This window comes from Vibrio sp. A37, assembly GCF_059777565.1.
On record NZ_JBLNLI010000016.1, the window covers coordinates 1 to 57,671 of the forward strand.

A 57,671-nucleotide genomic window follows, 5' to 3' on the forward strand; every position below is an offset into this window, starting at 1 on the left:
CGTGATTGGCATGACCACTTTCGGTGAATCTGCACCAGCAGGTGAGCTATTCAAGTTGTTTGGCTTTACCGTTGAAAATGTTGTGAGCACGGCGAACGAGCTACTCGACTAATTCTGTTCGAATTATTTTGCCATTAGTTTAAACACCGAGCTTTTACGCTCGGTGTTTTTTTATCTAACAGCCTCCCTTATAACCCTCAAAGTAGTAATAATTATCGTCATAGAATGTGCGGCTACTCTTTTCAAGTTTTATTTTGAAAAGTTGATGTCAATATTTTTACATAATATCAACAGTATAGATTTATAATATTGAAATTAAAATTAGATTTTTTATTCCATTCATATGTTTACTGTATTCTATTTAAATTACATAAACTGTTTTAATATCAACAAAACAGAATTAAATCCACTTTATAAATCCACACATAACTTCTAATTAACAAACACTTACATCAAAAACAAACTATCAAAACAAACAAGTCACACTCTTACTTTTAGAAATACTATAAGAATTTTTTTAATCCTATTTTCTTGACCCTCATTCCAATAAAAGCACATGTAATATTTTATTTAAAAATTGACAGTGCGTAATTAAATAATTGCGCTTAATTATTATCAGGGCCCTAATAATATTTTTATCTATAACAAAATAAGGAATATCACTATGCTCAACAGGAAGTATAAAGAAGCGATCTTTAAAACTGGGCTAATGACTCTATTGATATCTTTTTCCTTGAGTAACGCTTGGGCTAAAGAATCACACGATAGAGAAGAAGGCAGTCGAGGGCCAATAACTATCGAAAAACTCGGTGAGAAGATCTTTTTCGACAAAACTCTATCCAGTGATGGCAATCAATCTTGTGGCTCTTGCCATAAGGAGAAAGCAGGATGGGCTGATCCTGATAGAGAGTTCGCAACATCAGAAGGCTCTGTACGTGGCATCTTTGGTAGTCGGAATGCTCCAACTACCGCGTACGCTGCATTCGTTCCCGAAATGGGCATCAATGCAAGGGGTCAACGTTTTGGAGGACTTTTCTTAGACGGACGTGTTAATACTTTGGAAGAACAAGCTGGGTTGCCTTTTCTAAATCCTTTAGAAATGAATAATGCCGACAAGCAAGAAGTCGTAATGAAGTTGATGCAAGCTCGTTATGCTAATGATTTCGAGGCTCTATTTGGCGAAGGTATATTCAATGATACGGAGGTCGCATACGAGAAAATGACTGAAGCGATAGCCGCGTTTGAGCGAGCTGATAAGCTCACCGCATTTTCATCAAAGTTTGATGCTGTTCAACGCGGTGAAGTTGAATTTACTCCAGAAGAACAAAATGGTATGGAAGTATTCCTAGGTAAAGGGTTATGCGTTAACTGTCACGCTATCGCAGAGCCAAATGTATTCTCCAGCTTCGCTTATTTTAATCTTGGCGTACCTGTCAACCCGGATAATCCGTTCAATACGCAAGATTCAACCGTAAACCCAGATGGAGCAAACTTCATTGACCTCGGACTAGGTGCATTTTTAAATGACCCAGAGCAAAACGGAAAATTCCGAACCCCTTCATTGAGAAACATCGCTAAAACAGAACCTTATATGCACAACGGAGTGTTTAGAAACCTCGACGAAGTAGTAGATTTCTACAACAATCGTGATATTGACGGTGTCGTACCAGAAGTAGCTGAAAACGTGGCGGATTTTGCCACCATTGGAGAGCTGGGTTTAACCAAAGAAGAATCCCATAACCTTGTTGCGTTTATGCGTACGTTAACAGATGGGTTCAAATTAAGAAGTGACGAAGATAAACCAAGAAAATAGGTAATTGGAGGCAATCATGAATTTACGTTCTACATTAAGATTATTTCGTTTTACTGTCTTCAAAGGTTTGTCGGCATTGGTAACCTTCATGGCATTTAGCACGACTACTGTCCAAGCTCATGGCTGGACAGAATACCCTATCGCAAGACAGACACTCTGCTTTGATCAAGGTGGACTTTGGAATGGTGTTCCTTCCGATCCGGCTTGTGCTCAAGCGCTGGATGAGTCAGGTACTTACCCTTTTGTGCAAAAAAATGAATTTGCTCATCTTATCACTGATTATCGCAATCGTTTCGCGGTTACTCTGTCAGTACCAGATGGCACACTCTGCTACGCAAACGACCCACAGAAAAGTGGCATGGCATCAACCAATATCCCTTGGCAAAGAACCCAAATGTCCTCAGGCCAATTTCAACTGATATTCAACGCTACTGCCCCTCACAACCCTTCTTTTTGGGAGATTTATCTAACGAAACCTGACGCTGATTTATCACAGCCACTTAAATGGGGAGATTTAGAGCTCATTCAGTCTTATGGCAATATCCCAGTTACAGAGAACGGTAAATACCTAATGAATGTCACTCTTCCTGACGGTCGGCCGGGAGACGCAGTATTATTTGTTCGCTGGCAACGCGACGACCCAGCGGGAGAAGGTTTCTATAACTGCAGTGACATAACAATTGCAGAAAGTAACTCATCGCCTGAGGATCCTACTCCGGGTGAACCTTCGCCTACAGAGCCTTACCTAACTCAAGGGGAGCTATTTATTCCACAAAACATGAACCTTGACTCCGTAAGCGTTGGCCAGACGGTAGAGTACACCGTTTTTAATAGTGCCGGAGAAGATCATAGTCACTTCGCACTGGTTATTACGGACGCCAATATTAATGATTGGGACCGCTTGTTGGCAGCGGATATTACTGGCTACTACGAAGTTCATCACAATGGCGACATTGCTATTGGCCGTTGGCACGACGAAATGGACCACTATATGTATTTCCAAGATGAGTTACACGGTAACTATTTTCAATCGCGTGATCCTGACGAATATGGCGTACTTACTGTAATAGACACACCAGTGCCAGATGATCCAGTAGCAGAATTTGACGTCGTCATTACCCCTAAAGTGCCAGTTTTAATAGAAAGTACAGAAGTCGTGCATGGAGAGTCGCTCTATCTATTTACCAATGATAGTGACGTTAATCCTGACTCTGTTAATTGGAGGCAAACTTCTGGGCCAAGCGTATCAACTTCACTAGGCACTGATAACCTATTAGTCATTAACACTAGTTCGATTACAGAGCCCCTACCTGTAGAGTTAAGTTTCCGGCTAAGTATGACGGTATCCAGTGTAACTAAAGAAGCGGTATACAGCTTTACTGTTGTTGATAATCAGGCTACGTCACCGAATACCCCATTAAGTTGGAGCGCTGACCATACTTATTTGGGAGGTGAAGTAGTAGAGCATGATGGGCAAACATGGACAGCACAATGGTGGACTCAAGGCGATGAACCTGGCACAACTGGTCAATGGGGGGTATGGCGTTAAATAGAGCGCATTGATATACCCATTAGATATAGTCGTACATGGGTATATCAAGCAAATCTAAATTAACTAGGGCGTGTTGATCTTTTGCGATGATTTTTACAGCAGTTTGTCGCTTATTTCTACAAGAAAGTGATAGTGCTGTATAATCACCTACACAAACCAGCACTGGCGTCGTAGAAGTGAGCGACAAACGCTGCCCGAAGGGTTCTATTCCAAGGTTTATCTCTCTACACCATGATTGATTAAAATTGCCTTAAATTGCCCACTACTTTTTAAAATTTCTAGTTGCCTATTAAATTTTTTAATAAACTGCTCACCATCGGGGTGAGAGCGAGAAATGATTAAATGTTCTTTTACAACAGCAAGTGGCTCAGACACTACACGAAAGTCCTGAATATCAAGGTTATTATTAGAGCTTAAGTAATGCAATCCTCCCCATTTACTGAACGGCATAAAATCTACCCTCTTTTTTTTAAGCATTAAAAAGCAATTTTCGGTTTGTTTCGATCGAATGAGGGTAATGTCTCCATTTTCAATCATCTTAGTTATAGAATCAGCCGTTGCATAACCTAAAGGTAAGCATGCCGTTGTCCCTTTTAGCTGATCTGGTGTGAGTGTAGAGTTTTTCCGAGTAAACATCACAATCTCCAAAGGATAAATCGGATCACTATAGAAAAAGTTATTTTCTCTTTCAGGTAACTTGATATATGGAAATGTAGCCAAATAGTTACCATTTTTTGTGTTTTCATAGCCTCGCTTCCATGGTTCGTATCTAATATTAACTTCATTAACATTGTCCATATTTGCAAAAGCCGTTCTTACAATATCAGTTACGATACCGCCATTTAGCAAGTCTTTTCCAGCTATTGGTGGGTACTGATTCCCAGTAACAAGAATCACATCTCTCGCATACGTACCAAAACTAATTAGGATAGGAATAATAAGGAGCAGGAAAAAGCGCATATACGCTCCAATTGTTCAAATATATTTATTGTAGTAAACAAGTGCCTATTGCACGATATCATCGCGGTATTAAGAAGACTGCAAGTGATACTCGCCTGCCTTGCTAATAGGTTTGTTCTGAAAAAGTGTAAGAGCTAAGCTGCTCACATTAGCCCTTACTTTATGAATTAGAATCAGTTACTCACATGTCGCTAGACCAACATTAACCCAAACTTGATCCACGCCCGGCTCTAGGTTTTGATTCCACCATTTGGCTCTCCAACGATTGCCATTGTGATTCACTTCATCACCACCAACAAACGCCAGTTCAGCACTCCAACCCACTTCAACGCTGCTCATCAATTGCCATTCTTGTGCAGTTAAACTTGGCTCATTGCCTTTATTCCACCATTTGGCTTGCCACACTAGCTGGTTATGGCTCACCGTATCGCCGCCAGTGTATGTCGCCGAGCTGTCCCAAGCAGAGTGGCTACCCGCAGATGGGTCAGTAAGATTACACTCTGCAATTTCAGGTGTGGGTTCGACAATGACTAACATTTGAGCGCTGCTATCAAGCGAGCCATCAGAAACTAAAACCGATATTTCATACTGCGCTTGATCTTCTACCATAGGGGCTTGTAAGCGAAGTGTCGCACTACCCTGACCAGACACTATCTGGAAGTTAGAACCGACATTCCAACTATACACCAGCGGGTCTCCATCAATATCTGACGCCTGAGCGTTCACAACAAACTCTGTCTCACTATCGACGACAGTGCTCGTTGGCAAACTCACTGAAGGTGGCTGATTCTCCTGTTCAACTTGATTTGTTATGGTGATTGCATCCGAGCTGGATAATCCTTCCTCGTCAGTGACAGTAAGTGTAAACGTATAACTCTCTTCAACATCTACCTTCGGCACTGAAACCGTTGATATTGAAAAGTTTTCTTCGGTAATTAACAGCTCTTGACCTGCAGTTTGATTCCATACATAGCTCATCACATCTTGGTCTGGATCATAAGATCGCGATCCATCCAATACTACATCAACTGGGCCAACTACATTTTGGTCATTACCTGCATTTGCAACTGGAGGTCGATTTGCTGGTGGAGATGTGCCGTCCTCTCCATGGCCTAACCCCTCATGCATCGCGTTGAGAATGTCCCCATTATCAGCATCAATTTCCCAAGAAAATACCCCAGCTAAGCCATGAGCTTGCACGTATTGACCTTTCGCCTTCACTGCCCTTTCGTCATCAAATGAAATCAACTCACGCGTAGTCGGATTCCATCGATAGGAAGCTTGTGCTTGCTCGTCATATCCCGTTGTCCACCCTTGGCCAGAGTGATTATCGATAATGTCTCTGTAATCCAAAATCCCAGCTTCCCATGTACCATTTATCGCCCCAGTCGCCGTTCCTGTCATCGGGTTGTCACCAATAACCCCACTGACTCCTTGCCAACCACGCCCATACATGGGCACACCTACAACAATTTTGTTTGGAGTAACCTGCTGTTCAAGAAGAGCTTTAACACCTCTATCCGTTGTAAACGTGATCGCTGGGTTATGACTCGCGTCGTACAAACCTGATTGGTGACCTAACACATTCAAATTCCACGCGCCAAACATGTCATAGCTCATGAGAAATATGTAATCCATATATTCTTGAGCTTGCGTGTAACTGATTCGATCAATTTTTTGTACATCTACTCCAATCGCTGAAGTGAGTTGATATTCACGCCCAGTTTCGGCACTAAGTTCGTCTAGCATCTCACGCAATTCTCGCATCAAGGTGACGTATAATTCCCCATCATTCGCTGCTCCTAGGGCTCCATTTGCACCTCCGCCACCGGGGTATTCCCAGTCAATATCGACACCACCAAAAAACTTCCAAGTTTTTAAGAAATCTTTTACTGAATGAATAAACGTTGCGCGATTTTGAGCGTTGTGCATTAAATGGAACGGATCAGATAAAGTCCACCCACCAATTGAAGGTAATATTGTAAGATCTGGATAGGCTTGCTTCAAAGCCATTAGCTGGCCAAAATTGCCACGATAGGGTTGAGAGTCAGCCATAACGCCCGCTTGAGGCTTTTGTATCGCAGCCCAAGGGTCGTGGATAGCCAGTTCAAAATTTTCACTCCCTGCACATGATCTTTGTAGCGCTTCAAAGGAGCCACTAATTGATTTCAAACTATCATTTATGCCTTCGCCCCCACATATAGGAACAAACCCATACAGCAAATGTGTCAAGTTTTGCGCAGGGATTTTATCTACCGAGAAATTACGACCATAGACGCCCCACTCGACAAAATAGCTCCCCACTACTTTGCCTGTCGTATTCACGTAAGGACGGTTTCTCTCGACCAACTCAGGTGCCAGACCGGCTAAGTGGCTTCCATCAGTGTCAGTAATGGTCAAATCTACTTCCCCACTTAGGGAGCATCCATCCAAATTACATAACTCGACAGCCATCTTGTAGAGCCCGCCTTGAGAAACGCTGAATGTAGCACTGCTTTCAGTTCCAGCACCGGCCCAAACTCGTTCTCCATCTAAAATCACATAGCTATTTTCCGCTTGATCTCCCGTCCAAACTTCCCATGAAATAGACACATCCACACTGTCGTGCAATGCTACAACAATTTCGTTGTAAGACGGTTTATCTCGATCTACCTCGACAAGTTGGTAAGTATGCTCTCCCCAAGGAATAGTAGGGACTCCAGGAGGGGCTGCAAACAGAGAAGAACTCAACATTAAACTTGAGCAAAGCGTTACAGACTTAATAAATTTCATACTATTGCTCCCTTGCTAGTTACAAGAGAACAACGAATCGATGTCAAAAACTGACAGGTCAATTCATTCACAAAATTTATACATTGGATAAAAAAAAGAAAAACGATACCAGACAAGAAGCGACTAAGTGCGCAAATTTTTATTATAACTTCCATGAGTTGACTCCATTTATAAGACTCAACTCAAACATAGAGCTAATACTTTAGTCGAATATTCACAAAATGAATACGTGAGCAGAAGATCACCAGAACAACAAAAATGTCTGGAAAACAGATCACTGCCTAACGACGAATCACGAAAAAGTAACAATAAATTTGATTAATTATACTAGAGCATATTGACCGAAAAAACTCATCACAGAAGTCATAGCCTGGTGCTTTGAAAAATTAAATAATGCGGCTTAACCGATAGTTAACACCGCATTATAAAAAGACTGGAACGTAAATTTTTATTCACTTAGTTATTCGAAACAATAAACATCACTTCGACTCGACGATTACACGCTTTTCCCGTGCGAGTTGCATTGGTGCAAGCTGGAACATATTCACCATAGCCTCTTGTGTATATCGCTTCTTGTGAGACACGGTGGTTTATTAACTGCTGTTTGACGGCCTTCGCTCTTCTTAAAGATAAGCCGTCATTGAATGACACAGGACCAGTGCTGTCTGCATGACCAGATATCACGACATCGATACCGGGCTCAGTAGACAAATAGTTCCCCATTTTATCTAACCACATCGAGGATTGTCGGGAGACCACTGACGAGCCCGTATTAAACTTAATGGTGTCTTTGAGTTTCACCATGATGTAGTTACCGGGTAACACCTCATAGTCAATACCGTTTTTAAGCAAGAAGTGTTCAAGTGAATCATAACTATCGCTTCGAGTCTGCCCAAATGGCCCTTTTACCTCAGCAGCGATCGCTTGTGGCGCATTACCCCAACTTGGGTATTTAACATCAGTAGCCCCTCGCGGAGCAACATCCAGCAAGTTACGCTCCCCATAAATATCAAATGGGGGTTTCATGCTGCATCCAGTTACCAATATTGTAAATAATGCTAGGGTTATGAACTTCATTGCGCCACCGATCAAATAAATGCCTTACAAAGTATTTATCGGCTATTTTGTCGATACTTTAATTATATCAGCTAGAAAATGAGTCGTAGATCTAACTCGCGCACATTGAGCCTGTTCAGGTATAATCTCGCCATTGTGACGATTATAGAGGCATAAAAATGAACGATTTGAATATGGTGCTCACAGTTATCCTTGTTCTTATTCTTCTCTACTTGATTTACAAAAAGTGGAGTAATAGGAAAGACGCGAGTGTAAATCTAGAAAAAGGGAAAGCTTTTCTCGAAGAGAATGCCAATAAGCCTGGTATCATCGTCAGCAAAAGCGGTTTGCAATACGAGGTTCTGAAAGAAGGTGTTGGCCAAGTTAACCCGAACTCAAAAAGTAATGTAAAAGTTCATTATCACGGAACACTTATCGATGGAACTGTTTTTGATAGCTCTGTAGAGCGTGGTCAACCTATCTCATTTAGACTCAACCAAGTCATTAAAGGTTGGAGAGAAGGGCTACAATACATGGTCGAGGGAGAAAAAATTAGAATGTATATTCCTCCTAACCTCGCATATGGCCACCGCAGGGCAAGTACCATACCGGCGGCATCAACACTGATTTTTGAAGTGGAACTTATTGAAATTAAATGATTTAAACTACAAAATGCCGCTTTTAACAGCGGCATTTTGCTATTTCTTTAGCATCCCTGATGTAATGGATAAAACTCAAACCCGTTACTTGTTACCATAATACAATCCATTCCGGCTGCATGGGCAGCTTGCTTCCCAAGATCAGTATCTTCAAAAACAACACAATCCCTAGGTTCTAAGCCTAATTTATCTGCGGCTACTAGAAATGTTTCTGGCTCAGGTTTATGTTTCTCAACATCCGTAGCAGTTACCACTGCATCTAATTTCGACAGAATATTACTTTTCTCAAGCAATGGTATTGCACTTACACGTTGGCTACCTGTCCCCACGGCCATTTTTTTCTTGCCATGATTATCTTGTAAAACCGCAACTGTACTAGCAATTAAATCGCCATGGTCTTCCAGGTTGTGGAAGGTATCCATTTTAAAGCCCGATACTTCACTAGGATCTAAATCTAAATTGTGCTTTTTGTTCACTTCCCGCGCGATCTTAAAACTAGGCATCCCACCTAAGCTGTAAAACCAATCATAATTAAAGGGGAAATCAAATTTTTTCGCGGTCGCTTCCCAAGCCCCTATATGAGCAGGCATTGTATCGATAAGCGTGCCATCCATGTCAAAAATTATTCCTTGGTATTTCTCTAAATCAATAGTCATCCGCGCATTCCCAATATCAACAATCCAATACTCTTTAATCAGGCATTATTGTCCGATAGAGTACCCTACCAAGCTTACTATGCAAAAGTGTAAGGAGTTTGTCATCGACTATCTTTGGTTCCTTATGATTCTCATTTATGAGGCATCTTAAATAAGCCTACAGCCCACTAATTGATATACCTATTAATAGGTACTATCGTTCTAAATGAAGGACTAAAGACATGGAATTGCGTTAAAAATGAATATCCGAGAAAAATTGTACCTGTTAGGTGCGGTAGCAGTAGTGGGGGTCGCGTCAGTAGTCATGCTCACTACTTATTTTACACGTACAACCGACGACTTACACAAAGCCACTAACCTCGTCGCCCACTTAGAAATAAGACTATTGAATTTACGGCGCAACGAAAAAGATTTTTTGCTTAGAAAAGATACAAAGTATCTCACCAAGTTTAACGACAATATGGCTTTATTTCTCGATAAAGAGAAACAATTATCCGATATTCTGACCAAGCATTCACTACCCTCTGCCATACAATTAAAAACCGATATTTTAAACTATCAAAAGTCTTTTCAATCTCTCGTTGCTGGTTATCAAACTCTGGGATTAAATAATAAAGATAAGCTTCTTGGTAGCTATTACTCTGAGCTAGCAAAACTTGAAAACCAGCTTGCAGAGCGTGATTTAATCAGGATGTATAGTTTTGACAAACAGCTTGAACAAGGCCAATTTGAAGAGTCCCTTCTCGATTTCGCCAATGCCAATGAGCTAATCAGCACAGCACGTAAAATTGCGGCCCAGAAAAAAGCAATTGGCCTCAAATACAACGAAGGACTTTTGGGAGAAACCCGCGCTCGTTCTCATACTGTTGAAAAACAATTCTCTGAGTTTTCAAAGCAACTGATCGGCACTGCCAACTCGATGGAAGCTCGTTTATCCCTATTTAAACAAGCGCTAACCGCTGCAGTGATACTGATTATTGTATTGATTGTTTATCAGATATCACGTTCAATTAACGTACAGGTAAGCTCTTTGCTCAAAGTCATAGAAAATATTGCACACACTAACAATGTAGGGCAGCGATCAAGTTTAACTGGTAATAATGAGCTTACCTCTATTAGTAAATACTTTGATCGCCTTATGGATAAGTTAGAAAACTTGATTTCAGGTACGCAAGACAAATCAGCCAAACTAACTCAAAGCACAACCAACATGAATTCGGCTTTGCAAGATGTAATGGACCAATTCCATACTCAGGCTGACTACACGAATACTATGACAACTTCGATTCAAGAGATGGTCACCACTATCAATGAAATCGCCGAAAGCACCAATGTCGCAGCAGACAATGTTCAGAAGGCATCAGAGAATGCACAAAATGGACGTAGCGTAGTTGAGCAAACAGTCGGCAATATCAATGAGCTGTCCGAAACACTCAATGCTAGTCAAGACTCAATTTCTTCATTAAACAACCATGTTGAAGAAATCGGTAGCGCCGTCTCAATAATTCAAGGAATTGCAGAGCAAACAAACCTACTTGCTCTCAACGCGGCAATTGAAGCAGCTCGCGCTGGCGAGCAAGGGCGTGGTTTTGCCGTCGTTGCTGATGAAGTTAGAGCACTTGCTAGTCGAACGCATCAATCCACCGAAGATATCACCAATGTCGTCTCTTCAATCCAAAATCAAATGTCTAAAGTTATGACCAATATGGAGCAATGTAACAAACAGGGCAAAAACACCTTAGAGGCTTCGTCGACTTTAGATTCTAGCCTCAGCCATATCATTTCAGATATGGACTCTATACAATCAAACTCGCATCGAATAGCTGCGGCCATTGAAGAGCAAGGTGTCGTCGTCAATCAAGTCGCGGACTCCATAACTGAACTCAACGCAATTTCAGAGAACAATATGGAATCGGCCAAAGCATGTTTGGTCGAAGTCGAATCTGTCTCCTCCCAATCAAAAGATATGGATATGGCCGTAGCGGAGTTCCAAACTAGCAGCGGCTAATCGCTGATTGGGCATAAAGGCATTTCGGAGTATTTTTGCTTTTGGTTATGCACTTTGTTTAATATATACTATCCTTGCTGATAAATAACACAGCAATGTCAGCTAGGATAGAATAATGAAAGTCACATTTAATGACCTAGATTTGCAAAATCTATATTCATTTATTGGTTGGTGCAAACAACAACAAGAAGTGGAAGCGGTATTTTTTGAGCTTAAAGGTTGGTACCTCGTTGCCCGCACGCTACCAGATCATCGCTTAATTCAAAGCGAAAATGAGAAACCTAGAAAAACCTTCTTCCAAACACTCAAGCCCCAGCTTTCAAGCCCACAGGTTGCGATGTCACAATGCGTGTCAGTCAAAGACAAACAAGTTGAAGACATCGTTATATTGCTACTCAAGAGCCTTAACGAAGAACTGCAATACAACTGCCTGACCGTTAGCTAACCAAAGAAATAGGCTAACGCCAACACGACGGCTGCAGTAATCACAAGTGTTTTGACAAAGATTCCCATATTTAACGTGCCACCTCTCGGCGGCTTGTTGCAGCAACTCATATTTTGACCCTTTTGTTAGTTCAATATCTACAACTTTAAACATTCCCCTTAGGGAAGGGTCAACCGATAATTAGCGCTTTAACCACATAACTTCGGGTTAGGTGATCTGTCATGTGGCTAAACCATAAATAAGCCAATAGACGACTATTACGTAAGTTTTTGAAATCATAAGCACATATAAAGAATTATCTTAAGTGGCGTATCTTATATCGACCTTACAGCATTTATTTAAAGTACTGGCACTTTTCAGCCAGTACTTTATCTATTGAGCCTTAAGATTTAATTTCGGATAAACAAAAGCCCAGAAACATAAGACCTAGGACCGCCATTGCACTTTCTAATAACTGCTCTGAGTCAGCGGATGATACCAAGCCTAAGAGAGTCAGTAGTGTTGGCTTTAGCTTGAAAATAATGGTGGCTATTCCTGAAGTAATTTCTTCAGTTGTAAGCGTTTCAAGTTGACCTAACGATATGGCTTCATTGTCTTTAGCTAGCGCTGCTGCGACTTCACCTACACCAATGAGCCCCATGAGCAAGTGAGCATACCCATAATATTTAGTTGACTGGTTGTTGAAAGCTAGAAGAAAGATATTGCCTGTAATTGCGACATCAAGAAAGTTAACTGCGTCAAGGCCGCTGGATAATGATCCAGACTCGATTTTATACGCTACTGTGGGCCACGATGATAAACTAACACGTGTAAATAAAAAGTATGAACCTAATGTATTTAGCATTGAAACCACAGGATTGGTTTGTGTAGCGGACATTTCATCTATTGATGATGGGTCTTTCAAAACATTTGCTCCAAACCAACAAGTCACTTCGATACTTCTGGATACTAAATCCCAAACCTTAGTTACTGAGATGTAGACTGGATTTTGACTAACATTGCCTCCAAAGCTCTCTTGAGTGTTCGATGTCGCAATGGAATTCGCTAACTCAGAAAAGTAACTTTCACCTAAAGCGTTATTGGTGTTAAAGCCACCGATAAAATATGAAGTTAGCCAAAGAAATGGAATATAGATGTAAGTTTGAAAGTCACCATAATCCAATGTAAGGCTAGATGAGCTGGTCAAATATTCCCCTTGTTCGACCAACTCTTCACTATCCGAAACCCCCATTGCCGTTTTAATGAATTTAATAAACCAAGTGATAGCACCACAGTTGTTTATTTGAATTTTTACAAGACCCTCATTGGTAAACGCCCCTATGTCTGACATGCTATTTTTTATCAAAGTAAAAGAATCGCTCAGATTGGCATTTAAACTACTCGCATTGGAAAGGAAGGGGGAGGTCCCACTCAACCCAATCACTGATTGAAGTATGTCTGTTGGACTGGACGCCGTGGGAATGGCGATTGAACTTGTTTTACTCATGACAGAGGGCAAATCTCCAAGCTCGTTGCTAAACGTAGAAGTAAAAGTATTAATAAAACTTCCCGATCCGCTGAGTGGACTCGAACTCGGAATAGATATATCTATCACTGGCACAAAATCTAACACGCCTTGCGAGCCGTTGTTCGCTGCCTGTTGCTGTGCAATCTGAGAGTGAATATGTCGATGGAGCAAATCTGTCGTATGGCTTGCTGAACTGCTAGTGTGGGGTTGCCCATAAACCTCTGAATAATTACCTTTATTATTTATTTTGTTATAGGTATTTGAATTATTATTGTATACATTCTCAACTGTTTGGCTGTTCCCTGTGGTATTTGTTACAACATGACTAACAGGGTGGGTAAAACAATTCGGAGCTGTTGATGACAGCAGCTGATTGCCTAAGTTGTTCCAATTGTCTCCAGGTTTCATGGCCCCTTGAAAGTTAGTTGCGACCGAATGTATACGCTCCCAATATATGATTGCGTCAATAACAGCATCCAACAACAAGCCAACAACCAAACCAGCGGGTCCCAAGATCGCAACACACGCTCCAACAATTAATATATCCAATATTTCTAGCCAGTGAGTTTTGAAATAGTGGACAACTTTTTCAGCTTCATGTACCAGCCAACCTACCACTGCCGAAAAAGCGTCAGTCAACCAATTTCCATACTCGGAGGCCGAGCTACTATCGGGCGGACCATATTTCAATAGAACGGTTTTATCAACCACACCAGCAATGCTTGTATAATTACCCTTGGAGTCTAATCGATATATGGTGGAGACATGCTGAGCGCTATGTAGAATAGTTCCCATATAAAGGCTGAAGCCACCCCAAGAATCTACAGTATCTTCCCCACTCGTTGAGACTTGCCCATTAGTAGATTGCAAAGGACTCTCCCCACTTGCAGACTTATTGGTAAAACTTATACTACTATTAATCTGTTCATTACTATCATTACTCTGTTGTTGCGTTGTCGCTAGTTTTAAAATGCAATCATTAAACGGGTTTACACTCTGGGTAGAAGATGGAGCCGTAGGAGTCGGGTCAGTTATTCCTCCACTTTTCGCATTGCTTCCATAGGTATTCATTGCACCTGAAAGTTGGCCTTTTGTAATACTCCCTGTACCGTTAGGGTAAGTATTGCTGGGCGCAACTTTATTTTGCAGCGTAGTTAAATCGTCTGAGCTGGTGTTCTGATAGCGACTCGCTGCGCCGATTAAGGGTTGAAAAGATTGCCAACTTGTTGCCTCACTCGAACCAGCGGTCGCATTATCATTATTCAAGACAGAGTCAATCGTTACCACTCTAGCAAAAAAATAGCTGTTTGGAGTACAACCGAGTAGCGCTAATTTGATTTTTTGTAGATTATTCCCAGGTGCTTGGAATAAAACGCTTTGGAAACGGCTAACAGAATGTAAAGTCCCTTCATAAGGGTCAAGCAACTTCATGCTTTTATGAGTGTTAATTTGAAAGTATTGTTTGCCACCCATTTTAGCTGGCAAATGGTATTGGTTTACTGGTTCGAGTGTAAAATGCCCTGCGGACTTGGTATCTTGTCCTAAAGTAATGTTGGTGGTAATTGGCCTCTCCGAAGTGATTTTATATTTGTGCCAAGATTTTGTCGTAAAATCCATATAGTTGACATCCACTTCCATCGTTCTACCGTCACTGGATGGGTTTCTAATCCCAAAGAATGCCATCTGTTCATTACCACGAATAGGTGTCGTCACGGTATTGAATTGACCCATAAAGTAACCTGTCATGAGAGTAGTAGCCACACGTTGTAATTGAGTACTAGGTTCCCACTGTTGCCAATGACTTTGTTGCCCATTGCCTGTATATAATGGAAAGTAATAAACGAAGCCATTAGTATCGGTGCCCACAAAGCCTCGATCGCTAAATTTATTGATATATAGATGAATGGAAGTAAACGTAGGTTTGTACTCAAGACTACTTTGAGTACTTGCGTTGAGTGTCCCTATGAATTTACTATCAATTCTACTTTGACTATATCCAGCATTAAAAAATGCTCCCTGCCAATTGACCGTGTTACTTTTGCCATCTTTATTTGTATAATCAAAAATATTTATACCACATACATTACCCTCGTTTATAAACAATAACTGGTGAATACGATTGGTCGAATTACTACCTCCTGGGCCATTTTTTGCTTGATCATCCGTTAGTAGTAGAGTGCGAGCGTGGAGAATGTCCATTACTGCCATAGAGCTGAGTAGATCAAGTGCGCTATATGAAAATCTAGTGCCATGCACATAGCCATCTCCATTCACGCTATTAAACCCTTGCCACACGATTGTTGAGCCATTCACTGTGGTGCTAGACGTTGTTGGAATTTGTGTTCCATTTGAGGCACTGGTGGGTACCGTGTATAAATGATAAATTTGGGTAGTATCGTCATAATCAGAAGGCGCAGCGATAAAATAATAGATGGGATCGGTCACTCCATGACTGACATCAACATAAACTAGAGCTGGCCACTGTGGAAAAGCAATATCACTATAGATTGCTTCAAATATACGACAATCCAGACTGCCATCCTGATTTATTTGGATGACAATAGATACAGCAACATTCTTTTTTTCCCAATAAGCTATTGCATTAAGGCGAGCGTAGGTCTGCCCTAATTCAGAAGTAAAATACGACATACTCATACCGTATGACACGGTGTTGAAGAAACTGCTTTTTGCAGGCCACTGATTCATTATAAGATCATAGACATCGACCACAAACCAACCATTTGTGCCATTTTTGGTTTCCTGCGTGCTGATAGCGCTGAGCTGTTCTTGGCTGAGATGAGCACCGTAGTCATAATTTCCTATTGAATAAACTAAATAGTATTTTTCATTCTTATTCGCGTCTAGACAAGTTACAATAAAACCCAACCGTTTAGCTTTGGTATTAGATTGGACTTGATTGTGGTACGCACACGATAAATAGCGGATAGAGCTAAATTTAACTGGAGAAGAATAATCATCTCCCTTAAAACTGCTGATATCGAACGTGGTGGTTCGATAGCCATTATGTGCGATAGCGCCACTCGTGCTAGTAAAATCCCGCTCATAAATTTCTAAAGTATCAAATACGTTGCTGCCTGGACTACTCACAAAGTGAGCAAATCCTGGCTCACCATAGCTAAAGTTTTGATCAGAAAATACTGCATCACTATCAGACACCATTTCGGTTTTAATAAAGGGTGTAAAAGACTCAAAACCCGCATGCATACCTTCTTCTACCGATTGGGGCGCAACTTCTTTAAATACATTAGGCACAGGGAAAGATTCAGTCGTGGCTTTAAGGTAGGCCACGCTGCTTTCATTCGCTTGCTCTTCGGGTGTAATACCGTTATCTTCTGCAGAGCCCACATCATAGCTATCGTCACCGGTAAAGTTGGCCCAAGCAGTTGGTACAACACCACTACTAATCAATCCGACCACAGCCGAGAATCGACTAGAGTTGGAGAGAAACTCTCTACGTGACATCATCTTTTCAAATGCTTTAACTTCCTTATTAATAACAGTTGGTTGATTTAAAATTAACTTCAATTTTTGACGAAGCTTTTCTGATAGCGACGTTGTATTTTCTGAAGCTTTATTAGAGTAAACAGCCATAATAATCACCTACTTCATTTGCTATTAATACTGCATGGTTATAGAGCCCTAAATTTGACAAGGTCATGTAACCGCTAATTTTCTACTTACTGCTTTACAAGGCTCCTCGAGCCTAAGACTAAAATTATTCTGAGACGTTACCTATAACGCGTAACTAGCGAAGCCATTCTCGTTGAACTTAAATCATCGAAAACGTTTTGAGATCTTTTATTCACCAATTACCTCTTCCGATTAAAAACAACTTCATCGAACACCATGAAATAAATAACCATCATTTTTTAATGAATGACATCCGAAATAAATTTAGTGAAATAAATTAATTTCCACCTATGGTTATAGATATAAAGTCGGTTTAACTTTGGAAAACCACACTAATTTAACTGACCACAAATATAAGGCATAGTTCTCTATTTCTTTAATTTAATTTAGTTAAACAAAATGTATTACAACAGTTAACAACTTGTGAGCATTTCATTTCACGCAGAAATACTCACAGTAATAAAACCAAACGCACTACAAAGTTATGTTTTTTATAATCAATAACTTAAATTCATTTTCACACTTAAAAACCATTTGTAAGTTATCCAGCTAGTTTTTACCAGAACCCATTTGGTATTAAAAACGTATAATATAGAAAACTATTCATTCCCATAGTCAATAAACCACAACAAATTATTTCCACTTTCATATTTTAAAAATATAAATTCGTAATCAAATAAAGAACATTTAATTCTTATAGTTTGAACAATACCTTCTAATTTAAAATCAACATCACAAAGCAAAAATAATATTTAAGATTAAATGTTATAAAATAAAAATCAGATAAAGCTAACCTTTTGCTATATCTAGAGTTGGGTGAAAAGTGTTGCTTGTATTGAGAGCGGATAAGCTGTTGCGTAATAACCATTTTCTATTATGTTTTTAGCCAGCTACTGGTTCAATTCAACAATTGCACTAAGCTCCCCTGTAAGTGATGACCTAAATTCTGCGTAATTCCAGCCTTAAACATTCGATGGTATAATCAGCTCATAGACTGCTAGTGTGTAAGTTAGGTCGACGGCGAGTTCGAAAGGTATACTCTAAGATTCATATAAATCACTTTGGTATCCTGCCCGATACCCAACAACACAACCATTAAACAAAAAGAGAATAATTTTCACATGGTTAATAACACTATCCAATGGTTTCCGGGCCATATGCACAAGGCTCGTAAAGAGATAGAAGAAGTCATTCCTCAAGTAGACGTCATTATTGAAGTGCTTGATGCACGCATTCCTTTTAGTAGCGAAAACCCGCTTATATCCAGTCTACGTAATGATAAGCCTTGCGTAAAAGTATTAAACAAGCGAGATTTGGCTGATCCGGAAGTAACTCAACTTTGGATCGAGCATTTAGAAAAAGAAAAAGGCGTCAAAGCCATCGCGATTACCACCAATAATCCCAGTGAAGTCCAACAAATCACTGAGTTGTGCCGCAAACTGGCTCCGCATCGTGAAGAGATCGGTAAAAATATTCGCACCATGATAATGGGCATACCCAACGTTGGGAAATCAACCATTATCAATGTGTTAGCTGGCCGAACAATTGCTGTAACGGGCAACCAACCAGCGGTGACTCGTCGACAACAGCGCATCAATCTGCAAAACGGTATTGTACTTTCAGACACGCCGGGAATCCTCTGGCCAAAAGTAGAAAATCCTCATAGTGGGTTTCGTCTTGCTGCGACTGGCGCAGTCAAAGATACCGCTATGGAATACGATGAAGTCGCTTTTTACACCGTAGAATATTTAGCAAAACAATATCCTGACAAATTAATAGAGCGTTACCAACTTGATGAACTTCCAGACAACGATGTCGAGCTAATGGAAGCTATCGGTGCGAAACGTGGAGCACTTCGCGCTGGTGGGCGAGTCGATCTACATAAAGCATCAGAAATACTGCTTCATGAGCTGCGTTCTGGGACACTTGGCCAATTGACGTTAGAGCTACCGGAAATGATTACACAGGAGCTCATTGAAGTAGAACTAGAAACCGCGAGAAAAGCAGAAGAAAAAGCAAAGAAAAAAGAAGAACGTAGAAAAAGATACCTCAAAAACAAACGCTAGCTTGTTCGAATGTCACAGATAAATATCAAGAATTCGATATTCATCTGTGACAACAATTGATGAACTTAGTACACTTTCAGATAACTAAGGGATTCTGTTAAACGCTGGTGATAGCTTGCAGCATATGAAAATGCACAATCATAGACTTATCGTAGCGCTGTTCGCTATGATATTGCTGCTTGCTGTAAATTTGAGTGCCAATGCTATTGTTCCGTCACAACAAAATGACAGTGGTCATCACTCGGCTCAATATCATTCGGATTTCAACCAAAATACTCACACAGAAGATTGCTGCCAATACTCGACTGAGGAAATAGAATTACCCTGCTGCTCTTTCACAAGTCCAGCGGCCCCCTATCTATCGAGTAACTCAATTAACTTTTATAACCAATTGAGCCGTTTAGTGCTCATTAGACAAGAATCCAGTATCAAGCCCTACCCTCCTACATTTAGGCCCTATCGTCCTCCCATTGTTTGAGCTTTTTCATCGATTTAATCTACGTCACTAAAATATACATAGGTATTTGCAGCGCGTTGTCTTTGCTTGATTGCGATAAACGTTTGAATACTGTGAATACTGTTTAAACAGGAAACTCATGATGAAATGGACAACTAAAATTTTTGCTACATTATCTCTAATAACGAGCTCTACAGCTTATGCTGGTTCGACAATGGAACTTTATAAATCTCCCAGCTGTGGATGTTGCACCGAATGGGCTGAAATCATGCAGCAAAAGGGCTATACCGTGAATGTCCAAGCCACCCAAGGTTGGCAACAAGTTAAACAACAATTCGGTATGCCTACTAAATTGATGTCTTGCCACACGGCAGTCATCGAAGGTTATATGATTGAAGGTCATGTACCAGAGAAAGACATTGCTCGTTTACTAGCGGAAAAGCCAACAAACATAGCAGGATTAGCCGCTCCAGGTATGCCACAGCATTCACCTGGCATGGCCGCACCTGGCGAGGTATATAAAGACTTCACTGTCATCGCTTTCGATAAAGATGGGAACACGCATATCTACAGCCAATACTAGAACTTATATATGGTCTAGAGCCCTTTACTTTGCTAAAGGGCTCACTGTTTATCAAGTTAACGATAAACGCCGCACAACTTAAGTAGAACACTTTCTAATTCGTCCCACGGCATTAATTGGGAATCGATGACTTCAATACGCGATTCAAAGTTGTCTAAACTAAGCTCGTTGACAGACAATACGCCATTAACCAAATTAAAGGCGTAGCAACCTTGATCTGTGTTTAGTACAGCCTTAACCCGCTCTGCGCTAATCGCGTTTAACATAGACATCAGCTGATCAAAATCGAATTTGTATTCCGCACCGATTAGCCAACCACAACTAAAATAGTTTTGGCCCTTATTCTCTTTTCTTACATATTTCTGGTTTGGAGAAAGTTCAAATTGGGGTTCCAAGTCTGCATGGTCGGCAAAATGTGTATCATTGCTGCTCGGTACATCTGCGCGTAACCGTTCAATATCGAGTATTTCTAGTGGAATATTTCCATACTTGACCAACTTATGAAAAGTTTTCGCTGGTTGTTGGTTAGTCACCCAGTCATTAAACGCATCGATATCTTGGCTACTACATTGGTCGACTTTATTACCAATTATCACCTCACTCACTTCAAGTTGATCATTAAAGTTTTGGTTTGAGGTATATTTTTCATTTGAAAAGTTTCTTGGGTCCACCAACGCAACGGTTGCTTTCAGATCAACATAATTCAGGTACTGTTCCGAAGTGAGCACCGCCATCACCTGTTTTGGGTGACCTAAACCAGTCGGCTCTATAAGTAAACGATCAGGCTTGGTCCTTAATAAGGCATTAATACCCACCGACATAGGAACACCTGCTGTACAGCACATACACCCACCTGGCACTTCTTTAATTAACGCTCCTTGCTCGGACATTAAAGCACCGTCGATACCTATTTCACCAAATTCATTCACCAGCACCGCCCAGTGTTCACTTTCTGGCTTCTGCTTTAACATATTTAATATCGCAGTTGTCTTACCTGAACCTAAAAAGCCAGTAATAATATTTGTTGGAACCCTATTTGACATTGTTAAGCCTTTAAAATTTACCCAGCATTACCTTACAACACTAACAAGATACTGGGTTAGCTAGCTTAGCTCAACACTGCGGCGCTAAGAAAACAGTAAAAAACAAAAGACGCGCCATCATGGCGCGCCTTCCACCTCGTTACTCAATCGTGAGTTTGCGAATCAACTTCAATGAGTTGAACAGAAAACGAGGATATAACTATTTTTTCAAAATCATCCTAATTGTAAGTAGGGAGACATTATTTCCTCCGTTCAAGTCGGCTCGATAATCCCTACTATTTAAATATGGACTAAACATGGTAAAACTCAAGTTATTCACTAAAGATATACATGTTAACTCGCTTTTTAACAATCAGATAAAAACCCACACAAATAGTATGCTGTTTAAAGCCTGTATTCACCTTACTTTTACCAATAACGAAATGATTTAATGTCAAATTTGAAAATCAAATTTTCAACTTTATCTCTGTGCGTCAAGTGTTTCGCGAGTATAATTGTCGCCAGTTAAGTTCAATATTCAGCATAAGGCCCATATCCCAATGACCAGAAGAGAGAAAATCATGCAATCGTTACTCGCACGCGTGCCCAAAGATGCGGTTAACCAGTTTCTCTCTTCAAAGGAAAAAACACCAATATCAGTGATGATTATGTCGCTTATCGTTGGTGTACTCACAGGTCTTATCGGTACACTCTTCCAACTTGGCGTCGACTTTATTTCCGACACTCGTACATCTTGGCTGAGAGATAAAATCGGCCACGATGTGCCTTTGTGGTTAGCAGCATTCACTATTAGTGCTGTACTTGCTGTAATCGGCTATTACTTAGTTCACCGTTTCGCTCCAGAAGCTTCTGGCTCTGGGATCCAAGAAATTGAAGGAGCAATGGATGGCATACGCCCAATGCGCTGGTGGCGAGTTATTCCAGTTAAGTTTCTCGGTGGCTTAGGTACTTTAGGTGCGGGTATGGTGCTCGGTCGTGAAGGCCCAACTGTTCAAATGGGTGGTGCGATCGGGCGTATGATTACTGATATCTTTAAAATCAAAGATGACGACACCAAACACTCTCTCCTAGCCGCAGGTGCAGCAGGAGGCCTTGCTGCAGCGTTTAATGCACCGTTAGCAGGTATCATGTTTGTGATTGAAGAGATGCGCCCACAGTTTCGCTATTCGCTCATTTCAATAAGAACCGTGATTATCTCTTCTGTCATGGCGACCATTGTTTTCCGTACAATAATGGGCCAAGGTGCTGTTATTACTGTTCCTCAATATCACGCACCAGAGTTAAGCTCATTGTTTCTTTTCCTATTACTAGGTGCACTTTTCGGTATTTTTGGAGTGATCTTCAACCGCTTAGTGACGCTTTTCCAAGACATGTTCGCTCGCATTCATAAAAATAGTCGTAAGCGTTTTATGTTTGTAGGAGCCATGTTAGGTGGCTGCTTTGGTATCACACTATTATATATTCCTCAGCTTGCTGGTGATGGTACAGAGCTAATACGCACGATCACTGATGGTGGATTTGCGGCATCAATTTTACTCTTGATTTTCTTGGGACGAATTCTGACCACTATGCTTTGTTTCGGCTCTGGCGCACCAGGTGGTATCTTCGCTCCTATGCTGGCTCTAGGAACATTGTTTGGCTATGCGTTTGGGTTAATCGCACAAAAAATGTTGCCAGGTTTAGATATTGCCCCGGGTATGTTTGCAATAGCTGGAATGGGCGCTTTATTTGCTGCAACGGTTAGAGCACCGATTACCGGCATCCTACTGGTGATTGAAATGACAAGTAACTACCACTTGATTTTGCCACTTGTTACAACCTGTTTAGGTGCCGTGGTGTTTGCACAGTGGTTAGGCGGTGAGCCAATTTACAGCCAACTATTACACCGTACCCTTAAAGCAGAGAAGTTAAGACAAGAGGAATACCCTTAACTTTGTGCCTCAAGACAAAGATACTAGCCAAACATTCACGTATGTTTGGCTAGTCTAATACGTAATAGTTAATATTGTCAGATCAAAATTATGGGTGAAGATACCTCTGGGACTTGGTCTGAATATAATCAGTGATTAATGGAGTAAAGCACTTGAACTGGAGACGGATTACCAGATATACAAACGTTCCCCCTTCCCAAGCCTCGCTAGCACTTGGAATTATTGGATTAGGCCACGCGTGGCATCTCTATTTCCCATCGGTAGGATCCATAATACGTCCATATATGGTCGCTTTTGGTGCTCTCATCTTACTTCCTGTTTTACTAAAATATTTAACCAGCGCTAAAACATTTATTACTGAAATACGCCATCCATTAAATGGCAGCTTGCTCGCGCCAATGAGTATGTCTCTACTCATACTATGTGACTACCTAGCCGTCATCGCGCCAAAAATTGCTTACCCTATCTGGTTTATCGCTATCTTGCTGCACTTTACTATGATGGTGCTGTTTTTTACCTTCCAGTTGAGCGATTTCAAATTTTCCAATATCGCGCCTAGTTGGTTTTTATATCCTGTTGGATTAATCAGCAGCTCTTTGGCGGGAACAACATTTGGTCATACTGTATTTTCTTCTTCATTGGTTAATACTTGTATTACTATTTATTTTTTCATGTTGCCTGTAGTTTTATACCGCCTTGTATTTGAAGGAAGTTTACCTAAAAATGCTAGACCGACAATCGCAATAATGGCTGCACCAATAAATTTAACTCTTGCGAGTTATTTAGTTAACTTTCCTGACCCAGATCCTATACTAACAGGCGCTCTGGCAGGAATTGCAATTACGATGACCTTGTTAATATATTTGTGCTATTTCCGATTGTTAAAGCTAGATTTTCAACCATCGATTGCTTCGATAACTTTTCCATCTGTTATCAGTGCGATTGCAATGTATCGCCTAACAGCGTTTTTTAAGGTGTACTACCCACAATGGCATTGGTTACACAAATTTGGTTATTTTGAGCTCACCGTCGCTACAGTACTCGTCATTTGGGTATCTTTTAAGTATCTGCGGATGTACTGGCCTGAACTAGGCAAAAATTAACGCCATCATAAGTGAAAGAAGCAGCAAGAACTCAGTGCATTTTGTTGCTTTTTTCTGACATAAGATCACCAAACTCTAACCTTCTTTGAATCATAGCAACAACAGACAACCCTTAAATACTCTATATATTTCATATAGTTAAAATTAAACTTCCAGGCCCCTTTCAGCTTAATTAATAAAAATATTATTAATAGTAAATGTATTTATCTTTGCCAAAGAATGCAAAAAAATAATATTTGCCCCTCGATCAATTATCCATTTTATTTCATATATTCCATGTCAGCTGGCTTTGTATATAAAAATCAAAAAGGATAGTATTTATGAATACCTTAAACCACTACCCACGTTTACCTATTTTCATTGAAAATAAGCTCAATTTTTATATTGAAGACCTGATTCAATCAAACCAGAACGGTAAACACCTAGTGTTAGGAAAAAGGCCAGGACCCGAAGATATAGTGTTGCAAAGTAATGATTATTTGGACTTATCTAATCATGAAGATATCGTAGAAGCTCATGTAGAAGCGATAAAACGTAAGCAAGACTCTCCGTTCATGTCGGGTATATTTTTGCAAGATGAGCAATCCAAGCCGGATATTGAAACCAATCTTGCAAACTACGCCGGATTTTCCTCTTGTTTGCTTTCCCAGTCAGGATGGAGCGCTAATACTGCCCTACTCCAGACAATTTGCGACGAGGACACAAATGTATATATCGACTTTTTTGCGCACATGTCGATGTGGGAAGGCGCTAGAATTGCTGGCGCCAACCTTCATCCATTTATGCACAACAACGTACGTCACCTAACCAAACTCTTGAAAAGAAATGGACCAGGAATTGTTGTCGTTGACTCCATCTATAGCACTATTGGTACTCTTGCACCACTTGAAGAGCTGATATGTATTGCCAAAGAATTTGGCTGTGCTGTGCTGGTCGATGAGTCCCATTCTTTAGGTACTCACGGCTATCGAGGTGCAGGTCTACTTAACGAGCTAGGATTAACCAAGCAAGTTGATTTTATGACTGCCAGTTTAGCCAAAACCTTTGCTTATAGAGCTGGTGCAATTTGGTGTAATAATCAAGCGAATGAGTGTATACCATTCGTGGCTTATCCCGCTATTTTTAGCTCTGCCATGCTCCCTTATGAGCTTGCGAGGTTGTCGAAAACACTATCAGTAATCGAAGAAAGTGATGATCGTCGAGAGCGATTAGTACAAAAAGCAAACTACTTTAAAAATTCTCTGCGCGAAATTGGTTTTACTATTCGCAGTGAATCACAAATTGTTGCTCTTGAAACAGGTGAGGAAAATAACACGGAGAAAGTACGCGATTTCTTTGAAAATCATGGGATTTTTGGCGCTGTATTCTGTCGCCCTGCGACAACACCTAACAAAAACATCCTTCGCTTTTCATTACATAGTTCCCTTACAGACAAGCAAATTGACTCAATGTTGGAGGTGAGTGAGAAAGCTTATCACCACCCTGATTTGAACTTTATTTAACTTTATTCATACGCCTAAGGACCATATTTGTAGACACCTTCCCCCAATCACCTCGTTGTAGTAGTGGTTGGGGGCTTCTCGTATCAGTTAATGAGAACGGTCACTACTCTACTTTTTTTGAGTCTATTTCAAATGAATGTAACACTTTAGATTGTCCATATAACTGAGCAAATTCTTGTAAATTTAGTCCGGCTTTGTTGCGAGCCTCTGGTGAACAGTCCGCACTATACAAACGTTTGGCAATAAAGATTTCTCCTTTTATTAAGGCCCCCATTAGCGCTGTATTCCCTCGTTTATCTCGTACACACGCGTTCGCACCGTAGTCCAGTAAAAGTTTTACCGCAGCTCCCTGTCCTTGATAAGCAGCAACCATAAGGGGTGTATAGCTTTTTGAGTTTATCTGATTCACAGGAAAGCCAGCTTGCAAAAAAGTCGTCATGACTTCCATGTTGCCCGTTCTCACAGCATCAAAAAATAAAGACACAAGAGATTGATATTCCTTTTGATTTCTTTGTTCAATAGCTGATACGGAAGAAGTAAATACAAATGCAACGGTTAAAACAACAAAAGCTAAGATTCTCATGTCCACTCCTTTTGTCTTGGAACGATGGCCTCCGTTCTAGGTAGACCATCGATACCCAAGCCCACATATTTGAATTACATTGTTGTTTTGGCTTTGACTTTTGATAAATCGACCTGAGTTGCCTTGGCCAATCGGGTTCCATAGTCAGTGTCAGCACGATAGAAGTAGCTCACCATAATAACCTTCACCTCTTGGTTTGAGACTTTATTCAGATCACCAGCCAGATTGCTAATTAGGTCCTGTTTGTCTTGCTCATTTAGGCTTCGGTAAAGTACTCCCGCTTGGAAGAAGTTTCTTGGATTCTTTATCGCTTTTTGTTGCACTGTCCCACTTAACGCAGTGTTAACCGCTCTAGATTTCGGGTCTTCTGTCACTTCAACTTTGCGGCTTGGCTCGTAATTAACATCTAAATTTTTGCCTTCAACTTTTGCATTGTTACTCAAACCATTTTGGTTGTAGTTATTAACTGCAGAAACAGGGCGGTTGACCGGTAGCTGAAACAAGTTAGCACCTAAACGATATAACTGAGTATCCGCGTAAGCAAACAATCGACCTTGTAGCAATCTGTCTTCAGAGGGTTCTATACCCGGGATTAAATTTGAAGGTGCAAAAGCGGATTGCTCACTTTCTAAGAAAAAGTTGTCTGGGACACGATTAAGAGTCATCGTTCCAACTTTTGTTTCTGGTACGTCTAGCCACATTTTTGTAGCGTCGAGCCCATTGTAATCTAGTTCACTAAGAGCTTTAGGAGAAAGCACTTTCACGTATAGATCCCATTTAGGGTGGTTGCCTTTCTCCAGTTGCGAATACAAGTCGTTTGTTAAATGATTAAAGTCCTGACTCTGGACCTGTGCTACTTCGCTTGGACGAAGACTCTTGATACCTTGTCGGCTTTTCCATTGAAACTTAACGTAGTTCACCTTGCCTTCTTCGTTAATCCACTTATAGGCATGAACTCCAAACCCATCCATGGTCCGATAGCTCGCTGGTGTGCCTAGATTCGTATACACCCACGTGAGCATATGGGTTGCGCCCGGCTCATGACTAAAAAAATCAAAGAAGCGGTTGGGATCTTGCTGGTTTGTTACTGGAGATGGTTTTAACGAATGAACCATATCTGGAAATTTAATTGAGTCCCGAATGAAAAATACCGGAAGGTTGTTTCCAACCAAATCCCAATTGCCTTGTTCAGTGTAAAACTTTGTCGCAAAACCACGGGGATCACGAAGCGTTTCAGGTGAGCCCTTAGAATGGACAACCGTAGAAAAACGCACAAATACAGGTGTCACTTTCCCCTTTTCAGCGAAAGGCGATGCGATAGTTAAGTTGCTGTAATCTCCCGATGAAACAAATTCACCGTATGCGCCAGTACCTCGTGCATGAACGACACGTTCAGGTATACGTTCTCTCGCAAACCGTTGCAGTTTCTGTATAAGATGCACATCTTGAAGCAGAACACTGCCATTTTCGCCAGCAGTAATGGAATTTTGATTGTCTCCGACAGGTGCCCCGTTGTCACGTGTTAGGACTTCTGCGTGTAAAGACGAGCTAGCCACCCCAATTGACAAGACGAATAGACTTTTAGCCAGTTTCATATTTTATCTCCCTATGCGTGCCTTACTTGCTCTTTAGCAAATAAAGCCATCAATGTTTCCCTTAAGTTGATAAAACTATATCGATTTCAGTGAAACTTGTTTAATGGGAGTTACCTATAGATTCGATAGGTATAGACTATATCGTTCTGTAAACAATCAGTTGTTAAACAATAAGATTGAATGGTTATTCGTGAAGGTGGCAGCGCTTCGTTGGCTAAGGTGAAAGTCTGTTCAAGGAAAGGGTAAATAAAAAGAGCCCTTACAGCTCACGCCGTAAGGGCATTTTCTTCTTTGCAGCAATCCAGCTACTTAGGTGCTCCCTGCATCTATTCCTTGATATGTTCGCTTATCCTTCAGCGCTTTCCTTATCATCGCCTTCCTAGCGGTGTCCTTAGCATCCCATGCCCGTCGGTCATCCTGACTAACGCTCCACCCTTCCCTTAGTGGTATCCAAGCATTGTCTTCCTGACAATATTCTTCCATGAGTTGTTTCAACTTTATTTGCAACACCATCCTAGTGAATACTGGTTGAAACTGCTATCCGTGCGATTATTCATCCCCTTTGAATAATCTACCTTCATCCTAAAGGTTGTCCTTAATGCCGACTCCCTGTCGACATCTATAATTTAGCGAAACAAGCGCACCAAATCAGCATAAATACCTACATAATATAAATAAATCTACATCACATTTTTATATTTCTTTTTTTATTCATGAACTTAAAATCCTTCTTAGATAAAACCTATACAATTCTCACTTTAAATTCTTACGAACTTGTAAGAGATTTCTCACAAAGAAGATCTAAGAATGGAAAGTTTGGCGCTTAACCCTATGAAGAGTTGAGACAAAGTTTAGCAATGTATTCATTTGTTCGAATTCTAGTGAGGCTAGTATTGTCCCATGAGTGTGGAACTTCTCAATGGGGTTGCGATATACATTCTAAGTTAAAACAGTTACTAGATAAATTTCCTGATAGTGCTGCTATTAAGTTGTCGATGGCGCAACTTACCATACGAGATCGAGTCTCATGAGTAGCAGAACCTATATGAGGTAATACGACGACATTGGGCAACGCACACAATGGCGATGTATTTGGCAGTGGCTCGGTTTCAAATACATCCAGCCCTGCTGCTTGTATCTGATTATTTTGCAATGCATCGATTAGAGCGTTTTCATCTATGATTTTTCCTCTCGAGCCATTAATGAAAATTGCGCTTGATTTCATCAGTTTGAATTCTTGCCTTCCAATCATTTTTTCTGTGGTTTTATTCAATGGCATTGTGACGACAATGAAGTCAGATTGAGAAAGCAACGTAGTAAAATTCATTCTCGTCGCACTAAGCACTTGCTCTGCCGTTATATTTTGTCGCGAACTGAAATAGTTCACCTTCATATCAAAGCCAAGGTGAGCTCGTTTAGCGACGGCATATCCGATGCGTCCCATTCCTAAAATGCCAACGCTTTTCCCATGGATATCAGTTCCATAAAGCTCAGGACCAATACTTTTCTGCCAATTTCCCTCTCTCACTAGATTGGAAAGCTCAACTATTCTTCGCGCGGTACACAGCATGAGCGCAAAAATCGTATCTGCCGTGGCATCAGTTAATACTGAGGGCGTATGCATGAGCGCTATTGAACGATGATTTAAGTAGTCAACGTCGAACTGATCAACCCCAACTGATATCGTCGAGCACACTTTCAAGTTAGGTGCATATTTCAACGTATTTTTCTGAATCGGGTAGCTTGAACCAATCAACCCTTCGGCCTGTGCGAGACTACGTTTAAAAACATCACTATTATTCGCAGTAATGCCATTAAAATACGTCACATCAAAATGCTGTTTAAGACGCTCTAATGCGTCCTGTGGGATAGACTTATACAAGACAACTTTTTTCACTTTACACTTCCTACGCCCGAGACAAAAATACAGCATATATGCGATGCATAACAATCTAGTAGATATTACTAACAGAATGAAATAGCGAAAATACTTTACAACAAGATTCAGGTTCAATTGGTGATAGATTTTGTACGAGATACACCTACACCAGCCAAAATCTATTGATTAAGGCTAGTGTAGATTTTTTGAGCAACTAAAACACAATATGCAGTAGATCTGGGCTACAGGTTTATGTATAAGCATCCAATGAAACTATAGATAACATACTGATTCAACGACTTTAAATTTCTCTAGTTTATTGAATAACAGCATTTAGCCTTTCAATAAAAGCCACTGTATCGGGTGTTTTCTTACATATTACACTGTCATCATGTATTTCTACTGGGTTGGCTTTATCATATGATAAAGGCTCGATATTCATATCTTCAAACGCAGTAATCATGTCAGGCGTGTAGTCGATAATCGCATCTAGGCGTCCACTTTGTAACTTCTTAATATTTTGCTCCAGTGATTTTGCTAAGATAAGTTTGACTCCCGAATCATCAACCTTCTTTCCATATGGAAAACCCGCCCTAGCTCCAACTTTTTTTCCAACTAAAAGACTTAAATCATTAATAGTTGCACTATCATGAGGCGTAAATATGTATATTTTAGCTACACTCATTGGCTTGCTTACAATAATGTTGTCTACATCCCATGTAGGATAAAAGTTAACGTTTTTGTTAGCTGGAGAGAGGCAAGCTGTAGAGCTTTTATCAAACGTATTTTCTGCCCGTATCGCTGGTAACTCCTTTATCTCAACACCGTCTACTTTTTTTATAATGACATCGTATTCCCCTGTCATCTCTTTATTATGTAATCCAGGTATTCCTATAGTGAAAACTTCCACGGCAAATGCCGGGGAAGCAAGCAAAAAAAATACTGTAGTTACAACCGACTTAACCATATGTACTCCTTACACGAAAATTTAAGTTTCGAAACCGTTCCTTGATTTCCTTGGAACATATAGAAATTGTAGTACAGGTATCTCAGCTATATTGAAGAGGTTTAAAGGCAGCGAATAGGTGTATCGAAGTTTAGTAACTGAGAACACATCCTAAAATTTACAATGAGCAAGCATAGTCTAGTAAGGGCGTGAATTGGTATTCGCCATGATGATTTAGTAGAAATCAGAAAAAAAAGAGCCCTTACAGCTTACGCCGTAAGGGCATTTTCTTCTTTGCAGCAATCCAGCTACTTAGGTGCTCCCTGCATCTATTCCTTGATATGTTCGCTTATCCTTCAGCGCTTTCCTTATCATCGCCTTCCTAGCGGTGTCCTTAGCATCCCATGCCCGTCGGTCGTCCTGACTAACGCTCCACCCTTCCCTTAGTGGTATCCAAGCATTGTCTTCCTGACAATGTTCTTCCATGAGTTGTTTCAACTTTATCTGCAACACCATCCTAGTGAATACTGGTTGAAACTGCTATCCGTGCGATTATTCATCCCCTTTGAATAATCTACCTTCATCCTAAAGGTTGTCCTTAATGCCAACTCCCTGTCGACACCTTTAACGTACCTTAACTCATAGAATTAAACTGAGAAATTTCTGAAGAAGAGTAAATAAATTCATATCACACTTTTAATTAAATGCTTAAATTCAACAGCTTAAAAAAGAACAAAGACAAGTCCCATATGTTTTTCACAACAAATTCCTACGGCATTGTAAGAGATATCGCACAAGATGAATGGTAAAAAGGATATGTTGCTGAAAGATTGAGAAAAAGGATTGTGGATCAGTCATCACTTTCGAGACGACGATTTTTCTATAACACGCCGTAATTACATGGTAAATCAACAACTACCGCTAAAATCATCGTAGAAGGACCACATGCTAAAACTTGTTTACAACCAATCAGAAATCTTATCCATTAATACACTGGCTTCCGCTGGTTTGATGATATAGTCGTTCATACCCGCACCTTGAATTTTATCGATGGAAATCTTAGAACTATCACCTGTATGAGCAAGAATTGGAATATCCGAATACGCGTGCTGGGAGTGTCTAATTGCATTCGTTGCTTCAATACCATCGAGTGTCGGCATTTCAATATCCATTAGCACCAGATCGATAGGGTGCTCTTCGAGCTGCTGGATAGCCTGAGCACCATCTTGAGCCTGTATAACTTGATATCCCTGCTTCTCAAGAAAAATCGCCGTGTACGTTCTAAGGGAATGGTTGTCGTCAGCGATCATAATTGTTTTGCCGTAAGCGACCTTTTTCTTAGGTAAAAGATTTCTATCTGACACTGGGGATTCGAACATCAACGCATTAAACACTTCTTGGCTATTATTGAGGAAATGAGATTTCTCGACCGGGAAGATGGTCAGGTGCCTATCGAAGTCGTTGTGGTAAGTATTATCTTCATCATACAGATATACGATTCGTCCCTCTGTAAATGTGAGGCGAGATTCAAGCGATTTGAATTTATCTCGCTGTCCGGACAAGCTATCTAAGTCTATCAAGACAATATCAAACTCGAACTCGTATTCCTGTTTGTCGAGCGCCGCTGACACCTCGATACTATTTAATCGATAACCTTTGTAGAAAGATTGCTCTAGCAGGTGTCGCTCCAGTATTGACGTATTACCAATATACAGTATGGATTTATTACGCATTAATTCCATTTTTAGCTTTCCTACCACCGGAGAGTTGTATCGAGGAAACGACAAAACAAACTCAGTCCATTTTCCCAATTCAGATCGGCAGGTTATATTTCCACCGACAGCAGCCATTACCTTGCTACAAAAAGGTAGCCCCAATCCATAGCTATTACTTTTTCCTACGGTATAGAAGTCTTTGAAGACATGCTCCATAACTTCAGGCTCTATACCAGCTCCACTATCGCGAAATACTAATTGATTCCACTCCCCTGTACTTCTTAACATAATTGTAATGTGAAAGTCTGAAGCCGCTTGATAGTAAAATGCATTTTTCAACAAGTTATATAATGAATATCGAAGTAATGTCTCACTACCTAAAAACTCAAAGTCTTTAATTGCTATGACTTTTACCACCTGCTCATCTGCGGCTTTCTTATATGGGAAAGATTTTATCGCTCCATTTACCACTTCACTAATCGAGTGCTTTCTGAATGTAGAAGTCGATACACGTGTTTCATCAATCGAGGTTAATAGCAGGTCAATGGTTTGGTTGGCATTTTGAATCGTATCCTCCGCATCGTGCACGATTTCTTCAATTAAATCTAGCTCCTGATTAGACAAATGGTAGTAAGCCCCCTTTGCCATAGTTTTACTGGGTACAATTGAATTTAGCACCTCAAATGAAGCCTTTAAGGCACTTAGCGGATTCCGCATTTCATGCGCAATTCCCGCACCAAAGGATTTTGCGATGGACACTTTTGTTTCATGCTCAACCTGATTCCGAAAATAAAACAGAGTGCCAAATACATAGGTAAATGAAAATATCGGTATATATTGCCAATTCACGTAGACATTGGGGGGCTGGGTGTTAAAGACATAGGCAAGTATATACGCTGAGAAAATACACAGTAACGCTTGTATAGCCATGACCTTGGTATCATGAACGAGTAAAATGTGGAGAAAAATAGACGCCATAAACGACATAGCCCATATCGTCGACCAGTCGTTCATAAACATCATGTACGAGAAGAAAAATGGCAAACACAGACCAACTGTGACCAAATAATAGGCGGGAATAAATTTCTGGAAGCGTTTAGGAAAGTACTTTCTAAATGCTATACCGGAAAAAAGTATCGCCCCAGCAACCCTAAGAAACAAGCTCTCATAGGTTTGGGGGAAAACGTAACACCACACGTAGTAATACATCGGGAAGCCAATAAACCCCATCCACCCAACTAGTGTTAAGTTAGGTTCGGAGTACTTATATATTTTTTTTATGACTTCCATAAGTGATCAAACCACACAGGGAACTTTTACCAACCAACCAAAAAACACTTTCTGTAGACTCTACTTCAAACACCATGCTGAATACTTAAACATATACTAATATTTAGCATAATTTCGTATATGCACCTTGTTTATTGATAAAATACTAGAAATAGAGCCATAATATTCCTCAAAGTACACTCTAATCAACTCGTCACTTTAATATGGCTACCGGAGCGGCTTGGTGTTACATCAACTCGCAGAGCAATTTGCTCCTTCAGTTCACTCACATGTGAAATAATTCCTATCGTCCGCCCACCTTGTTGAAGATCAACCAAGGCTTGAATCGCTAGATCTAAAGACTCTTGATCCAAACTGCCAAAACCTTCGTCAATGAACAGCGTATCCAACCGTATTCCGCCACTATATGATTGCACTACGTCAGACAAGCCAAGTGCCAAAGACAGAGCCGCCATAAATGACTCTCCTCCCGAAAGGGTAGCAACATCACGCCTTTTTCCTGTGTAGCCATCTTCAACTTCCAGCTCAAGGCCTGAACCAGCATTGCCTTTTGAGCGCTCTCGCTTTCTATGTAATTCGTACCTGCCATGAGTCATTTTGTTTAAGCGCTTGGACGCCAATGACAATACGTCATCTAGTAATACTCCCAGTACAAATCGGTGCAAACTGACTTTCGCGCCAGTTTTACCATTTGCAACATCACTCAACGTACCAACGACTTGATAAGCTTTCTCTAGCTGACTGTTTTGTTTTTGCAGAACTTTAAGGCTTTGATCCGCTTTTTGTAGTCTATCCAATGAAGAAGAAGCTGTCGTGACAGCCAACATGCTTTCTTCTTCCTGTTTCGCCCGTCGGATTGTATGTTCCTCTAACTCATCTAGGCGAGGTAAATCTCTGCCCACTAGCTCCTGCTCCAATTTATTAAGTAACGCTGTCAGAGAAGCAGATTTTTGTTGATATTCATTTATATGATATTCAAGTTCAGCGACCTCTTTCTCGGAAAGGCGACACTGTAAATAGTGCTCTAAATTATCAAAAGGACTGTCTTCTAATCTGGCTAGCAAAATTGACTCCTGTTTGGCTAGATCAGACTTTTCTTGAGCCGCTAAGACTGCTAACTGCTTTTCCTCTGCTTGCAATTTAGTTGAGAAAGCTAGCCCTTGCTGTACATTCTGCTGCGCAGATTTAAAACGCTTTTGAATGTGCGAAATATTACTTTCAACCACAGAGATTTGTTTGTTGACACTACTGGTTGACTGCCACTCTTCTGGAATATCTCTTTTTATCTCTGCTAACTTGGCATCTATTGCGGCCAGATGTTGTTCTTTTACTTGAATGCCTTCTAATTGGGTACTTTCTTTTTGGCATTCATTGTCCATCTCTTTTTTAAGCTGATCGAGATGCTGTTCTAACACTGAAGAAGACACTGACTGAATGGCATTAATTTCTTGTGCTAAATTAGCCAGTTCTTGTGAGACTTCTTCTGAACTGTACGAACAACCAATTAACTGCTCTTCAACTGAAGCGATTTTCTGCTTAAGGGTAGCAATAATAAGTTGTTGCTGATTCGATTTGTCTTTATTTTTATCGACCCTTTTTTGTATGTCTTGATACAGATTTTTCGCGTGCTCTACCATTTGCAATGTGACTTCAGAGCCTGAAAATGTGGCCGTCTTCGGATGCTCTACGCTTCCGCATACTGGACATGCCTGACCTGCATTCAATGTTTGAGCTAACACCGCTGCTTGAGATGAATGCCACTGGTATTCAAGTTCGTTGGTATTGAGCAATGCTTTTTCTAATTGTTTAAGAAGTTCAGTGTGTTCGCCTGCGAATTGACGCTCGATTGTTTCAGCAGAACTCAATTGATCTTGAAGTGTGTTTCTTTCACTTAACCTCGCAAGAATTGAGTTTAACTGCTCAACTGCTTGACGTTTTATAGGGAGCTGAGTTTCAGCCAGCTTGGCGGATTCCCATTCGAGCTGCTTTGACGAGATTTGTTTATTTAATTCATCGATGCTTTTCTTTAGTGATTCTAATCCGTTCTTCTCTAGGTGAATAGTCTGCTGAGCTGCGGATCGCTGTCTCAAGCTATCGTCAACTCGATTCAACTTTTCTCCGATTGCCTTTAGCTGGAACAACTGCTGCTCATATTCACCGAGTTTTGACTGTTCTTGCTGAGCCGATTTCAACTCTGATTCGTCATGAGATAGAGACTCACGCGCTTTTGTTACTTGTCCCGCTAATTGTGTTTGATCATTTTCATAACGTGCGATTAACTGTTTGGTATTTTCAACTTTTTCATAGTGTTCATTCAAGTAAGTTGCGCTAACAGCGTTATGTCGTTGCTTCTCTTTCTGCTGGAATTGCTCTGCTAAGGCTTGGTGTGCCTGAAGTTTAGTTTTAATGTTATCGAGTTCAGTAAACTTCGCCGCTGTTTCTAACCCCTTTTTTTGGTTGAGCTTTGCTTGTTCATGAGCTTGCTTTGCTTTGTTGTAGTTTAACTGTGTAAGGCCAAGTAACTCAGCTGCTGCTACTTTTTGTTTCTGCAGGTCCTCTTCACCAGTTACATTTGCACTATCCAACACACCTTTGATCTGATTGTCATAACCCTCTTTCTGCTTTCGAATATCTGCAGACTGCTCAAACAACGCACGCTCGATAGAGTTGTATATTCGAGTTTGAAAAAGCTGACCAAATATAATCTCGCGTTCTTTGGAATTCGCCGTTAACAATTCCCGAAATCGCCCTTGTGGCAACACCATGACTTGACGAAATTGCTTCGCATCTAAACCAATCAAGCCAAGAATATTTTTGGTCACTTCCGTAGGCTTGCTCGCAATCAGTTGCGAATCACTTCCTTCAAGCTCCACTAGCTCTGCTTTGTGAGTGCGCTTAGTAAACCCTTCACCTCGCTTCTTAGGTAAGTACTGATCTGGCGAACGCGTAACCTGATAGGTCTTTTTCCCCAAAGAAAATTGAAAACAAATCTCTGTCGTGAGATTCGGATCCGCATAGTCGCAACGCATTTGATCGCCAGTGCGCTCATTACCTGTCGTTTCACCATATAAGGCATAACAAATTGCGTCCAGTATTGAGCTTTTACCAGCACCAGTAGAACCATTAATCAAAAAAAGTGGCGCGGCTCCCAACAAGCTAAAGTCGATAATTTGGTTATTAGAAAAGGGGCCAAAGGCCTGAATAGATAAAAATATTGGCTTCATTTTAGCTCTCTGAATTAGACGTTAGCTGCTGGATCACTTGCTTGATGAGTGTCTTTTGTTCTTCGTTGAGAGGTGTATTTTGCGCTTCTTGATAAAAATCCTCAAACATGTCCACCTCGCTGCGCTTAAGTGAAGCCGCTCCTAGCTCTTGTTCAACCCCAATCAACATACCCGGTTTTTCTAAATGTAAAATATTCGGGTAGACCGCTCTCAATTTCTCCATTGGCTCTAAGATGGCATGTTGATCCATCAATCTAACCAAAATGTAATCTTCAAAATTTGGATCCGTTTTGCCTGCTTGCAAAATATCATCCATGAACCCTTCAATAACTCGCATATCATGTCGCGGCTTTAGCTGGATATGCTCAACGCTCTTAAAGCCATCTCTATCCAGCTCAACTAAAGTAATACCTTTGTTGTGGTGTTGTTCTGAAAAACTATATTTCATCAGTGAACCAGAATAACGAATATAGTCCTCAGCTTTTTTTTGTGGCTGATGAAGGTGGCCAAGAGCCACATAGTCAAAATCAACAAAATGCTCATGACTGACTCTATCGGACCCACCAATAGAAAGCGGCCTCTCAGAATCAGAATCCATCGCACCATCAACAAAGCAATGGCTAATCAGTACATTCTTGTGTTCATCTCGGAACTGTTTCTTAATTTTTCCGGTCAAAAATTCGTGCGCTTCATCATGGGTGGAGATTGGTTGTTTAAAATGATGTTTCACGTTTTCCGGATCGCTATAAGGCATCCCGTAAAATGAGACCAACCCGGCCTGCTTCGATTCAAGTGTTATGGGATCTAGCATTTGTTCAAACGAGCTTACAATGTGTAACCCTGAGTTTTTCATCTGCTTTGCCCCAAAATTCAAACGAGCAGCACTATCATGATTACCTGGAATGATGATGACTGGGGTATTTAGAGCACCACAGATTTCATTTAACGAATCATTAAGCAGCTCGACAGCCTTGGTAGGTGGAACGGAGCGATCAAATATATCACCTGCAATAACCAAAGCGTCAACGGGGTTTAGTTTTATGTAGTCTGTAAGTTGCTTTAATAGATTGGCTTGATCGTCAAGCAGGGAAACATGATGAAATTGACGGCCAAGATGCCAATCAGAGGTATGAAGAAACTTCATAGTGGGCCTATAAGCGAAATTGAACCGGAGTATGATAGCAAGATTTTGTACAAATCACTCTTTATTACTAGCCCATAAAGACTTACAGGCTAACAATTGGGAAGATTATTTAACCGCTGTGCACTTATCGATAGCCACTCGCAGCAGTTCTAATGCAGTTTTGTCACAAGAAGGTAGGCTCGCTGTCGGCTCAGCTATTGGCGTTACTTTCTCTCCCCACTTGACTAACCCTGCTCCCCAAGTTAATCCAGCACCAAAAGCAGCAATCAAAATATTACTATTTGGCTTCACTCGCCCTTGCTCCAACGCTTCACACAAAGCAATAGGAACCGTCGCAGCTGACGTATTGCCATAGTTTTGAATATTGACAAACGCTTTCTCACGTTCGATACCAGACATATCACATAAAGTTTGAATAATGCGGATGTTCGCTTGATGAGGGACAACGATATCAATGTTGTCTTTAGATAAACCGGCCTGCATTAATACCGTTTCTGCGGCTGCGCCCATTCCCTTCACTGCCCGTTTGAAAATTTCCTTTCCTACAAAGTTAAAATCCCAGTAACCATTATCAGCAGCAAATCTATCCATTGATGTACCAAGCTTACTTACCGCGAGAATTTCTCGAGCTTCTGAATCGCAGCCAATTTTTGATTGCTGCAAACCAACTTGTTTTTCTGTTTTAGAAAGCACAGCGGCACCAGCGCCATCACCGAACAGAACCGCCGTATCCCGTTGACTCCAATCGATATAGAAAGAGAGCCGCTCAGCTCCTATCACTAAGATATTTCGATAATTGCCCGCTTGAATAAGCCGCGTTGCGGTTTCCAAGCCATAAAGGAAGCCAGTACATGCGGCATTAAGGTCAAATGCGGCCGCACCTTCGATGTTTAGCCTTTTTGCCACATTAGACGCGACGTTTGGTAGCTGAGAGTCAGCAGAACATGTTGCCACGATGACAACATCAATTTCTTCGACACTTACCCCTGAACATAGAATGGCATTTTGCGCGGCAACTGTCGCCAGCTCAGAGGTATCAACATGGCTGATGCATCTTTGCGCGATCCCAGTGCGAGACTTTATCCAATCATCAGATGTTTCTAAAAACGTACTCAAGTCTTCATTGCTTAACACTGCTGGCGGGATACATTTACCCCAGCCAGTGATTTCTGCGTAATATTGTTTCATTGAATCCCTTTTGCGTTTGAAACGGATAGTCCGTCCAGTATACGACGGATTGCAGTCGGTTGTTTTTTCAGTGTTTAGATTTTGCGAATTCAATCAGTGAAATCGCCTGCTACTCTCCTAGCTTAATGCTCTACTTGGGCAAGTGGCATCACTTTGTTGGACATTAACCTATGCCCTAGCATTATCGTGATAAATACAATAAGCGCGCCATATTTAGTCAGCACATTAAATGTGTTTAGCTGCATCTCAAACGCCTGACCCGCAATGATTAAAGTGATAAATACCATTGAAATGATTGGTGCATATGGAAACATCTTTGCGGTATATTTCAGTTTCGACGTGTTTCCGTTGAGTACCTTCTTACGAAAACAGTAATGGCTTAACGCAATGCTAAACCAAGCAATGAAACCGCATAGCGCCGAGACATTAAGAAGAATTGTGAACAATTCGCCATTTCCAGTAAATGACGACAGAAATACAGCAGAACCGACTACAGAAGTTGCGATCAACGCGTAAACAGGTAGCCCAAACGACGTCGTCTTGCTAAATACTTTAGGTGCTTGACCGTTATTCCCCATGTACCAAAGAGTACGGGTTGAAGAATACATACTTGCATTTGCCGCTGAAATGACAGCTACAAGCACAATCAGATTGAGTAAGTTAGCCGCGATACCAGTATTAAAATAATGTTGGAAAACGAGGGTAAATGGGCTCGATTCAACGCTATTGCCATGAGCAAGGCTAGGATCATTAAAAGGGATCAGTAAGCTAATCAGCAAGGTCGACAAAATATAGAAAAGTAGCAGTCTCCAAAACACACTGCGAACCGCCTTTGGAATATTTTTTTCTGGATCTTTTGTTTCGCCAGCGCTAATACCAATCAATTCACACCCTTGAAATGAAAAGCCCGCGATAAGAAATACGTGTACAAACCCAGATAAGCCATTGTGAAACGGGCCATCAGAAATAGTGAAGTTTTTAACACCTAGATGTGGCTGTGCAAACACTAAACAAACACCAAGCACAATGAAAATAATGATTACAGACACCTTGAGCAGTGACATGATGTACTCTGATTCTCCAAAAACTTTTACCGAAAATAAATTAACCGCAAGAATCAATGAAAAGAAAAGGCCAGAAACAAGCGGAGGTGAGGCATCAGGGAACCAAAACTTCACGATAATCGTCGCTGCAGAAATTTCTGCGGCTATCGTTATCGCCCAGTTAAACCAATAGGTATAACCGATAGCGAAACCAAAAGATGGATTGACGTAGCGAGTGGAATACTCGCAAAAAGATCCTGTTGTTGGGCTATGAGTCGCCATCTCACCCAAACTAGTAATGAGAAAATAAACCATGATAGCGATAAGACTATATGCCGCGATTGCTCCTCCAGGGCCAGCAACCGATATCGCATATCCGCTCGCTAAAAAAATGCCTGTTCCAATTGAGCCACCTAGCGCTATCATGTTTAGGTGTCTTGCTTTTAAATTTCTTTTTAACATGCTTTGTACCGCCATCTATTTTTGGTATCTGCCCTCGTGCATGTTTGAAAAGAACTGATACTTCAAAATCTTGCGCCAATTTTCTAACCATAGAGAAAGACGCTTTTACTTAATTAAACCTGTAAACGGTGAGTGAATACTTCTCCTTGAAGTGTTGATTTTTTGCCTGCTACGTTAGAGGCAAATTAGGCCACGCTACCAATCAGTAACAGCGGCCTTAGTAGATGCGAAGACCTATTCCAGACAATTGGATTAGGTCATCCGCAGACGTTTTGGTTAGTCCAGCAGAACTTTTACAGTGTAACCGCCGTCTTTTTTGCGGTATAAACCGTGAATATCAGTTTCAAAGCCTGGATAATGTGCGCCAATTTCGCATAGCATTTTCAAGAAATCTAACACCGGACGAGACTCATCAGTCACCATTTCACCAGGAAGAACCAAAGGTACACCTGGAGGATAAGGCAAAATCATGTTTGCACTTACTCGACCAACTAACTCGTCTAGCGGTATTTCTTCTACCCCACCACGTAACTCTTGTTGCCACGCTTTATGTGGTGTCACTTTCATTTCAGGCAATACGTCGAATGCTTTGTACATAAGCTCTGGAAGGCGATATTCCTTCACTTTGTTATGGATTCCTTGAGCAAGCTCTTGGATACGCATGCCTTCGTAGAAGTTTGGATCTTCTTTATAAAGCTCAGGCAGCATGCTGCGAATAGTTAAGTTAAGATCATAGCCGCGCTTGAATTCTGTTAAACCGCGTAGCAACTGCATCGCTTTAGATTTATCGATACCGATAGAGAACAAGAATAACAAGTTGTATGGGCCTGTTTTCTCAACCACGATGCCACGCTCGTCGAGGAACTTAGCAACCAAAGACGCTGGAATACCGGATTCATCAAGCTCTTCACCATTGCTCATTCCCGGAGTTAATAGCGTGATTTTGATTGGATCGAGATACATGTGGTCATCATCGATGTTTTTGAAGCCATGCCAATTTTCATTTGGATCCAGTTTCCAACATTCTGTTGAATCGATGTTCTCAGGCTGCCACACGTCAAAGAACCAGCTGTCACTTTCTTGTTTAAGACGCTTAATCTCTTTACGGAAACGAATTGCACGATCAATCGAGTCTTGCACAAGTTTGCGACCAGTATTGCCACGCATCATTGCTGCGGCGGTTTCAGTAGAAGCAACAATACCGTACTGAGGAGACGTTGACGTATGCATCATGAATGATTCGTTAAATGACTCTTCGTCGAATTCACCTTTAATGTGAATCATTGATGCTTGCGAGAACGCCGCAAGAAGTTTGTGTGTAGATTGAGTTTCATAGAACACTTTTCCTGGCATCGCTTCGCCGCTCATACCACATTTACCTTCGTAAATAGGGTTGAAGTTGGTATAAGGCACCCATGCACTATCAAAGTGGATATGTTTACAATCTAACGACTCTTTAATGTACTGAGTGTTGTACAACAAGCCGTCGTAGGTCGAGTTGGTCACTACCGCGTATCTTGGCGCAGTCGCACCTTCAGTTTTCTCGACTTTTTCTGCAATTACTTCACGGCTAAATTCGCTTTGTGGAATACCGCCAAGGATGCCATACGCGTTGCGTGTTGGGCGGAAGTAAATTGGCGTCACGTCATTCATCATCATTAAATGAGTCAGAGATTTGTGGCAGTTACGGTCAACAAGTACAGTGCTTCCAGCTGGTGCTGAGTACATGCCAACAATTTTGTTTGAAGTCGAAGTACCATTTGTCACGATGTAAGAGCTGTCTGCATTAAACGTACGAGCGATATAATCTTCAGCTTCTTTGTGCGGGCCAGTGTGGTCAAGCAGCGAGCCTAATTCAGGCATAGAAATAGACACGTCTGCTTTAAACGTATTCGGACCATAAAAATCATAGAAAATACTACCAGCAGGGCTTTTTTGAAATGCAGTACCACCCATATGGCCAGGAGTACAGAAAGTGTATTTACCTTCTTCCGCGTACTTGAATAGTGCCTTTGTAAAAGGAGGCATTATTGAGTCTTTATACTCTTGTGTCGCTTGGTTAATTTTGACAGCGATGTCATCCGCCATTCCAAGCGCATATTCAAAGAAGAATATGTTGAGACGCAAATCTGTCAGCGCGATATCTAGTGTGGACTGCTCGTTAGCGAATGCGTAGATAGGCAGCTTTTCGTTAATTGCATTAATTTCGCTACATAGTTTTAGAGAGTATTTATCCCAGTCGAACAGTGCACCACAGATGCGAGGGTTCATTTCAATCATTTTGATTAGGTCTTTGTCATCCACTGGATACACAACTTCATAACCGCATCTTTCAAGTGCTTGATGTAATTGGCGAACTGGCTCTTCTTTAAAGAACACACCCATATGATTTAGTATTGCAAAAATCTTCATTTGGCCATCTCCGAGACGAAACAAAGCGCTCCTTACCTTTTGAGGTAACAAGTTAGGTGAGCGCTTAGATATTATTTGGGGTACTAGCGAGTAAACGTTTCGCTAGTTGTTGAGTACGTAACTATTAGTGGCTAGTTGAAACCGTTGACTGCTGCTCTGAACGTTTAATGTATTCAGCCAGACCGGCTTTCTTGCAGTAGAACATTAGGATAACAAGTGAAATGATGAACGTTGCCGCAAGACTTGTGCTTTCTGCACCAACAAGTGCAACCATACAGAACACACATGCAACGCCTGAGAACAACATGACAAACGTGTTACGAGTCGTCATACCTTCAAAGCGAATCAAGTTAATGCTTGAGTAGAAGTAAGGCAGCATAGTAAGCAGTACAGCGTCAGTCGTTAGTTGATCAAACAAGCTTGCAGTGTCAGCAACTTTTGAGCTGAATAACATCAATACCACCATCAGTGCTGTCATCTTAAGTGACGCTAAAATTAGCCCTTTTTTAGCAATGCCATTTTTATCTGTTTCAGCGTAAATTTTAGGGAAGTTTCCATCTTGAGCAGTACGTTTACCCGCCTCGCCTACTAACATCATCCAAGAACCTAACGATGTAAAACAAGCTAATGCAGTAAATGCAGAAACAAATGGTGCAGTCCAAGAACCAAATAGTGCCGTAGTTGCTAGCGCGAATGGAGCACCAGAAGACGCAACTTGATGCGCTGGGAACATACCGCTAATCATTTGAGTAGAGAGGATGTAAACCACACCAGCTAAAGCAGTACCAAGCATTGTTGCTAAAGGAACAGTACGCTTAGGGTTTTTAACAATACCTGTCGATACAGCGGCAGATTCAACACCAACAAACGACCACAAGCAAATTAGAACCGCTGAGATGATAGCGTGAGTGCTGCTACCTGTTGTTGTGTTCCAGTTGTGCATGTAAATAGCCGTGCTAAAGTGCGTCCAACCGAAGAAGGCTGTACCTAAAATTGGGATAAGGATTAACACAAGTCCCAAAGTACATAAACGACTAACCCAGCTACCACCTAATAAGTTAACAAAGGTAAAAATCCAAACTGACGCAATAGTTGCGATACCAGCAGCCATTGGGTGGTTTAGAATTGGGAAGAATACTGACAGGTAGGAAACACCGGTAATCGCGATAGCGAGGTTTCCAATCCAGTTCGCGTGATAATAAAGTACGCCAGTTTGGAAGCCGAATACCGGAGAAATTTCACCAGCGTAAGCAATTGGGCCACCTTCTTGTGGATTCTTCGTTGCTAGTCGAGCATAAACAAATGCTAAACTCAGAGCTCCGATTGCAGTGATAATCCAACTAAATATAGAAATAGAACCTACTTCAGCTAAGCTCGATGGCAATAGTGCGATACCACTACCCATCATGTTACCTGCTACTACGCCGGTACAAGCTATTAAGCCAATTTTTTTTGCATTCGATGACATAACGTCTCCACATATACTGAACGAGTGAAATCACTCAAAAACTTAATTCAGTAGCGAGAAGCCATCGGTAGTCGTCCCATTAGCCCTCGCTATTCTATGCAGTGCAGGTTACGCCTAATTTATCGAAAAAAAATAAACTCTCGATTAACAATAAAATAATAACTAAATCATCACGATATTTATATTAACTCACAATAAAAACACCAATATACAATGAGTTATAATGATATAAAGAAAATATAAACTTCATTAATTCACCGTTAAAGACGCCAGAAAAAATATCAAGAAATATATCAAGAACAAATATAAGCTAATAACACGATAATCACATCTGATGGAAAGTTAAACCCTAATAGTGAGCTCCCGACAAATGCTTGTCACAAGAAATGAAGCTTTCGTATTCGACTTTTTTGACAAGCGGAAAACAACGTTAACCTAAGGCAACTAACGCGTTAAGAAAGGATCACAGAAATCAGAGGAGCAGCGATTAAACGCAATCGCTCATGTGGGATGTATCGCTTAGGACGAATTAACTCCTGGCGAAGAGTTACAAAGCAGAATGATCTGAAGTGGCCTTTGCTTACATAGGTAAATCCAAAGCACAAAGACTCTTGGTATGAGAAGAGTTAGGAGCTGAGTATATTAGGATATAGGAAGTTAAATGACTATTCGGGTATCACTTATTACAGAGGAAACGCCAATTCGTTTCCTCCCCAAAGAAAACTACAGCAAACTGCTCGCTGAAGGATGAACAGCTCGATATAGCTCGTAGTTGATTGTTTTTATATCACTGTTAAACGCTAAATTTTGACAAAGCATGTACGTTTCAATCGACATATCTTGATAGAAAGCTTCGCTATAAGCCACACTTGCTTCTTGTGAATGACCATTTAACTCAGCCAACTTTCCTTGCAACACATAAGACAAAACTGAGTGTCTAATACTTTGTGCTTTGTCTAAGTATTCCTTCGCCTTAACTAAATCATCGGAATAAATGTAATAAAGAGCAATGGCTTCATAAACCCTTGGTTGCATCTGAACCGTTTGCCCAGATAAACTTTCAATCAATGAGGTCCCTTGAGTAGTCAACGCCTGTTGATTAAGTGTTGTTTCAGGAGCAAGCGCTTTTTGCACATAATACGCGACAAGCAACTCAGCTTGAGTTAGTCGGTTATTGGGCTCACTTTTCAGCACCTGCTTCAATAAACCAATACCCTTACTAAACTCTGCTGAATCAGAGGTATTCAAATAATGGTTCGCTAAGATTAGATTTTTCAAAGATTCAGGTTTTTTTGGCAACCCACGTACTAATACTTCGCTGCGCTTCTCCGCATCCGGCACTTTTAACACCGTCATGATATCTAGGTCAGCCTGACGCAAAACAGAATACAGATGTTTCTTGCTTAATGAGTATTCACGCTGAAATACAATTTTTCCTGAAGAGTTATTTTTGTACTCAATATCAAGGAAATGGCTATCAATACTGTCGTTGTTGTCTGAATCACGGTTGTGGACACTGACAGTTACCGTCGTTCCAGCAATGGTATCAGAGTGCGAATCTTGCTTATCTAACCGAACTCGATATGGACTAACTTCAGCGATATCCACCATAAGCTTTTGTGAAATACCATCTGCAAGCTTACCGCTGAGACTATCACTATTAAAAGATTGCTCGTAGCGAAACTCAATCAAATGCGTATCAATGGCTTGGGATATAACAATTCCAGATTGCTTGTAAGTAAATAGGCCCATAGCAATAATTATAATTGAAACCAACATAGCGTTGACCGCATGTACTTTCCAACGCTTAGGTCTTCTAGATTTACCTGACTTACGGGCTGCTTTTTGGGAAACTGCTCGAGTCAGTGGCCCTGCTGGAAAAGCGATAGGTTGTATTTCTTCATCATCAAACTGATCGTCTGATAAATGACTAGCGTCACTCGTCATAATGTCTGCGGTTGCAGCGCTATCAGAACTTGAGCTGTCGAGAGTAGCGTCGACTGAACAAGGCAAAATACCTTCTTTTTTGGCGATGCTTGCTTGCTCTGGAGACAAACGAGAGACGTTCGCCACCAACTTATAACCGCGCTTTGGCACCGTTACAACATAGTTTATGTTCTCTTCTCTACCATCCCTTAAGATCTTGCGAAGAGAAAATATCGATTGGGTAACAACCTGGTCGGTCACGACCGCGCCAGACCAAACATGTTCAATGAGACAATGACGGTCAAATACTTCGTCAGTATGAATCGCAAGAAAGTGTAGTAAATTGATTAGCCTAGGTTCGACAGATACTTCTCTGTTTTTTCTATATAATTTATTTTCATCGACACTTAAAATCCAGTCGTTAATTTGAAAATATTCTGTCGTCATATATCATTCTCGAGAAACGCTAACGCTGGTAGTTTTCACATCAATCTATTGATAGTTCAAAAAACATCCTGTTACCAACATCGTTGCGATAAATAATTTTAACAATATTGTTAAGATGAGGCTATTTTGAACCATCTTGAAGCACGTAATTTTGTTTTTTATCAATAAATATAGCTATTTTTGCGAGTTCAAACATAATAAAGCTTATCAACCAACGTCCAGAACACTCACCTTGCCACCTATAAGAATTAAAGACTTGTGTCGATTCCTGCCAACCATTTAAGCCTATATGCTGGATTCGCGGAAACATTCAAAGTCATCTTCAATCAATTTGGTTTGGTATCATTGTTGTTTCAATGTATGACTTTTTTGTTAGCTACAGAAAACGTTCGTGTTCGATAGCCGCCAAAAATCAAAGTAGCTAACGTCCACTTAAACTCTTAGTCGCTTACTTTCAACTTCTCTGATCTATGACATTTAACGCTATAGAGTAGATTTTTGTTTCTATCCCCATAAAAACCCAAATAAAATTGTGACTATTTTGTTGAAATAGTGTGATCATCTATAAATAAATCTATGGATATATATTATATGCTACTGATTACGCAAAATTACTAGCATTTGTATTCATTATTTTAAGATTTTTATTCATTTATACTTCAAATATCGAATAAATGCTGGTAAAGTAGCGACCTTATGAAGTTTGGCGAGACGGAATTCACCAAATAGTTGCGACAACTGTTTGATTATTATAGGTATTATATGGGTTCTCTTTCTCTCCCGGTTCTTATCGGCTTGATTGTTGTCTCAGTTGATAGTGTTAGGAATATTCCGTCACTAGCCATTTTTGGAAATCATCTACCGATCTTTTTCTTAATTGGAATTTTATTCTTCCTTTTACCAGTTTCATTCATCTCAGCAGAGCTTAGTGCGACATTTTCTAAAGATGAAGACAACGGCATTTACCACTGGGTAAAGCAAGCCTATGGCAAAGATATGGGTATGTTTGCTATATGGAATCTCTGGATTAACAGCCTTATCTGGTTTCCAGCCAACCTTCTTTTTATTGGCAGTACCTTCCTCACTATATTTTTCCCAAAGGTCGCCTCGCATCAGTCAATTTTAATTGCTGTCATGGTAGGCATGTTTTGGTTTATCACATTGCTGAATTTGAAAGGAATTAAAGAATCAGCGCGCGTGGCCTATGCTTGTTTGCTACTAGGGGTTATCTTACCTATCGTCGTATTACTCGTATCAGCGGCTATTTGGGTATTCAATGGGTTACCAACGCATTTCACTCTACACCACGGGTTAGATCTAGGCTCAGCATCGAGTAACATGTCAGCGCTAATGGTCATCATTACCTCTTTCCTGGGTATAGAGATCACGTCTGTTCATATCAACCGTGTCGCTAACCCAAAACGTACATTTACCATCGCAATCATAGTTGCATCTATTTTGATTGTTGCGTTGATGTTTGTTGGTTCTATCGCAATGGCAATGATGATACCTGCTGATCACTTAAGTTTGTACAATGGCTTAGCGCAAACCTTCCAAGTTATCTTAGGACAATTCGGTCTTGGCTACATGGGGCCAGCTCTACTATGCATGGTTGTATTAGGCTCAGTTGGTGCACTAATTAGCTGGACAATCAGCCCTGCAATTGGCATGGGTCAAGCAGCGAAAAATGGTTATATGCCAAAAGCTTTAGGTAAATTTAATAAAAACGGTGTGCCTACCGCTATCTTACTTATCCAAGCAGTCATCATCACCATATTCTGCTTCGCGATTACATTGTTTAAAAACATGAACGATTTTTATTGGTATCTTATCTCCTTAAGTACTGCTATCTACCTATTAATGTACATGGCAATGTTTATGGCTGGGATGAAACTTCGTAAACAAAGCACTAAAAATGGAACTTTGTTAAAGAGTGATACGGCGTTTTACCTAATCTCAATTGCAGGTTTGATCGGTGTGGTAGCGACCTTTATCATCGGCTTCATTCCGTCTAGCCAAGTTCTACAATCAGAGTCACTAACCTCTTATCTGACTCAGTTTATCTCCGGTGTTGTTATTGTATCGCTATGCTACTTTGGCTTCGTTGTGTACAGAAGACGTAATATTAAATCCCAACAGTCAGATGTTAAAATTGTAGAAAATAGCATTTAATTCAATTCATTAATGTAACTAGGCAGCCAACAATTGGCTGCTTTTTTATGCATAAATACCAACTCTGAGTTCCCAAATAATTATGGAAGCGCGCTCACAAGTCACTTACTTACATACATAAGTGCAATTTGGATTTGCAAAAACCTGAAGATAATCATATTAAATAATACAATACCACAATACTATGTCTAACTCTGAATCTAGGGGTTATACATGAAAGTTCAACTATTAAAATCTACGATAATCACGATTGTTTGTACTAGCTTGCTATCCACCAGCGTCCTAGCTCAAACCTTTATCAATTTCGACTCTAAGGAGCTCCACGAGTCCAAAATATCACTTGAAAACAAAACCGCTTCTATGGCTAGCCAAAATGCTTATCAACAATTATTAGAAGACGCCAACGCATTACTGTTAGCAAAAAACCAAACAGTAATGGATAAAACTTTTCTTCCACCATCTAAAAATAAACATGATTATTTAAGCCTTAGCCGATATTGGTGGCCCGACCCAAGTAAAAAAGACGGTTTACCTTGGATAAGAAAAGACGGGCAGACCAATCCAGCAACACGGCAAGGGGATGTAGATAAAGCTAGGATTGAGCATTTTACAAAAAGCGTTCAAGCATTGGCATTTGCCTATTATTTCTCTGGCAACGAAAAATATGCAGAGAAAGGCGTTAACTGGATTAAAGCTTGGTTTTTAAACCCTGCAACTAAAATGAACCCGAACTTGGAGTACGCACAAAGCGTCCCTGGCTATGACAAAGGTAGGCGCTCCGGCATATTAGATGGACGCATTATTCCGCAACGAATTTTAGACTCGATAACTATCTTTTCTCATTCCCAATACTGGACTAAAAAAGATAACCAACAAATGAATGCTTGGCTAAGCCAATATTTAACTTGGTTAACAACCAGTGAACTTGGAAAAGAGGGGGCAAAACAAACCAATAATCATGGTTCTTGGTATGCGTATCAAGTTGCCGCTCTCTCACTGTACTTGGGAGATAAAGAGCAACTACAGCATGCCGTTAACTTAGCCAAATCAATATTCGCGACACAGTTTGACGCCAATGGTAGCCAGCCACATGAACTGGAGCGCACTAGATCATATTTCTACAGCACATTTAACCTAGACGCGCTCACTAGTGTCGCTATGGTCGCAAACAAAGCGGGTGTACCGTTTTGGAATGTCAAGGCGAAAAACGGTGCCACTCTACTGACGGGTATCAACTTCCTCATTCCAGCAGCAAATGGGGCTAAATGGCCGTATAACTCTGAAGTTCAAGGCGTCGTACCCGACTACCTGCTGGCTAGCTTGATTCGCATACCTCGAAACTTACAAACTCAGCAACAGAAGGATCTCGTTCACCATTTATTGGAAGGACTTGAGAAAAACCATCATAAACAAGCTTATCAGGAACGAATTTATTTGAAATTCCTGTTATATACCCCTTCGTTTTTACCCAAGGTATCGGCTTCATAAAGGCTTATAGGACGTAGTTTCGAAGACAAAGGCACAAGAGTCTACCTTGGTTTGTGCCTTAATTATTACGATTCTTGTCAACTACTCGCCACAAAACAATACGGACAAACAACTAACGCAAAAGGAAAGGCAATGAACCTGACAACAACTGCCCTACTCTCTATTTCAATTGCAACAGCATTTTCTGCCAACGCAACTTTAGATCCAAGTAAACCTCCTTCCGATAATTTTGACTTGAGTAAATGGAAGATCGTTATACCTATTGAAGATGTAAAGCCTGAACGCAAAGGTAAGGTAATGGAAGTGTCTAAAGTAGAGTTAAACCAAGGCTACTCTCACGCTGAATGGTTCTATACCGACCCAGTAACAGGAGCAATGGTCTTCGCCGCACCAAATAAAGCAATGACAACACCAAACTCAAGTAACGCGCGCTCAGAACTACATGCTCAGTTGTCTCCAGACCCAACGACCGGTAGCTACGATCCGAAAAACAACTTTGCCGTTGCATCAAACCCAAAGGCAAATGAATATGGCGCGATTGGCGGTAGTATGACAGCTACCCTAGCCGTTGATCATGTCAGTGAATCCGGCGATCATCGCCATAACTCTTCATTTTCAGTGGTCATTGGCCAAATTCACGCTAGGACTAATGAACCACTAAAAATATACTATCGTAAGCTGCCTGATCATGAGCATGGCTCAATCTACTGGACTTACGAAAACAATGCTACAGGTGAGAACTACCATCGTCGCTTAGATGTTTCTCACGATGTCTTCGGCAAAGCACAACTTCGCTATGGTCATGATGATCCAGCAGATGGTATAAAACTCGGAGAGAAAATATCGTACGAAATCGATGTGGTCGGCGATATGATGAACTTGAAATTTATCAAGAATCCGAACAGCGCCTCTCCTGTTACTAAAGAGTTCTCTATGAACATCGCAGAAGGACACTACCTAGGCAATAAATACGACCAAGGTTACCGCGATGAATTGTTTTTCTATAAAGCTGGTGCGTATAACCAGTGCAATACCGGTACGGTAAAATGCCAGAATCGCGGCATAGAAGCGGGAGATTATGCAAAGGTTAGCTTTTATAAACTGGCATTAAATCAATAATCATCGGTGTAAACGCGTGGTAAGGATCTGTAAGCTCTGGTCGTTACCACGCTATAAGCTCAACCTAGGTAGAATAAAGTCGACAAAGGCGGAGATTCGCTTCGCTACTGCGGAGGAGTTATAATACACCGCGTTTATTTGTTCTCTTCCTGTACTTATCAACTTGTTGTCCTCGAATAAGGCGATGAGCCGCCCCTCTTCTATGTCTTGTTTGACCATAAAACCAGATAAACAAGCAATGCCATTTCCTGCAAGAGCCAAGTGGCGTAGAGTCTCGCCATTACTTGATGTTAACGCTGGATTAAGCGCCTTAAAACCTTTTATTGGCCAATGGTTTAAAACTCTAGGACCAGAAAACCCTAACGTATCGTGAGTAACAAGGTCGTTTACTTGCTTGGGAATTCCCCTCGAAGACAAATAATGAGGAGAAGCGACGATATATAAGGGACTCTTACCTAATGGCCTTGCATAGAGCGTCGAGTCCGTTAAATTACCGATGCGTATAGCGATATCGATGTTTTTTTCTAACAAATCAACAAAGCCTTCGTTTGAAGTCAGCGCTAATTGGATATCCGGGTAGGCTTGCTTGAAGTCATTCACTAAGGGAATTAGTTGGTGAAATATAAACGGACTCGCTGCGTCTACCCTAAGTCGACCTTTTGGCAACTCTCCACGAGATACGATTTCCTCTTCTGCTTGTTGAATCTGCAATATCGCTGGCCTTATTGAAGACACAAATGCTCTTCCCTCTTCGGTCAACTCAACTCGCCGAGTAGTTCGATTCAAAATGGATACGCCGAGCTGTTTCTCTACTTTGTTTACTGCTCGGGAAACTCTGGCAACTTGTATATCCAAAGCTTCCGCCGCCGCCGAAAAACCACCACTGTCGACCACAGCGAGTAAAACTTCTAAGTCATCTGTTCGAGTGAGCACCAATAAAACCTCATTCTCTTTTAAGTAATTACTACTATTTATAGCAAAAGTAATTTGTCATAAACACTATTTTTCGCAAAGACAGCTCCTTGCATAATAGCCGCATTAAAACGTCAGAACCTAACAACTCCAACCTTGAAAGAGAGAAAAACTATGCCGTTAGCTTTGCTTGCTTTGGCGTTAAGCGCCTTTGCTATTGGAACCACTGAATTCGTGATAGTAGGGCTTATTCCTACCATTGCGTCAGACTTAAACGTCTCATTACCATCTGTAGGATTGCTTGTAAGCCTTTACGCATTAGGAGTTGCGATAGGCGCACCCGTATTGACAGCACTGACCAACAAGTGGAAACGTAAAACCGTCTTACTGTCAGTAATGAGCCTATTTGTGATAGGGAACCTTGTCGCATGGCAAGCCCCTGGTTATAACACACTTATCCTCGCTCGGATTGTGACTGGATTAGCTCATGGTGTATTTTTCTCTATTGGCTCAACAATAGCGACTAGTTTGGTTGCAAAAGAAAAAGCCGCCAGCGCAATTGCAACTATGTTTACCGGCTTGACTGTCGCTCTTGTGACGGGTGTTCCATTAGGTACTTATATTGGCCAACTATTTGGTTGGCAGGCTACGTTTCTTATCGTGGCGATACTTGGATTTGTTGCTTTACTAGGCAGCGCATTTTTAGTGCCTAATAACTTAAAACAGCCACCTGAAACTAAACTATCTTCTCAGCTAAAAATACTGACTAAGCCACGCCTGCTACTTGTATTTGCAATCACTGTACTTGGTTATGGTGGAACATTTACCGCCTTTACCTTTCTAGCTCCCATTTTACAGAGCGAGTCTGGATTTAGCCCCAATGCCATTAGCTTGATTATGTTGGTTTACGGCGTATCAGTCGCAGTAGGCAACATTTGGGGGGGTAAAATGGCAGACAAGATGGGGCCTATCAAAGCGTTAAGTGTCGTCTTTGCAGGTTTATCTGCGGTTATGTTGGTGTTTAATGTCAGTGTCATCAACCCGATTACCGCAGTGTTAACCATTTTGGTTTGGGGAGCCTTTGCTTTTGGAAACGTTCCGGGTTTGCAAGTTTACGTCGTTAAGCTGGCCGAAAAACATGTACCAGATGCCGTAGATGTTGCATCCGGCTTGAATATCGCCGCATTTAACATTGGTATCGCTTTAGGCTCATGGGGAGGAGGTCTTATTGTTGAAAATGCAGGGCTCATGCATACCCCTTGGGTTGGAGCGGTCATCGTTTTCGCTGCGTTATTGTTAACACGTTTCAGCGGCAGGCTTGATAAAAAGTCGCATCAGTCAAATCTGCAAAAAGTCAGTGAAGCTATTTGCTCATAAAGCTTAAACCACCTTCATCGAAGGTGGTTTTCATTCTCGGCTATTTCTTCATTTCATAGGTATCATCAACTGGATCTTTCGTATTTCCTCCAGAGTATTGTTTTAAGTGGTAATCGCTGTTCATCCAAGCTTTTACTTCACTGTCAGACGATGAAGCTGATAACCCTGCTAACTCGCTGTTAACGACAGTGGGTGTTGGATAATTTATCGACCATAGGTATAGCCAAACCGCAGCAACATGTTTTTCCGTTTGCTGTAACACGCTAAAATATGACGTGGACTGCTCCGAGAAAGCCAACATATTGTGCAATTCTTTATTTTCATCCCCAACAAAAATACTCGAGGTTACCGAGGAAGTCCGATAAGAATCTATTGCGGTGCCGCGATCTATTAGTACTTTGGCTATTTCTCTCACTTTTTCACCAACCCACTGATTATTGAGATAGGACTTAGAACCATTCGAGAAAAATGCATCCAGCAAGCTAACTCGGTTCGGTACTAACTGGCTGCTGATACTCCCACTTTCTGCGTTATCACTTATCATTGCGGCCAGTCTTGTTGCTACTTGGCTACCAAGACTATGGCCAACAATTCGAAGATCGCTGCCTTTGTATCCAGCCATAGCTGCAACATAATTACTGTAGAGTAAGTCTGTGACTGATTGAGAAACGTCACCACTATGATATGCACCGCTACTATCGCGCCACCTCATTCCCTTAGGTCCATCCGCTGTCCATATTTTTGCTTCTGCGTCCTGTACTTCTGATTCGTCCGCAAATTGATTCCAATAAAGTACGCCTATATTGTAACCTTTAGCAATCCAAAGGTTAGCCAAGTCCATATCTGGCCGACCACTGGAAGTATCATAAAATGTCTCGCGATATTGAGATTCGGAAGAGCCAGATTGCCAACCATGTATGTAAATAATCGTAGGCTTCGAGGGATCATAGTAAGTGCTCCCATTTGCTGTCGCAGCACTGGCTTTTTCGAATTGATTATCTGCGCCAGCCCAATATAAGCCATAGTCGAGTTGATCAAACGTCGACTTATCAAAAGTATTGGCACTTGCGACGAAAGAAATCACTACACTTAATACAAATAGGATAACCGCTGTTATTTTTGTCATATTTATTCCTTTTATATAATGACAAGAGATGATTAATTTGGGCGGTTACCCTAACACTTATTGTTTATAAAAATGTTGTACAAGTCGATAAAACAGAAAATTTAGTAAAAATTTAACGCTTCTATTCGTATGTTTTATTTAGCGTTTTTTTAATAATGAATAGCAACCTACAGCGACTGATGACACAGCAAACACAGTAAAGATCATAAAAGTATGTGACATAACGCTGAGATAAGCTGTCTTGTGATACCTCACTTCGCCATCACCAAGCAGGATAGAAGTCACAACGGTAACAACTAACATACTTATCACCATCCCCAAACTACGAGTTTTAGCAGACAATGCAGAAACAACGCTAGTTTTATTTTTATCTGCAGAACTCATAATGATATTCATATTCGGTGAAGAAAATAGCGCAAATCCAATGCCTTGAAATAGTAGAATAGAAATGATGTAAACCAAGCTTGTGCTATTGTCTATTTGGGTGGCTAGAATACTACTTATCGCAATACTCGCTGTTCCGATAGTGGCAAAGATTCGAGGCGAATATTTATCAGATAAACGACCCGCGATAGGAGCACAGCATGCCATGACTACCGAACCAACAATCAATATTCTACCTGCAATTTCGGCATCGTAGCCACGTAATACCTGTAAATACAAACTAAATAAGAAAGTCGTACCAAATGCACTTGAATAAATAAGCATTTGAATAAGAAGTGATTCCCTTAACTTTACATTGTAAATTAGGTCTTTAATATCCAACAAAGGATGAGTAGATCTTAGCTCTACTATTACAAATAGGACGGCCACCAATACCCCAATGACCAACAACGCGTAGCCATGTTTACCACCACTCAAAGATGCCCCGCCAAATATCAATAGCATCAAGCTAGCTATGATTAAGACTGAGCCAGTATAGTCGAATTTCTGCGAATTTGATTTCAACTCACTACTAATTAACGTAAAGCTAAGCAGCGTAGCAAGGGCCATTGGAATAAAACTAATCCAATATACCCAATGCCAGCTTAATGACTGAGTTATGATCCCTGCGATAAAAGGGCCACTTGCAATACCCGCATAGATAGCACCAATGGACATTCCAAAAGCCTTCCCACGGTTTTGTGGAGGTACGACCTCTGTGATAATCGCCATACTGGTCGACGCAAACATCGCCGATGCGATTCCTTGAAAAAATCGAATGACAAGCATCCAAGTAATGCTCGGTGCAAAACCTATTAACAAAGTAGTAAGCGCGAATAATCCCAAGCCAAGCTTAAACATAAGCTTTTTATCGAACATATCACCTAATTTACCCATAGGAAGTAAAAAAGCAGCACTACTGCCTAGATAAATCGTCTCAATCAAGCCTAGAGAAACAGCATCAGCACTAAAGTCATGCCCAATGGAAGGAAGTGTCACCCCTACTCCGGAAAACATAAATGGAGCAGCAAACTGGGATAAAATAATAATATAGAGAAAAAGCGAGCTGTTTTTTTTGTCGGTCATAATACACACCGTAAAGAAAAGGTCATTGTAACATTGGCTATTATTTTAGGTGGTAGCTATTGTACTCGGCATATAATATTTGGGAATTCAATTATTTTGATGAAGTTGTTCAAATGAAACCTATTGAAATTTGAACGATTATCTGTACAGTCTTTGTCAATGCACCAATGCACCAATGCACCAATGCAAAAGGGAAGCGAAATCGCTTCCCTTTACTAATTAATCAATGAATTGCTCTATGGCAAAGTCTTTCTTGTGAAGAGATTAAGCACAATAGACAGCACAAAACCTGCTAATGCAATCATAAAGATTGTTTGGAATACTTCATGATATTTAGCGGCTGCTTCCGTTAAGCTAAGGACGTGGCCTTGCGCAGTTTCAACAGAAGACGCAGAAGCAATCCATGCGGCTAGATAGTTGGCGATCGAGCCGCTCGCGAGCATGTAAATCCCCGCAAGAGTACCCGTTGAGTTTGCTGGGTTGAGCCGCGTAATTGCCGCTAGAGCAACAGGGTCGATAAACAGCTCAGCCACACCAATAAGCCCTAGACCGATAGTTACCCAAAGCATTGAAGTATGGCCTGTTTGCATTGCCAAACGAGATGAGATGTTGATGAGTAAAAATCCAGCCGTTAAGAATAGGAAACCCGTTCCAAGCTTAGACAGTGTCTTTGGTTTGATATTAAAGCGTGCTAACAGTTTCCATGCCCACGCAACGAATACGCCACCAACAATAACAGCAAACGGGTTAATAGATTGGTAAAAAGAAGCTGGAATTGACCATGAGAACAAATGTTTGTTTACGATACGCTCGATAAACAGGTTGATTGAGCTACCACCTTGCTGGTCAAAGGCCCAGAACAACGTACCAAAGGCCATGAAT

The 57,671-nt window shown here is 40.9% G+C and carries 39 protein-coding genes and 1 pseudogene (1 of these 40 running past the window's edge); 16 read left to right on the forward strand and 24 right to left on the reverse strand.

Annotation, left to right across the window (positions count from 1 at the left end; genetic code table 11):
• From ACM2FC_RS19465 to ACM2FC_RS19475, 3 genes and pseudogenes are all read left to right on the forward strand, one after another.
• Nucleotides 1-112, forward strand: a pseudogene (locus ACM2FC_RS19465) (transketolase-like TK C-terminal-containing protein); the annotation flags it as partial.
• Between the two features lie 552 nt (nt 113-664).
• Nucleotides 665-1,813 carry a cytochrome-c peroxidase gene (locus ACM2FC_RS19470; protein WP_498482691.1) on the forward strand — a complete coding sequence of 383 codons (1,149 nt, stop codon included), beginning with the start codon at nt 665-667 and terminating at the stop codon, nt 1,811-1,813.
• A 16-nt stretch (nt 1,814-1,829) separates the two neighbouring features.
• Nucleotides 1,830-3,362, forward strand: coding sequence for a lytic polysaccharide monooxygenase (locus ACM2FC_RS19475; RefSeq protein ID WP_498482692.1), 1,533 nt, complete (start codon nt 1,830-1,832; stop codon nt 3,360-3,362).
• A gap of 219 nt (nt 3,363-3,581) precedes the next feature.
• On the opposite strand, the gene ACM2FC_RS19480 is transcribed toward ACM2FC_RS19475, so the two are convergent.
• From ACM2FC_RS19480 to ACM2FC_RS19490, 3 genes are all read right to left on the reverse strand, one after another.
• Nucleotides 3,582-4,325 carry a substrate-binding periplasmic protein gene (locus ACM2FC_RS19480; protein WP_498482693.1) on the reverse strand — a complete coding sequence of 248 codons (744 nt, stop codon included), beginning with the start codon at nt 4,323-4,325 and terminating at the stop codon, nt 3,582-3,584.
• A 177-nt stretch (nt 4,326-4,502) separates the two neighbouring features.
• Nucleotides 4,503-7,097, reverse strand: coding sequence for a glycosyl hydrolase family 18 protein (locus ACM2FC_RS19485; protein ID WP_498482694.1), 2,595 nt, complete (start codon nt 7,095-7,097; stop codon nt 4,503-4,505).
• 456 nt (nt 7,098-7,553) lie between these two features.
• Nucleotides 7,554-8,174: an OmpA family protein gene (locus ACM2FC_RS19490; protein WP_498482695.1), complete on the reverse strand. Its 621-nt coding sequence runs from the start codon at nt 8,172-8,174 to the stop codon at nt 7,554-7,556.
• 158 nt (nt 8,175-8,332) lie between these two features.
• Between ACM2FC_RS19490 and bamJ the strand changes: the two genes are divergently transcribed.
• Nucleotides 8,333-8,812, forward strand: coding sequence for a BamJ family beta-barrel-assembly machinery protein (bamJ, locus tag ACM2FC_RS19495; protein WP_498482696.1), 480 nt, complete (start codon nt 8,333-8,335; stop codon nt 8,810-8,812).
• Nucleotides 8,813-8,859: 47 nt separating this feature from the next.
• Here the strand turns inward: bamJ and ACM2FC_RS19500 are convergent, their stop codons facing one another.
• Entirely contained in the window at nt 8,860-9,468 is a 609-nt protein-coding gene (locus tag ACM2FC_RS19500; RefSeq protein WP_498482697.1) for a beta-phosphoglucomutase family hydrolase, read from the reverse strand.
• 238 nt (nt 9,469-9,706) lie between these two features.
• Here ACM2FC_RS19500 and ACM2FC_RS19505 point away from each other — a divergent pair, with 238 nt between their 5' ends.
• Together ACM2FC_RS19505 and ACM2FC_RS19510 are read left to right on the forward strand one after the other, a co-directional pair.
• On the forward strand, nt 9,707-11,476 hold the full coding sequence (locus tag ACM2FC_RS19505; RefSeq protein WP_498482698.1) for a methyl-accepting chemotaxis protein: 1,770 nt from the start codon (nt 9,707-9,709) through the stop codon (nt 11,474-11,476).
• Between the two features lie 115 nt (nt 11,477-11,591).
• Nucleotides 11,592-11,921 (forward strand): hypothetical protein, encoded by a 330-nt coding sequence (locus tag ACM2FC_RS19510; RefSeq protein WP_498482699.1) that lies wholly within the window; start codon nt 11,592-11,594, stop codon nt 11,919-11,921.
• Nucleotides 11,922-12,303: 382 nt separating this feature from the next.
• On the opposite strand, the gene ACM2FC_RS19515 is transcribed toward ACM2FC_RS19510, so the two are convergent.
• Nucleotides 12,304-17,040, reverse strand: a complete 4,737-nt coding sequence (locus tag ACM2FC_RS19515; RefSeq protein ID WP_498482700.1) for a hypothetical protein — start codon at nt 17,038-17,040, stop codon at nt 12,304-12,306.
• Nucleotides 17,041-18,200: 1,160 nt separating this feature from the next.
• Here ACM2FC_RS19515 and ylqF point away from each other — a divergent pair.
• The 3 genes from ylqF (at nt 18,201) to ACM2FC_RS19530 (ending at nt 20,185) form a co-directional block, all read left to right on the forward strand.
• A complete protein-coding gene (ylqF, locus tag ACM2FC_RS19520) occupies nt 18,201-19,145 on the forward strand; it encodes a ribosome biogenesis GTPase YlqF (protein WP_498482701.1) in 945 nt (314 codons plus the stop codon).
• A 130-nt stretch (nt 19,146-19,275) separates the two neighbouring features.
• Nucleotides 19,276-19,623 (forward strand): hypothetical protein, encoded by a 348-nt coding sequence (locus tag ACM2FC_RS19525; protein ID WP_498482702.1) that lies wholly within the window; start codon nt 19,276-19,278, stop codon nt 19,621-19,623.
• 121 nt (nt 19,624-19,744) lie between these two features.
• Nucleotides 19,745-20,185, forward strand: coding sequence for a DUF411 domain-containing protein (locus tag ACM2FC_RS19530; protein WP_498482703.1), 441 nt, complete (start codon nt 19,745-19,747; stop codon nt 20,183-20,185).
• A gap of 56 nt (nt 20,186-20,241) precedes the next feature.
• Here ACM2FC_RS19530 and ACM2FC_RS19535 read toward each other — a convergent pair whose 3' ends face one another.
• Nucleotides 20,242-21,228 carry a CobW family GTP-binding protein gene (locus ACM2FC_RS19535; RefSeq protein ID WP_498482704.1) on the reverse strand — a complete coding sequence of 329 codons (987 nt, stop codon included), beginning with the start codon at nt 21,226-21,228 and terminating at the stop codon, nt 20,242-20,244.
• Nucleotides 21,229-21,767: 539 nt separating this feature from the next.
• Here ACM2FC_RS19535 and clcA point away from each other — a divergent pair.
• The 3 genes from clcA (at nt 21,768) to cqsA (ending at nt 25,764) form a co-directional block, all read left to right on the forward strand.
• On the forward strand, nt 21,768-23,159 hold the full coding sequence (clcA, locus tag ACM2FC_RS19540) for a H(+)/Cl(-) exchange transporter ClcA (protein ID WP_498482705.1): 1,392 nt from the start codon (nt 21,768-21,770) through the stop codon (nt 23,157-23,159).
• Between the two features lie 152 nt (nt 23,160-23,311).
• Complete coding sequence (locus ACM2FC_RS19545; RefSeq protein WP_498482706.1) at nt 23,312-24,262, forward strand: TDT family transporter; 951 nt, start codon at nt 23,312-23,314, stop codon at nt 24,260-24,262.
• Nucleotides 24,263-24,582: 320 nt separating this feature from the next.
• Complete coding sequence (gene cqsA / locus ACM2FC_RS19550) at nt 24,583-25,764, forward strand: alpha-hydroxyketone-type quorum-sensing autoinducer synthase (RefSeq protein WP_498482707.1); 1,182 nt, start codon at nt 24,583-24,585, stop codon at nt 25,762-25,764.
• A 103-nt stretch (nt 25,765-25,867) separates the two neighbouring features.
• Here the strand turns inward: cqsA and ACM2FC_RS19555 are convergent, their stop codons facing one another.
• From ACM2FC_RS19555 to cadC, 14 genes are all read right to left on the reverse strand, one after another.
• A complete protein-coding gene (locus ACM2FC_RS19555) occupies nt 25,868-26,347 on the reverse strand; it encodes an ankyrin repeat domain-containing protein (RefSeq protein WP_498482708.1) in 480 nt (159 codons plus the stop codon).
• 74 nt (nt 26,348-26,421) lie between these two features.
• Nucleotides 26,422-27,942 carry a catalase KatE1 gene (katE1, locus tag ACM2FC_RS19560; protein WP_498482709.1) on the reverse strand — a complete coding sequence of 507 codons (1,521 nt, stop codon included), beginning with the start codon at nt 27,940-27,942 and terminating at the stop codon, nt 26,422-26,424.
• Between the two features lie 309 nt (nt 27,943-28,251).
• The gene (locus ACM2FC_RS19565; RefSeq protein ID WP_498482710.1) at nt 28,252-28,449 is read right to left on the reverse strand and encodes a hypothetical protein; all 198 of its coding nucleotides are present in this window, start codon (nt 28,447-28,449) and stop codon (nt 28,252-28,254) included.
• Nucleotides 28,450-28,858: 409 nt separating this feature from the next.
• Complete coding sequence (locus ACM2FC_RS19570) at nt 28,859-29,839, reverse strand: NAD(P)-dependent oxidoreductase (protein WP_498482711.1); 981 nt, start codon at nt 29,837-29,839, stop codon at nt 28,859-28,861.
• A 298-nt stretch (nt 29,840-30,137) separates the two neighbouring features.
• Nucleotides 30,138-30,788: a transporter substrate-binding domain-containing protein gene (locus tag ACM2FC_RS19575; protein WP_498482712.1), complete on the reverse strand. Its 651-nt coding sequence runs from the start codon at nt 30,786-30,788 to the stop codon at nt 30,138-30,140.
• A gap of 291 nt (nt 30,789-31,079) precedes the next feature.
• Nucleotides 31,080-31,265 (reverse strand): hypothetical protein, encoded by a 186-nt coding sequence (locus tag ACM2FC_RS19580; protein ID WP_498482713.1) that lies wholly within the window; start codon nt 31,263-31,265, stop codon nt 31,080-31,082.
• 461 nt (nt 31,266-31,726) lie between these two features.
• A complete protein-coding gene (locus ACM2FC_RS19585; protein WP_498482714.1) occupies nt 31,727-33,772 on the reverse strand; it encodes a hybrid sensor histidine kinase/response regulator in 2,046 nt (681 codons plus the stop codon).
• A 185-nt stretch (nt 33,773-33,957) separates the two neighbouring features.
• The gene (locus tag ACM2FC_RS19590; protein ID WP_498482715.1) at nt 33,958-36,996 is read right to left on the reverse strand and encodes an SbcC/MukB-like Walker B domain-containing protein; all 3,039 of its coding nucleotides are present in this window, start codon (nt 36,994-36,996) and stop codon (nt 33,958-33,960) included.
• A gap of 1 nt (nt 36,997) precedes the next feature.
• Entirely contained in the window at nt 36,998-38,140 is a 1,143-nt protein-coding gene (locus ACM2FC_RS19595; protein ID WP_498482716.1) for an exonuclease SbcCD subunit D, read from the reverse strand.
• A 105-nt stretch (nt 38,141-38,245) separates the two neighbouring features.
• The gene (locus tag ACM2FC_RS19600) at nt 38,246-39,328 is read right to left on the reverse strand and encodes a ketoacyl-ACP synthase III (protein ID WP_498482717.1); all 1,083 of its coding nucleotides are present in this window, start codon (nt 39,326-39,328) and stop codon (nt 38,246-38,248) included.
• Between the two features lie 122 nt (nt 39,329-39,450).
• Entirely contained in the window at nt 39,451-40,833 is a 1,383-nt protein-coding gene (locus ACM2FC_RS19605) for an amino acid permease (protein WP_498482718.1), read from the reverse strand.
• 276 nt (nt 40,834-41,109) lie between these two features.
• Nucleotides 41,110-43,245 carry a lysine decarboxylase CadA gene (locus ACM2FC_RS19610; protein WP_498482719.1) on the reverse strand — a complete coding sequence of 712 codons (2,136 nt, stop codon included), beginning with the start codon at nt 43,243-43,245 and terminating at the stop codon, nt 41,110-41,112.
• A gap of 124 nt (nt 43,246-43,369) precedes the next feature.
• Entirely contained in the window at nt 43,370-44,713 is a 1,344-nt protein-coding gene (gene cadB, locus ACM2FC_RS19615; RefSeq protein WP_498482720.1) for a cadaverine/lysine antiporter, read from the reverse strand.
• 723 nt (nt 44,714-45,436) lie between these two features.
• Nucleotides 45,437-47,086: a lysine decarboxylation/transport transcriptional activator CadC gene (gene cadC, locus ACM2FC_RS19620; protein ID WP_498482721.1), complete on the reverse strand. Its 1,650-nt coding sequence runs from the start codon at nt 47,084-47,086 to the stop codon at nt 45,437-45,439.
• Between the two features lie 762 nt (nt 47,087-47,848).
• Between cadC and ACM2FC_RS19625 the strand changes: the two genes are divergently transcribed.
• The 3 genes from ACM2FC_RS19625 (at nt 47,849) to ACM2FC_RS19635 (ending at nt 51,865) form a co-directional block, all read left to right on the forward strand.
• Nucleotides 47,849-49,258 (forward strand): APC family permease, encoded by a 1,410-nt coding sequence (locus tag ACM2FC_RS19625; RefSeq protein ID WP_498482722.1) that lies wholly within the window; start codon nt 47,849-47,851, stop codon nt 49,256-49,258.
• Between the two features lie 213 nt (nt 49,259-49,471).
• Nucleotides 49,472-50,746, forward strand: a complete 1,275-nt coding sequence (locus tag ACM2FC_RS19630; protein WP_498482723.1) for an alginate lyase family protein — start codon at nt 49,472-49,474, stop codon at nt 50,744-50,746.
• Nucleotides 50,747-50,878: 132 nt separating this feature from the next.
• Nucleotides 50,879-51,865, forward strand: coding sequence for a polysaccharide lyase family 7 protein (locus ACM2FC_RS19635; RefSeq protein WP_498482725.1), 987 nt, complete (start codon nt 50,879-50,881; stop codon nt 51,863-51,865).
• Between the two features lie 51 nt (nt 51,866-51,916).
• On the opposite strand, the gene ACM2FC_RS19640 is transcribed toward ACM2FC_RS19635, so the two are convergent.
• The gene (locus ACM2FC_RS19640; protein WP_498482726.1) at nt 51,917-52,798 is read right to left on the reverse strand and encodes a LysR family transcriptional regulator; all 882 of its coding nucleotides are present in this window, start codon (nt 52,796-52,798) and stop codon (nt 51,917-51,919) included.
• Nucleotides 52,799-52,951: 153 nt separating this feature from the next.
• Here ACM2FC_RS19640 and ACM2FC_RS19645 point away from each other — a divergent pair, with 153 nt between their 5' ends.
• Nucleotides 52,952-54,154 carry an MFS transporter gene (locus ACM2FC_RS19645; RefSeq protein ID WP_498482727.1) on the forward strand — a complete coding sequence of 401 codons (1,203 nt, stop codon included), beginning with the start codon at nt 52,952-52,954 and terminating at the stop codon, nt 54,152-54,154.
• A gap of 40 nt (nt 54,155-54,194) precedes the next feature.
• Here ACM2FC_RS19645 and ACM2FC_RS19650 read toward each other — a convergent pair whose 3' ends face one another.
• From ACM2FC_RS19650 to ACM2FC_RS19660, 3 genes are all read right to left on the reverse strand, one after another.
• Nucleotides 54,195-55,280: an alpha/beta hydrolase family protein gene (locus ACM2FC_RS19650; protein WP_498482728.1), complete on the reverse strand. Its 1,086-nt coding sequence runs from the start codon at nt 55,278-55,280 to the stop codon at nt 54,195-54,197.
• A gap of 138 nt (nt 55,281-55,418) precedes the next feature.
• On the reverse strand, nt 55,419-56,789 hold the full coding sequence (locus tag ACM2FC_RS19655; RefSeq protein ID WP_498482729.1) for an MFS transporter: 1,371 nt from the start codon (nt 56,787-56,789) through the stop codon (nt 55,419-55,421).
• A gap of 236 nt (nt 56,790-57,025) precedes the next feature.
• Nucleotides 57,026-57,671, reverse strand: partial view of a peptide MFS transporter gene (locus ACM2FC_RS19660; protein ID WP_498482730.1) — the 3' portion only. The gene runs 809 nt beyond the window's last position; only the last 646 of its 1,455 coding nucleotides appear in the window; its start codon lies beyond the right edge, outside the window — the gene reads right to left on this strand; its stop codon occupies nt 57,026-57,028.

Bases quoted from the DNA above. Each gene is read 5' to 3' on its own strand.
- cadB (WP_498482720.1), bottom strand. From the start codon at position 44,713: ATGTCATCGAATGCAAAAAAAATTGGCTTAATAGCTTGTACCGGCGTA.
- ACM2FC_RS19635 (WP_498482725.1), top strand. From the start codon at position 50,879: ATGAACCTGACAACAACTGCCCTACTCTCTATTTCAATTGCAACAGCA.
- ACM2FC_RS19650 (WP_498482728.1), bottom strand. From the start codon at position 55,280: ATGACAAAAATAACAGCGGTTATCCTATTTGTATTAAGTGTAGTGATT.
- ACM2FC_RS19515 (WP_498482700.1), bottom strand. From the start codon at position 17,040: ATGGCTGTTTACTCTAATAAAGCTTCAGAAAATACAACGTCGCTATCA.
- ACM2FC_RS19595 (WP_498482716.1), bottom strand. From the start codon at position 38,140: ATGAAGTTTCTTCATACCTCTGATTGGCATCTTGGCCGTCAATTTCAT.
- ACM2FC_RS19480 (WP_498482693.1), bottom strand. From the start codon at position 4,325: ATGCGCTTTTTCCTGCTCCTTATTATTCCTATCCTAATTAGTTTTGGT.
- ACM2FC_RS19535 (WP_498482704.1), bottom strand. From the start codon at position 21,228: ATGTCAAATAGGGTTCCAACAAATATTATTACTGGCTTTTTAGGTTCA.
- katE1 (WP_498482709.1), bottom strand. From the start codon at position 27,942: ATGAAACTGGCTAAAAGTCTATTCGTCTTGTCAATTGGGGTGGCTAGC.
- ACM2FC_RS19470 (WP_498482691.1), top strand. From the start codon at position 665: ATGCTCAACAGGAAGTATAAAGAAGCGATCTTTAAAACTGGGCTAATG.
- ACM2FC_RS19505 (WP_498482698.1), top strand. From the start codon at position 9,707: ATGAATATCCGAGAAAAATTGTACCTGTTAGGTGCGGTAGCAGTAGTG.
- ACM2FC_RS19625 (WP_498482722.1), top strand. From the start codon at position 47,849: ATGGGTTCTCTTTCTCTCCCGGTTCTTATCGGCTTGATTGTTGTCTCA.
- cadC (WP_498482721.1), bottom strand. From the start codon at position 47,086: ATGACGACAGAATATTTTCAAATTAACGACTGGATTTTAAGTGTCGAT.
- ACM2FC_RS19490 (WP_498482695.1), bottom strand. From the start codon at position 8,174: ATGAAGTTCATAACCCTAGCATTATTTACAATATTGGTAACTGGATGC.
- ACM2FC_RS19590 (WP_498482715.1), bottom strand. From the start codon at position 36,996: ATGAAGCCAATATTTTTATCTATTCAGGCCTTTGGCCCCTTTTCTAAT.
- ACM2FC_RS19655 (WP_498482729.1), bottom strand. From the start codon at position 56,789: ATGACCGACAAAAAAAACAGCTCGCTTTTTCTCTATATTATTATTTTA.
- ACM2FC_RS19630 (WP_498482723.1), top strand. From the start codon at position 49,472: ATGAAAGTTCAACTATTAAAATCTACGATAATCACGATTGTTTGTACT.
- ACM2FC_RS19525 (WP_498482702.1), top strand. From the start codon at position 19,276: ATGCACAATCATAGACTTATCGTAGCGCTGTTCGCTATGATATTGCTG.
- ACM2FC_RS19605 (WP_498482718.1), bottom strand. From the start codon at position 40,833: ATGTTAAAAAGAAATTTAAAAGCAAGACACCTAAACATGATAGCGCTA.
- ylqF (WP_498482701.1), top strand. From the start codon at position 18,201: ATGGTTAATAACACTATCCAATGGTTTCCGGGCCATATGCACAAGGCT.
- ACM2FC_RS19475 (WP_498482692.1), top strand. From the start codon at position 1,830: ATGAATTTACGTTCTACATTAAGATTATTTCGTTTTACTGTCTTCAAA.
- ACM2FC_RS19485 (WP_498482694.1), bottom strand. From the start codon at position 7,097: ATGAAATTTATTAAGTCTGTAACGCTTTGCTCAAGTTTAATGTTGAGT.
- ACM2FC_RS19645 (WP_498482727.1), top strand. From the start codon at position 52,952: ATGCCGTTAGCTTTGCTTGCTTTGGCGTTAAGCGCCTTTGCTATTGGA.
- ACM2FC_RS19610 (WP_498482719.1), bottom strand. From the start codon at position 43,245: ATGAAGATTTTTGCAATACTAAATCATATGGGTGTGTTCTTTAAAGAA.
- bamJ (WP_498482696.1), top strand. From the start codon at position 8,333: ATGAACGATTTGAATATGGTGCTCACAGTTATCCTTGTTCTTATTCTT.
- ACM2FC_RS19585 (WP_498482714.1), bottom strand. From the start codon at position 33,772: ATGGAAGTCATAAAAAAAATATATAAGTACTCCGAACCTAACTTAACA.
- ACM2FC_RS19600 (WP_498482717.1), bottom strand. From the start codon at position 39,328: ATGAAACAATATTACGCAGAAATCACTGGCTGGGGTAAATGTATCCCG.
- cqsA (WP_498482707.1), top strand. From the start codon at position 24,583: ATGAATACCTTAAACCACTACCCACGTTTACCTATTTTCATTGAAAAT.
- ACM2FC_RS19575 (WP_498482712.1), bottom strand. From the start codon at position 30,788: ATGGTTAAGTCGGTTGTAACTACAGTATTTTTTTTGCTTGCTTCCCCG.
- clcA (WP_498482705.1), top strand. From the start codon at position 21,768: ATGACCAGAAGAGAGAAAATCATGCAATCGTTACTCGCACGCGTGCCC.
- ACM2FC_RS19510 (WP_498482699.1), top strand. From the start codon at position 11,592: ATGAAAGTCACATTTAATGACCTAGATTTGCAAAATCTATATTCATTT.
- ACM2FC_RS19555 (WP_498482708.1), bottom strand. From the start codon at position 26,347: ATGAGAATCTTAGCTTTTGTTGTTTTAACCGTTGCATTTGTATTTACT.
- ACM2FC_RS19500 (WP_498482697.1), bottom strand. From the start codon at position 9,468: ATGACTATTGATTTAGAGAAATACCAAGGAATAATTTTTGACATGGAT.
- ACM2FC_RS19530 (WP_498482703.1), top strand. From the start codon at position 19,745: ATGAAATGGACAACTAAAATTTTTGCTACATTATCTCTAATAACGAGC.